This window comes from Enterobacter sp. NFIX58, from assembly GCF_900110475.1.
In the GTDB taxonomy this organism is placed as follows: Bacteria; Pseudomonadota; Gammaproteobacteria; order Enterobacterales; family Enterobacteriaceae; genus Enterobacter; species Enterobacter quasiroggenkampii.
Map to the genome: position 1 here is coordinate 403,701 of NZ_FODW01000003.1, position 57,671 is coordinate 461,371.

The following is a 57,671-nucleotide window of genomic DNA, read 5'->3' on the forward strand; positions in this document are numbered from 1 at the left end:
ATGGCAAGGAGGCGAGCCATGCCAGCGTTGTGCTGGCCAACGGGCATCACATCAGCCAGTTTATTCAGACAGCGACGTTGCCGGTTTATCCGGTCGGCGGCCAGGTGAGCCATATCCCGACCGCGCCTGCGCTCGGCAAACTGCGCCAGGTGCTGTGCTATGACGGCTATCTGACGCCGCAAAATCCCTCTAACGGCCATCACTGCATCGGGGCCAGCTATCATCGTGGCGAAACGGAGATGCACTACAGCGAGGCGGATCAGTTGCAAAACCGCCAGCGCCTGATTGACTGTTTCCCGGATGCGGCGTGGGCGCAAGAGGTCGACGTTAGCGAGGGTGACGCGCGCTGCGGCGTGCGCTGCGCCACCCGCGATCATCTGCCGATGGCGGGCAACGTGCCGGACTACGAGGCGACGCTTGCGGCCTATGAGGATCTGGCTGAACACCAGGAAACCGCGGTGGCCTCACCGGTCTATCCAGAGCTGTTTATGCTGGGCGGACTGGGTTCCCGCGGGCTGTGCTCTGCCCCGCTGCTGGCCGAAGTGTTAGCCGCGCAGATGAGCGACGAGCCGATTCCGCTGGACAGGGTTACGCTTGCGGGCCTGAATCCGAATCGATTATGGGTACGGAAACTGCTGAAGGGGAAGAAGGTTAAGTAAGGTGCGGCCTGGTGCCCTCACCCTAACCCTCTCCCACAGGGAGAGGGAAGAGAAGGCGGCGGCTTAGCGTTTAGCCTGCTGGAATAAATTGTCCCACATGCCCAGCACCAGAGACTGGTCGCGCGGAGAAAGTTCCCCGGCCTGAATGGCTTTCTCCAGACTGCGGGTCACTTCCTCATGAACAGCGTCGGCAGAGTGATCGTCACCTGCTTCCAGCTCAGCTACCGCGAGCGTCAGGTGACCACGCAGATAACCGCTGGCGAACAGCTCATCATCGCTGGCGTGTTCCACCATGTCATCAATTAACGCCAGAATGCGTGATTCAAATTCTGCGATCATCTTCTTTCCTCTGTTAAAGATCTTCCGGCCAAGGGAAGCATTCCGCCGTGATCACCGGCGTGTGGTAATAATTCTGTAAGGCCTCAATCAGGCGCGCCGGACGTTCCGGGATGCCTTTCTCAAGATAGTCCATCACCTGCGCATGCACGCGGCGCTGGAAGACGATACGGTCTGGCTCGAAGTCGCCTTCGAGGTTGTCACAGCTCACGTTGAACGGGAAACCCGCCGCGACGCAGAATAGCCATTCCAGCGCCTGCGGCTTCACTTCCACATCCTCAAACTGGCCCTGCGTTGCGGCGTCACGCCCGTCCGGGCAGTACCAGTAACCAAAGTCCACCAGCTCGCGACGCGCTTTTCCGGCGATGCACCAGTGCGAAATTTCGTGCAAACCGCTGGCGTAAAAGCCGTGCGCAAAGACGATGCGGTTATACGGAACCTCTACATCAGCAGGAAGATAGATCGGTTCGTCGTCGCCTTTAATCAGACGGGTATTAAAATCGTCAGCAAAACAGCCGTCAAAAATCTCAATCAGCTGTTCGTATTTATGCGTACTGTTCATTAATGCATCCCCAACCAGGTGAGGATCTCCTGTCCATGGCTGTCATAAAGAAGTTTGGCGCTCATTACGGCCGAGACGATGACGATCATCGGTCGAATCAGCTTTTGTCCTTTGCTTAATACCAGACGCGAACCCGCGCGCGCGCCCAGGAACTGCCCTGCCATCATGACGAATCCGGTTGCCCAGATGACCTTGCCGCCAATGATAAACAGCAGCAGGCCGCCGAGGTTCGACGTCGCGTTGAGCACTTTGGCATGAGCGGTCGACTTGGCGAGGTTAAACCCGGCCAGCGTCACGAACGCCAGCGCGTAAAACGAGCCCGCCCCCGGGCCGAAGAAACCGTCGTAAAAGCCGACGCAGCCCCCGGCAATCAGGGCAAACGGCAGACCGTGCAGACGACGCTGGCGGTCTTCCTCGCCGAGCTTCGGCATCAGCAGGAAATAAAGCCCGATGCAGATGACCAGAACCGGCAGGATCTGGCGCAAAATATCCGACTGCACGTGCTGAACCAGCAGCGCGCCCGACGTGGAACCAATAAAGGTCATCAGGATATTGAGCTTCTGGTCGGCCAGGCTCACCACCTTGCGGCGGATAAAATAGAGCGACGCTGAGAGCGAGCCGCCGCAGGCCTGCAGCTTGTTGGTGGCAAGCGCCTGCGCCGGGCTCATGCCCGCCGCCAGCAGCGCGGGTACGGTTAATAACCCACCGCCGCCCGCAAGGGCATCAATAAAACCGGCCAGCATGGCCACGAAGAACAGCACCACCAGCAGCAGCGGTGACACCATAAACAGATCGACGAAATTATCCATTAAAGTACATGCTCATCCAGTAGCGCCTGGCAGGAAGGCGGCAACGGAGGCGGTGTCTTCTTCTCAGGCTTAGAGGTTCCAGGTTTTGCCGGTTCAAACCAGCTTTGCAGTTCCGCACCGCAGCCATCGCCTGGCGGCGGAAGCGGCTGATCTTCACATTCCAGGCTGTTCGCCGGGCAGCGCAGGCGAACGTGCATGTGCGCGCGATGCTGGAACCACGGACGCACTTTGCGCAGCCAGTCGCGATCGGTTCCCTCATCGAGGCACAGCTGTTGCTTGATAGCCGGGTTGACGAAGATCCGCGTGACGTCGTTATCTTTTGCCGCCAGCTTAATCAGGCTGAAGATATCCGGCGTCCACAGTGAGGGCACAACGCGCTTACCGTCGCTCGACACCAGATCCAGCGCCTGCGGCTTCAGCAGCTGCGCTGAACTCCAGCGCGCTTTCGGCAGCTGCAGGAAGATATCCACATCCAGACCGGTCTGATGGCTGGCGTGTCCACCGTTAAAACGACCGCCAGCAGGCATCCCCATATCACCGATCAGCATCGTGCCCAGCCCCAGGTTATGCACCTGGTTGCCAAGACGCTGAATAAACAGCACCAGATCCGGATGGCCAAAGTAGCGACGCTGGTCGGTACGCATCACCTGATAGGTGTCTGATTGCAGCGGAAGTTCCTGCGCGCCAACGATACAGCCGTTGGAAAAGGCGCCGATGGACTGCGCGCTCCCCGCCACCGGGTGGGTGATTTTTTGCCATGGCGTCGCGGCCAGACTGGCTCCACTGGCCAGCAGCGCCAGCAGAGCAATTGCGGTTTTTTTCATGTTTACCAGCGTGGAATGGTGGTCGTCACATCCGCATTCTGCGCGCGCTGGCGCAGGAAGTGATCCATCAGCACGATCGCCAGCATCGCCTCTGCGATCGGCACCGCGCGGATCCCCACGCACGGATCGTGACGTCCTTTGGTGATCATCTCAACTTCTTCGCCATCGCGGTTAATCGTGTGGCCCGGCACGGTAATGCTGGAGGTTGGCTTCAGCGCGATGTTGGCAATAATCTGCTGCCCGCTGCTGATACCGCCCAGAATGCCGCCCGCGTGGTTGCTCTGGAAGCCCGCCTTCGTGATCTCGTCACGGTTCTGGCTACCGCGCAGGGATACCACGTCAAAACCGTCGCCAATCTCAACGCCCTTCACCGCGTTGATGCTCATCAGCGCGTGGGCGATGTCGGCGTCGAGACGGTCAAATACCGGCTCGCCCCAGCCTGGCGGGACGCCGTCGGCCACAACGGTCACTTTCGCCCCGATGGAGTCGCCCTCTTTTTTCAGGCCCCGCATCAGTTCGTCCAGCGCGTCCAGCTTGTCGGCATCGGCACAGAAGAACGGGTTTTGCTCGACCAGATCCCAGTCTTTGATCGCCAGCGGAATGTCGCCCATCTGGGTCAGACAGCCGCGGATAACGATGCCAAATTTCTGCTGCAGGTATTTTTTGGCAATGGCGCCCGCCGCCACGCGCATCGCGGTTTCACGCGCAGAAGAACGTCCGCCGCCGCGATAGTCGCGGAAGCCGTACTTTTGTTCGTAGGTATAGTCGGCGTGGCCCGGACGGAACACGTCTTTGATGGCGCCGTAATCCTGGGAGCGCTGATCGGTGTTTTCAATCAGCAGACCAATGCTGGTGCCTGTAGTGCGTCCTTCAAAGACGCCGGAGAGAATTTTGACCTGGTCCGGCTCGCGACGCTGCGTGGTGTAGCGAGAGGTGCCCGGACGACGACGGTCGAGGTCGTGCTGCAAATCGGCTTCGGTCAGTTCGATGCCTGGCGGTACGCCATCAACGATACAGCCCAGCGCCAGCCCGTGCGACTCGCCAAAGGTGGTCACGCGGAATACCTGTCCAATACTGTTTCCTGCCATCACGGCTCCGATGTTGTTGTTTGTGTTTGAGCGTTGTGAAACGGGCCGAAGCCCGCTGGATTAATCTTTATAGATGCTGAAGTGTTCGCGCGCGTCGAGCAGCTGCGCTTTGGTCAGCATAAAGACGCCGTCACCGCCGTTGTCGAACTCAAGCCAGGTGAACGGCACATCCGGGTACTGCTCTATCAGATGTACCATGCTGTTGCCCACTTCACAAATCAGAACGCCGTCGTCGGTCAGATAATCCGGCGCGCAGGCCAGAATGCGGCGGGTCAGCTTCAGGCCGTCAGATCCTGACGCCAGACCCAGCTCCGGCTCGTGACGGTATTCGTTCGGCAGATCGGACATGTCTTCCGCATCGACGTACGGCGGGTTAGTGACGATCAGATCGTACTGCAGCGTCGGCAGATCGCGGAACAGATCGGAGCGAATTGGCGTGACGTGATGGATCAGTCCATGCTCTTCAATGTTGTGCTCGGTCACGGCCAGCGCATCGGTGGAGATATCGACGGCATCGACTTCCGCTTCCGGGAAGGCGTAAGCGCAGGCAATGGCGATACAGCCGCTGCCGGTACACATATCCAGGATGTGCTGCGGCTGATGGCCGATCAGACCTTCAAAGTGGTTGTTAATCAGCTCACCAATCGGCGAGCGCGGCACCAGCACGCGTTCATCGACATAGAACTCGTGGCCGCAGAACCAGGCTTTGTTGGTCAGGTAGGCGACCGGGATGCGTTCGTTGACGCGGCGGATCACGCGCTCAACGATGCGGTGTTTTTCGCTGGAGGTCAGGCGCGCGGTGCGCATGTCTTCCGGAATATCCAGCGGCAGATAGAGTGATGGCAGCACCAGCTGTACGGCCTCATCCCACGGGTTGTCGGTACCGTGTCCGTACCAGATATTGGCGGCGCTGAAGCGGCTAACCGACCAGCGCAACATGTCCTGTATGGTATGCAGCTCGTTTACTGCTTCATCGACAAATATTTTATCCACTCTTTCCTCCAGGGCATGCTCGCATAATTTTCGGCGGCTAGTTTGCCATGAAGACGGCGATAAATCAGCAATGACGCGTACCGCTTGAGGTTAAAAAATGCGTTTAGTCGGGTACACTATCGGAAATACGAGATGAGAATGACGAATGAAAAAGAAAACATCCCTCAGCGAGGAGGATCAGGCGCTCTTCCGCCAGCTAATGACCGGGACGCGGAAAATCGCGCAGGACACCATCGTTCATCGCCCGCAGCGTAAAAAAATCAGCGAAGTCCCGGTCAAACGGCTGCTGCAGGAGCAGGCGGATAACAGCCACTATTTTTCAGATGAATTTCAGCCGCTGCTCAATACGCAGGGTGCGGTGAAGTACGTGCGCGAAGATGTCAGCCATTTTGAACTGAAAAAGTTACGTCGCGGAGATTATTCGCCGGAGCTGTTTCTCGATCTGCACGGTTTAACGCAGATGCAGGCAAAACAGGAGCTGGGGGCATTGATCGCCGCCTGTCGCCGCGAACATGTTTTTTGCGCCTGCGTGATGCACGGCCACGGTAAGCATATCCTCAAGCAACAGACGCCGCTGTGGCTGGCTCAGCACCCACACGTGATGGCGTTTCATCAGGCACCCAAAGAGTACGGCGGAGATGCCGCATTGCTGGTGTTGATTGAAGTGGAAGAGTGGCAGCCGCCAGAATTACCCTGACAGGACGGCGGGAGGCCTGTTTTGCGCCCCCGCACAATCACACGTCACGTCAGATGGCTTTTGCCATCCTCAGGTTGCACGGACTCATTTGCCAGTTAAAGACACCTTTACCCGTTTCGTCCAGAGACACATTGGCAATGGCGGATGTCGTGAACATCGGCGGCGTTTCGCCCGGGCACAGCTCAGATACCAGATAGCCAACCAGTGGCAGGTGGGAAATGACCAGCGCGGATGCAACACCTTCATTGCACAGCGCCTGAAGATAGGCACTGACAAGGCCTACATCGCCACAGGGGGTGAGTTCAGGAAGAACATCCACGCTGGCCGGCAGGTTCATACACTCCCCTACCACCTCCAGCGTCTGTTCAGCACGCAGGAACGGACTCACCAGAACGCGTTCGATGTCCACTTTTTGACCTTTAAGCCAGGTCGCCATCTGACGAGATTCGTCGCAGCCACACACGGTCAAAGGACGTACTGAGTCACTGGCGGCATCGAGTGCCGCGTCGCCGTGACGCATGATAAAAACTTGCATATTGCACCGCTTTTGTTAACCAGAATCACCGGCGTTAACTACCCGCGATAAATGCTGAGAGGTAGAAAACCCGATGGCCGGGCATTGTGCCTGATCCATTCGGTGAATGAAACGCTGTTTTTTACCTCAATGGCGTAAGTATAGTCAATCTCTGTTTACAAAATCGCCAGAACAGGTTCATTCACCTCAGGATTTACCCTTCTTTGACCTCAGCTTACGAGGACAGTTTCCCTTGCAGGCCAAAATGTCTGGCCCCGTTCCGCCATCTGCAATAATTCGTCACACGGTGTAAAGCGTGGACCATATTGCGAAGCCAGACGTTGCAGGATAGCAACCACTTCACCCGCGCCGAGCATATCCATGTAACGGAACGGGCCGCCAAGGAACGGCGGGAAACCAATGCCAAATACCGCGCCAATGTCGCCATCGCGCGCGCTTTTGATTACCTGTTCACCGAAGCAGCGCGCCGCTTCATTGAGCATCATCATCACGCAGCGTTCAGCGCACTGAACGGCGGACAGTTTTCCCTGACCGGTGGTCGAAATAAGCCCATAAACCGAAGGGTCGACCTGTTTCTTGCTTTTACGCCCTTTCGCGCCGTAAAGATAGAAACCGCGTTCATTTTTTCTGCCTTTGCGATCGTCCTTCAAAATTGCAGAAACAATGTTTGCAGGCGGGCTAAAACGATCGCCATAAGCCGCCTCCAGTACAGGTATAATTTTAGTGCCGGTGTCTATTCCCACCTCATCCAAAAGTTGGATTGGGCCCACGGGGAAACCAAACTTTACCAGCGCCTCGTCGACGTGCTCGATCTTCTCGCCTTCCGTCAGCAGCCGCATGGCTTCATTAATATACGGCGCCAGAATACGGTTGACGTAGAAGCCGGCTTTGTCGGCGACCACGATCGGCGTTTTACCCTGCTTCTTCGCAAGTTTGACTACCGTGGCGATGGTTTGCGGGCTGGTGGTCGCGTGTGGAATAACTTCCACCAGCGGCATTTTTTCTACCGGGCTAAAGAAGTGCAGTCCGATCACCTGCTCCGGACGCGCGGCTTTTGCCGCGATATCGCCAATCGGTAATGACGACGTGTTAGAAGCAAAAATGGTGTGCGGGGCGCAATGCTGCTCAACGTCTGCCACCATCTGCTGCTTAAGCGCCAGATCCTCAAACACGGCTTCAATCACCAGATCGCGGTGCGCAAAACCGCTGTAATCCGTTGTGCCGGAGATCATCGCCAGGGTTTTATCACGTTCGCTTGCCTTGATATGGCGGCGCTTGACCTTTTGATCAAGGTTCTGCCAGCTGTACTGCAGCGCGTGGTTGATTCCCTTAGGATTAATGTCTTTGATGCGTACAGGCAATTTGCCTTTGCTTGCGGTAACAAAAGCGATACCGCCGCCCATAAGCCCCCCACCCAGCACGCCAATGGCACGCAGCGGCGCAGGCGATGCCTCGCTGCCCGGGTCTTTTTTCACCTCAGTGCTGGCGAAGAAGATGCTGCGCAGCGCCTGTGACTGGGGCGTCATCGCCAGTTCGCCAAAGGCTTTGGCCTCCGCGGCATAGCCGCTGCTGCTGCCCTGCGACAGCCCGGTTTCGATCACGTCCAGGATCCGCTTTGCCGCCGGGTAATTGCCTTTGGTCTTTTGTTCGGTCTTTTTGCCCACCATGTTGAACAGGAGCGTTCTGCCCAGCGGGCCGGCCAGCACGCGCTCGCGAACCGGCAGAGGACGTCTTGCCTGACGCCCTTTCAGCGCAAGCTCAACGGCGGCCTCCAGCAAAATGGACTGCGGCACGACGTCATCGACCAGACCGGCTTTCAGCGCCTGACGGGCACGCAGCTGTTTACCGGTTAAGATCATCTCCAGCGCCGTGCTGACGCCCACCAGGCGCGGCAGACGTTGCGTTCCGCCGGAGCCAGGCAGCAGCCCCAGCTGCACTTCCGGCAGGCCCAGAATGGTTTTCGGATCGTCGGTACATATACGGCTATGGCAGGCCAGCGCCAGCTCCAGCCCACCGCCCAGACACGCCCCGTGGATCGCGGCGATAACCGGGATCGGCAGGCTGTTGATCTCCGCCATCACCTGCTGGCCCTGACGCGCCAGCTCTTCGGCCTCCAGCGCGCTTTGCGCCCGGGCGATCATGTTGATATCCGCCCCGGCTATAAAGTTGTCGGGTTTGGCAGAGATAAACACCAGGCCGCGAATGGCTTTGTTCTCGCGGATCTGCTTTAGCATCGCGCGCACCTGAACGCCAAATTCAGCCTTCAGGGTATTCATCTTTTCATCAGGCACATCAATAGTGATAACGGCCACGTTATCGAGGCGAACCGTCAGATTAAATGCAGATGGCATATCCATTATTCAGCCTCCAGAACCATTGCTGCGCCAAGGCCGCCCGCCGCACATGCGGTTACAAGGCCAAACCCGCCGCCACGGCGACGGAGTTCATGTAATGTTTGCGTGATCATTCGCGCGCCGGTGGCGGCAAACGGATGACCGTAGGCGATAGAGCCGCCCAGCACGTTGAATTTACTCTGATCCACTTCGCCTGTGGCATGGGCGCGGCCCAGCACATCGCGTGCGAAACGCTCGCTTGCCAGCAGCTGGACGTTTGCCAGGGTTTGTGCGGCAAACGCTTCGTGCATATCAATCAGGGTTAAATCAGCCAGCGTCAGCCCCGCACGATCCAGCGCCAGCGGCGTGGACCACGCCGGACCTAACAGCATGTCCTGCCAGACGTCAATGGCGGTGAAGGCGTAGCTGCGTAAATAGCCCAGGGGAGTAATGCCCAGCTCCTTCGCACGGGATTCCGTCATCAGGATCACGGCGGCAGCCCCGTCCGTCAGCGGCGTACTGTTCGCCGCCGTCACGGTGCCGTGCTTGCGGTCAAACGCCGGGCGCAGTTTGGCGTAATCCGCCAACGTTGAGGTGCCGCGAATATTGTTATCTTCCGCAAGCGGTTCGCGATAGGGCGGAATGTAGGCGGTCATGATCTCGTCGGTCAGCTTGCCTTCCGACCAGGCTTTTGCCGCAAGCTGATGCGAGCGATGCGCCAGCGCATCCTGCTGTTCTCGGGTAATGCCGTAGGTTTTCGCCATCTGCTCGGCGGTATCGCCCATGCGCAGGCCGGTGGAATATTCCGCTACGGCAGGGGGGACAGGCATCAGATCGCGCAGACGTAAACGCGAGAAGAGTTTGAGCTTCTGACCCGTCGTGCGGGCTTTGTTGGCATCGACCAGGATACGCGCCAGCTTTTTACTGACCCCAATCGGCAGTACCGAAGAGGAGTCCGCTCCACCCGCTATCCCGGCGCGAATGGTACCCGCCATCAGACTTTCGGCGACGTTCGCCACGGCCTGGAAGCTGGTTGCGCAGGCGCGGCTGACGCTGTAGGCGTCGGTATGAACATTCATCCCGGTACCGAGGACGATTTCCCGCGCGATATTGGGGGCTTCAGGCATCTGCACGACCTGGCCAAAAACCAGCTGTTCGATGACCTCCGGCGGAATTTCGCTGCGAGCCAGCATCTCCCCCACTACCATTTTCCCCAGGTCGACGGCCGGTATGCCATGGAACGCCGTTGCCTGACGCGCAAATGGCGTGCGCAATCCACTGACGATGGCAATGCGATCGCCCTGACGGGTAATAAGCGGTAATGCCTGACTCATAACATTCCCCTGTAAAAAAATTTTCGCAAACGCAAAGTGGTCTGACCTGATAATAGTCTTAACCATTTTTTTACATTCAGCCAATCGGGGAAACGAAAAAATGCGAGCTAAAACACAGAGAAAAAAAAGAAAATGCCCCTGCATGGCAGGGGCATTTGTGCGGTATGTTGCCGGGTGGCGGCGTTGCCTTACCCGGCCTACACGATCGTAGGCCCGTGCAAGCGAAGCGCCGCCGGGCAAAAAGGATTAACGCAGACCCAGCTGGAAAATCAGCGTTTCTGCTTCGCAGGCGAAAACAAAGTCGATGTCCAGCTTCACGCCGCCTTCCACTTCGGTAAAGGTCGACTTGATTTCACACGGATCGGATTCAACATCACGCGCACGCTTGCTCAGCGCGGCCAGGGTCTCTTCCGCTTCGGCGCGGTTGGTGAACACACGGCTGTAAGACGCGGTGCAATCGGTGTTGTCCATGATGGTCCCAACATCCATACAGCAGCAAACCGGGGTTTCATCAGCACTGCATTTACTCATAGCTCAATTTCCTCTGTATTCGCGCAGCGCGCGAAATAAACACGATGCTGCTATTTTACGCCCCGGCTCGGGCTCTCTCCAGCCGTTAATGGCGCAAAATCGGATAAGTGACCAATATCACACTAAAAAATGATCTAAAACAAAAACCACCCTTTTGGGTGAGTCGCGATGGTCACAATTTTGCCAAGCAGATCTCGTTTCACGAAACATGTTTGAAAATATTAATAAACAAACTTGCAACATTCAGGCTGGTCGGACCTATACTCTGGCCACTGGTCTGATTTGTCTGTCATACCTCAGACCCTACACTTCGCGCTCCTGTTACGGTATGTAACAATTATTGAATAAAAATAACTCAATGAGGTTATGGTCATGAGCCAGAAAACCCTGTTCAACAAGACTGCGCTGGCAGTCGCAGTGGCACTCGTCTCCACTTCCGCATGGTCAGCGGGCTTTCAGTTAAACGAATTTTCTTCCTCTGGCCTTGGCCGCGCGTATTCGGGGGAAGGTGCGATTGCGGATGATGCGGGTAACGCGAGTCGTAACCCTGCATTGATCATGATGTTTGATCGTCCGACCTTCTCTGCTGGTGCGGTTTATATCGATCCTGATGTCAACATTTCAGGCAAGTCGCCTTTCACTGGTGCGAGCCTTAAAGCGGACAATATTGCCCCAACAGCATGGGTCCCTAACCTGCACTTCGTTGCACCTATCAATGAACAGTTTGGCTGGGGAGCATCCGTAACCTCTAACTACGGCCTTGCTACCGAGTTCAATAGCAACTATCCGGCTGGTGAATACGGCGGTAAAACAGACCTCACTACGCTGAACCTGAACCTGAGCGGTGCTTATCGCCTGAACGATAACTGGAGCTTTGGTCTGGGCTTTGATGCCGTCTACGCCGATGCCAAAATTGAACGTTACTCCGGAGAGCAAACTGCTCGCCTGCCAAAAAACAGCAATAAAATTGCCAGTCTTGAAGGTGATGAGTGGGGCTATGGCTGGAACGCCGGTATCCTGTACGAGCTGGACAAAAACAACCGTTGGGGCCTGACCTATCGTTCCGAAGTGAAAATTGACTTCGACGGCGATTACAAGAGCGGCATCCTGAAGCCGGTGAACAACCTGGTTCCTGGTGCGGGTACCACCATTCCTTGGGGAACGTCAAACCAGACCGTTCCAGGTTCACTGTCACTGCATTTGCCAGAAATGTGGGAAGTGTCCGGTTACAACCGCGTTGCACCTCAATGGGCGATCCACTATAGCCTGGCCTATACCAGCTGGAGCCAGTTCCAGGAGCTGAAAGCGACCGGAACCAATGGTCAAACGCTGTTCTATAAGGACGAAAGCTTCCACGACGCCTATCGTATTGCGTTGGGTACCACCTACTACTACGATAAAAACTGGACTTTCCGCTCCGGTATCGCATTTGACGACAGCCCGGTTCCGGCAGACAAGCGTTCTATTTCCATTCCGGATCAGGACCGCTTCTGGTTAAGTGCTGGCGCGACATATGCGTTCAACGAGAATGCATCCATCGATGCGGGCGTTTCTTATATGCACGGTCAGAAAGTTACGTTCCAGGAAGGCCCTTACGAGTTTACCTCTGAAGGTAAAGCCTGGCTGTTCGGTACGAACTTCAACTACGCGTTCTAATCGTACTGGAATCAAAAAAGGTGAGCATTGCTCACCTTTTTTATTTACTCGGAATCGATATCTTTTAGTTCGTTTTCGATAGCCTTCGCGTTTGGATTCTCTTCCGGCTTCAGCTTACCGCCGTTGGCAATAAAGTCATGATTCTGGAAGTACGCTTCACGCACCATAATGTACGGGTCAGAAGACTGGCGCAGCAGACCGTCAGAGTCGAGCAGTTGTGCACGGGTTTCAATCCCTTCCACCGTCCATTTACCTACCGACAGCGGCCAGGTCAGCCACGACAGAACCGGATACAGCGTATCGACCATATCACCGCCATCATCACGCACGGTGAAGCTGCCATAGAACGGCAGATGAACGTAAGGGCCGTAGCCGACACCATAATGCCCCAGCGTACTACCAAAACGGTGCGGCTGTTCACGCTGCAGTTTCGGGTTCGCCATGCCAGCGACGTCAATAAAGCCGCCCATCCCCAGAATGGAGTTCAGGAAGAAGCGGGTAAAGTGCACCATCCCCTGATACGGGTCGCCCTGCAGGAAGTAGTTCACCATTACCGCAGGCTCTTCGAGGTTGCTGGTAAAGTTACTTAACCCGTTACGCGCGGGTTGTGGAACATAATCGCGCCATGCCACTGCCACCGGGCGAACCACATACGGGTCCAGCACGTTGTAGTTGAAGCTATACATGGAGCGGTTAAATCCTTCGAGAGGATCGGAGCGTCCCGTTTGCTCCCCGGAGCTGGCGCAGCCCACAAGCATCGTCGCGCCCAGCGCAAGCGCCGACAGCCGAAGTTTCATAAATATCTCCCTGTTCAGTATGGCTATCGTTGATTGCCATCCGTAACGGAGCCGTTGACGCTCCGTCTGTAAACGTGCAAGCGATTGTAACAGCACGTTTACCGATGTCTATGAGCACAATTACGGGCAGTAACCACCGTGACTCTGATCTCAGCATAGCCTGGCTTTTGGAATTCGTTTCGCTGGCAATTTTATAATGTCTTTGAAAGAGATGTATCACCTTTGTTGTCATTGCCGCCAATTTAAGAGCATCCCCACAGGCATCCCGACAAAAGCCGCTACGCTTAACAGAAAGATCAACCTCCGGGAGCAGATATGAAAGAAGTGGGCGAAGAAAAAATTGGCGAGAGCAATGAGGAAATTGAAATTGAAAGTGAGGAGAAAGCGCGCGGCGAGAAAATAGAAATTGATGAAGATCGCCTGCCTTCCCGCGCAATGGCCATCCACGAGCATATCCGTCAGGACGGTGAAAAAGAGATGGAGCGCGATGCCATGGCCCTCTTCTGGTCAGCTATCGCCGCTGGGCTCTCAATGGGCGCATCTCTGCTCGCCAAAGGGATATTTCATGTTCAGCTGGAAGGCGTACCCGGCGGATTTTTACTCGAGAATCTCGGCTATACCTTCGGCTTTGTGATTGTCATTATGGCCCGCCAGCAGCTGTTTACCGAGAACACGGTGACCGCCGTTCTGCCGGTAATGCAAAACCCTACCCTCGGCAACTTCGGTTTATTGATGCGTCTGTGGAGCGTCGTCCTGCTGGGTAATATCATCGGCACAGGCATCGCGGCCTGGGCGTTTGAATACATGCCGATCTTTGATGAACCCACCCGGGACGCGTTTGTAAAAATCGGCATGGATGTGATGAAAAACACGCCGGTGGAGATGTTCTCGAATGCCATCATCTCCGGCTGGATCATCGCCACAATGGTCTGGATGTTTCCTTCAGCAGGGAGCGCCAAAATTGTGGTGATTATATTGATGACCTGGCTGATTGCGCTGGCTGATACCACGCATATCGTGGTCGGTACCGTTGAAATACTGTATCTGGTCTTTAACGGTACGCTTCACTGGAGCGATTTTTTCTGGCCGTTCGCCCTACCGACGCTGGCGGGTAACATCTGCGGCGGAACGTTTATCTTCGCGCTGTTAAGCCATGCCCAAATCCGTAACGACATGTCGAACAAACGCAAAGCTGAGCTTAAGGCACGGGAAAATGATGATAAATCGACAAAAAAATCGTCCTGAATGGTGACTCTTTGAGCAGTCAGGCGGCGATGCGCTTAACGCATAGTGTAAATAAGGCTATACTCGTGCCGCCTCGTCCCCTTAGTTAAATGGATATAACGAGCCCCTCCTAAGGGCTAGTTGCAGGTTCGATTCCTGCAGGGGACACTTTGACCTCCACGTGTTGTTGAACACATTCGCCTGTCCACCGCAGAATTTACTGCGAAGAAGAATCCCGTTTTATTTGAGCGTAACGCGTTGCCAGCTGTTTAAGACGCAACTCCAGCTGGGTCTTTTCAGCTTCAGGAAGCACACCTCCTGCTGGATGCTGTGACAGGCGTCTGAGTTGTTCTTCAGCCGGTATTGTTTGGTTAAATGACTGTATAGTCGAAAAAACCACCGATTTAAGCTCACTCACCGTGATATATTTTCCCTTTTGCTCATCCAGACTACTCAGCCGATGGCTCAGTTGCTGTAGCTTCATCATTCCCTGATACCAGCTGTTCATGGCCTCAGCAGGCAACGCTGCCGCGTTAAATTTTTGCTGCCACTGCACGGCAAGCGGCTTTGCCTCCTCCGGCCGCACCGTCTGGAGTTGCGCTAACAGCTCAAGGCTGTAGGAAATATTCCAGTCAGGGGGCAGCTTATCCAGTCGGGCAAGCTGCTGCTGCGTTTCTGTGATAAACGTGGACGGTAAAGTGCCTCGCTGTGCTAACGCCTCTTGCTGAGCAGGTGTAAGTACTTCAGGTAACGGCGCCAGCGAGGCAACAACCTGAGTCGTTAAGGGATCGGGTCTGGACAGAAAGCCCCCTCCCCACGCCGCGGCGAGGCTGACCACCAGCATAGAACACATCCCGGCGACAAAAGGCTTCCATGGTCTGACCGCCCCGTGCGCTGTCGTAAGACCCTCTGCATCAGGCTGATTTTCCGGCTGCACAACATAGACCCATTTCACGTCGTCAACCGGTTCTGCCCTTTCCTGAGGTAATTCGCAACCGGGCATCATGCGTGCATTCAGATCTGATGCGTCATTACTGCTTTCCAGCCGTTCAGCATTCGAACGTATCATTGTTCGTAACGTATCGAACTGGCTTAGGTGTTTCAGTTCAAGACGCTGGAGCACCGCACTCAGCCGGGTAAGCAACGTTTCAGCACTGTAAAGCTCACTTAGATGGCTGTTGTTGAGTGGAAGCATACGCATGCGCTGCTGCAGTCGCTGGCTCAGGCCGGTAAGGATCTCCAGACGAGTATGTAGCGTCTTCGGCCAGAAAACGTCCCACTGATGGCTAATCAGGGCCTCCAGAATCGCCAGCCCTTCGTTCAGGCCAGCCAATCCAGACAGGTGAGTCCGGGCAAGGGTGTACCAGGCCGCAGTCTGCAACTCCACACCGTTTTGTTCAAACAGAGAGAGACAGCGTTTTTCGACATATTGCCAGTTTACATCCGGGCGAGCAGGATGCGCCAGCTTGCTGAGCTCATCGCGGAGGGCGGCGTAATCTGGCAGCGTGCGCGGGTCGCCGCCGGTTTTTAACGTTATATGTGTGGTCATCCTGGAGGGCCTGCATATCCGTGTGGTTAATTTCGTCAGTTGATGTGAGGGGCTATTTTGCGTTTAAAAGTGCAATGACTCAGAAATATCGCTATGGCAGCAGCGCTAAAATCAGACCGAAAAATACACCTTCATCAAATAGTTGTCCGGACCGGGATGAGGTATCAGGGGGAGTAAAGATCCAGCCATTTGCGTTCCCCACCCGCATGAACAGACGTCCTTGAGAAATCAACTTGTCCCCGGAATAGAAAGTCACCTCGACACAACCGGCGACGCCCTGTCCATACAGAAAGATCGGCATAAATTTGACCGCCCGGCTGTCATAGCGCAAAACGATACCGGAAATCTCAAAAGCCCCGCCCTCCACCAGCAGATCTGGAACGGATACCGTCAGTGGCTCCACATTCAGTCCCGTATCCGTCAGCCACGCGTCCATTTGCTCCTGAAGCTGGGCCATTCGCTGGCGAAACTCTGCAATATCAGCCTGACTCTTGCTGATGGCAGGAACAGGTGCAGGTTGGCGTGCCTGCAACTTCTTCAGGAACTGTAATTTTACAGACATGATGTTATCGGACCTTATATACGAAGAGTGGTGTCGAGATACTGCTGTTGCCTGAGATGCCTTAACAGGACCCGTCCTTCGGGCATAAATTCAGTCCCGTAGCGCACCAGGCCAATCCCTTTAAGTTCAGCGTCAATGGCATAGCACAGTTCGCCGGGGACGTTCTGTTCCAGCAGGACAACGGTTATTTTTTTCAGGCGGGGTTCATATTTGAGCAGGACGGCAGACAATGTGCCCATCAGCTCATGGGCCGTTCCCGGCATGCCCTGCAGGATTTTGGTCATATCCGGCAGGCCGTAGTCAGGCAGATGCGCCAGCGTGCCGGCACGACAGTTGAGGATACGCTGCATGTTATCCAGTACCGAGAGGATGACCTGATTTTCCTCACTGACCTGGTTGAGATTGAGGCCACCTGTAAAATTTCCCGTTAACATTTCATACAGCGAAGGCGTGTTATGTCCGTAGGGCATCAGTCGTCCTTAAGCGGTTGCAGCGTCAGAGAGTTATCACCTGCTTCCAGGATACGTGGTTTATCCGGATCCAGGTCACTGCGTTTGATAACCTGCTTCCAGGCGTTGTTGTCCATATCCGGATGGCGGAACAGCCCTACCACCGCGACAAACTGCGCCTTTTCTTCCATTGGCATATCAAGGTTTGCATCGCCACCCGGTTTCACCACGACATCACGAATGGCCAGCATGTCGTCTTTGAGAATGGTGCTATCATCCTGAAGCAACTGCTGATACACCGTCTTATCAAAGGTTTTGCGGTCTTTGAGCTGGTAAACCCTTATCACCACCGGCTGAGACAGCGAGTTACTTTCACGGGAGTCGGTGTTCAGCGCTTCACGTGCGGTAAAATCCAGATGCAGGATTTTAATTTTTTTATAGAACACAGAATTGAACGCCGATCTGGTACCGTCGGTGACGCTCTGCGTTACCCCACAGCCCGTCAGAGTGAGTGCTATCAGCGGCATCAGCCAACGCGTAGTCTTAATTAAACTTGTACGTAACACGTCTGTTTCCTTGTTGTGTTTTTGCAGGCTCCAGGCCACTGTAATAACCCAGCTCTGTCGTAAAGGTCTCAGGAATATCATCCGGAAGGCTATCATCATCAGCGCCCAGCACGCCGTTCAGTCCCAGCCAGAAAGGATTGTCTCCAAGCGGTGGAACGGCCAGCAGACGTACGGAAGTGGTCAGGGTAATTCTGGCTTTAAACCGCCAGCCCAGATATACCCGTAGCATTACCAGGAAATCCAGGTACAACTGGCCATCCGGTTTCCAGCCCTGCGCTTCCTGTTCGTTGTCCGTTGCGAGAGCAACCAGCAGTTGGCTGCCGGCATCCATCGCTTCGTCACCCAGAGGCGTATTGCCATCAAGAAGAAACTCTTCGTCACCGTAAAAACCCAGCGGCCTGTCAATATCTACAGGCCGGAGACAATACGGACTCACCTGCACCGTCGTATCGGGCGCCAGCAGGCGCACCAGTGCCTGCATCCCTTCCTGAGTTTTGCCCGGCTGCTGCAGCACACCCAGTAGCGCCAGAAAGCGGGACACTGGCGTGGCTATATGATTCGCAGTGCCCGGTATTCCCAGACCAACCAGACCCAATAACGACTGCGAAATGCTGTCGGTACCGCCGGGCTCAAACGTGGCCGGATACGAGTATTTACGCCAGACGCGGTAAAACTGCGTCAGGATGCGATGACTGAAAATATCCAGAAACCCCTGCAGCGCCTCATGTCCTTCCCGGCGCTGGGAAATGTCATCGAGATAGGCAGTCGGTAGAGGCGAATCAACACCGTACATCCCCATAAAGGTCGTGCGGATAATCGGTGGCCTGCTGTCATCATCCTCGTCATACTCGACAGCCTTCAGTTCACTGGCCGGGAACCCCATTCCAGGGTGCGGCGCAAAGCGTACCGGGTCATCCGCCGGATGGCTGGTAGAGCCCATCAGCGGCCTGTCCGGATGGCGCTTCTCCAGTAGCTGGCATAAACGATAAAAGTTGATGCGGTGAAGATCGGCCTCCAGCCGCGGGGTCAGCCGGGAATACGGCGGTTGTGCTTCTCTTCCCATTCCAGGCGCTCTCCGGTCGGTTGCAGAATAATAATCAGGCGGTTAAACAGATAGATATCGGTGTACAGTGCAAAGAAGCGGCTCAGCATCTCGCCGAACAGACAGATATCGCCGCGCCCGGCAAAGCCGTTGCTCTCAAGCGTCACCTCAATCTGCACCCCGCGCACCAGATATCCCTGCTCAAAGCGTTCCGTTTCACTGTGCTTCACATCGATAATCGCCTCCAGACGACGGCGGTTCATCTCGCTGTCAGTCCACTCGTACAGCGCCAGCGTGCCGCGCAGCACGTCGGCATTGTCCATCATCGACAGGAAGCCGCTGCCGAGATGGCTCAGCACACGCCAGTGAAAGCGATCCTGTGCTGGCGGATAACAAGGCAGCGTCGGCGCACACAGGTTACGCACGGCGATACTGGCTGAAGTGGTTTTCATCACTGTATCGAGCACGGTACTTTGCAACGCTCTGCGAGGTAGTTGGCCATTGGTGCCGGTTAGCGTCAGCGACAGGCTTTCATCCTCCGGCACCGTGTGGTTATCAAACGCTTCCCCGCCGAGGATAAGCCAGGTGTTATGCAACCCCGACGGGCCACGGCGCACGCGGGTGTGGTAGTAATATTCCGGGGCTTCATGGCGCATCATTCCGCCCTTGTGGCGGAAGCTTGAAAATGGCACGTAGGTATGCTGGCTCGATGACATCACCGAATCCACCGCATATATCTCGGTGTGGCCATCCTGCACGCGCATCGGGCGCAGCATGTATTCGGTCTGCAGGGAATTGAGCGTCAGCGGATCGGATTCCAGCGGGAACAGGTTAATCACCGGCACACAGTTCAGGCGCAGATGCTTTTCGGTAAAGCTGAAATCATGCTCCCAGCGTTCTGCCAGCACCACGTCGATTTCAAACCATGGGAGCTCAGCCGGAAAGGCCACGGTCTCCAGCCCACGCAGCCCCGTGAACATGAATTTCTCACGGAAGGTGAAGTACTCGAGCAGCAGCTGATAGCCGCTAAAGCTGCTGCTTCCCTTCGGCCACAGGACGTCATCATCGCCAAAGCCCAGCGCGGTGAAATACCCGTCGAGCGGTCTTCTGTCCATGTCGCCCGGCATCCGCAGCCAGATGCGCGCTGTATTCATGGTAAAGGCTTCATGCATTGCGCAGGCCAGCGGTGCATCAGCGTTGAAGTAGAGCGGGATCTGGCTGAGATCGATACGACTCCAGTCGGCAAGATGGCTGCAGTTAAAGCGCAGGCTGATAACCGAACGCCCGTCAGGGTCAGTCGACAAGCGGGCTTGCTCCAGCGACAACGGCAGGAGGGTGATCTCTTTGGTTGTGGTGTACCGACAACGCGTGGCCTTCTCGCCGATCGGCCGCGAGTTCACTTCGAAACCTTTGGCGATGCGCATCTGCTCTTTCATCTCACGCCAGTCAGGGGTGAACTCCACCACCGACATTGACGGAATGGTACGCAGGTAATGCGGCCACAATAGGCTGACCAGGCCTTCGGTCAGCTCCGGTAAGTCATCGTCGAGCTTTTCACGAAGGCGGCCCATCAGGAAGGCAAAGCCCTCGAAAAGCCGCTCCACGTAAGGGTCGCGCGCGCCCGCTTTATCGAGATTGAGCATTGCCGCCTGCTCGGGGTGAGCACGGGCAAACTCTTCGCCGGCTTCCAGCAGGTAGCGCATTTCAGCGTCGTAGTAACGCAGGGTTAAGTCGTCCATAAAAAACCTGAGTATAGGAATGTTAAAGGTAGCCAGGCGTTTTTATCCGCAAAGCACCGCACTACTTGCCGGGTCGAGCGCAATCAGACCGGCAAGAAGCTGGTCCATCTCCGGCTGAAGACGTGATTTATCGGTTTCACTGCGTGTAGCTTTCATGCGTAGCAGTCTGAGGCGACGGGATTTCACTTCAAATAACAGGGCCGGTGTCCACTGCGTGAGGGTGATTGACCGTGCGGCGCTATCGAGTTCACCCAGCAGATGCAGGGCAAGCTCATTTTTACCCTTTTGCTCGGCTATGCGGGCCATCAGCAGGCGCAGCAGCCATTTGTCTTTTGTAGAGTCGCAACCTGGACGGGTCTGGAGCCAGTGAAGGGTGGCATCCAGACCGTCAGTGTCCGCTTTCTCCAGCGCTTCCGGCTCGAGGAGCAGGATATCGTTATCTGTCTGAGCAGCAGCACTGACCGGCTCATCCCGCCAGTTGGACAAATCGTCCAGCACGCTCTGATTTATCCAGTTGAGCGTGACTTCATCGGCAAACGGCGTTCCGTCATTAAAGGCCAGCGTTTCAAGTCCTGTGAGACGGCTCAGCAGCCCTTTCAGATCGGCGATGATGATATCGGCAAGCACATCGTGCCCCAATTTCACCAGAGCCTGGTGGATATACCACTGCAAATCCAGCCAGAGGTGATTAGCACCACGCGAGAAGGTGCTGTCCGCCTGCTCCAGTATCTCCAGCCAGCTCTGCTGCAGGTACAACCGTTTAAGCATTGCCCGCTGGTCAGCCCGCGGTGGTTCGATACGTGTTTTCCCTTCGGCATCCGGTGCAGGGATCGCTCGCAGCGTGTCATGGCGCAGGCTTTTCATCAGCCGGTGTGCGGCAAGCCAGCCATCGGGCTGCTCGCGCAGATATCCCGTCAGGGTACGGGCCTGGGCCAGCAAATCCTGACCGGAGGTGATGCGGTTCAGAACCGGCGCATCTGACTCGGTCGCATGCGTAAAGGGCTGTGACTGCGCCTTATTCCCTGCGTTCTGCGGTACCACGGCATCCACACCACCGGCCTTCATCAGGCGAGACTCCAGCCCGCTGTACAGGGCATTCAGCTCTGGCCGCGATGCCTCCGGCTCTGTCTCCAGACAGGTACTGATGAGCAGCAAGGCCCCGGCTGTACGCTGTGCATCCTCGCGTATGACCTCCGGGAACAGTGACAGACTGTCCAGGACACGGCTACCGGCAAGCCATTCCAGTGCAGCCTTGCGGCTTCGGTCCCGCTGCGGGTGAAGCTGCATGCCGTAGCGCTGCAATAATCCGGCAAGCAGTTCAAGCCCTTCGGCAAAGCCGGCTTCGCCATGCTGGTGGAGACGCGCCCAGCAGTAGTAGGTCACAATCCGGATGTCTTTGGCCGTGGTGGTCAGTAACTTTTCAGCAAGCGTGCATATCAGTTCGGTATCAATCCCAGAGAGCTTATTAACCTCTTCGCGGATACGCTGAAAATCATCGTCATATCCCGGGTCTTCCCCTGTCGGACTGGCTACGCTTACCGGAGCAAGCCAGGGCTGCCAGTTATCCGTGCGCGTCTGCGCCTGTTCACGCAGCTGAGCATCGTCAGCCTGACAGGCGGTAACCAAATTCTGCAATGCGCTCATTATTCGACGCCCTCCATGTCATTGTTTTCCGTATTAGCCATCAGCGCCTGAGCGGTGGCCGCGCTGTCGACACTGAATATGTGATCCGGCAGCGTGAAACCACGCAGATCCAACAGCGCCAGCGGGCCTTTTCCGAGCTGGGAGCGCAGCACCCACTGCAGGGTGCGACCATCCGGTGCGGTAAAGCTCATCATCCACTGGCTGCGGTCAAGCTGCTGACGCTTGCTCAAGTCCAGCCAGCGGATAAAGCCCCAGGTTCCGCTGTAATCCCCGAACAGGCGCGCACCGGCGTTGACCGTGGTCCATGTCAGCATCGTTCCCGGCTTGTAAGTCTCTCCCGGCCAGCGGAAGCTTTGCCAGTCGGCCATCTGGTTGAAGTAGTGCAGCTTTTGTCCATCAATGGTTAGCTGCGTCTCCACCACCTGTGGCACAGGACGCGCCTGCAGCTCAAAGCTGATGCCCTGACTGCCATCGGTGAACAGGATGTCTGACAGCTGGCTCAGCTGGTTAATGGCCCGCAGGAAGGCCGGGTTAAAGTTCAGCCCCTGGCTGTTGACCTTATCCGGTACCCACTGGCTACCCTCTTTGTGCAACACACCGTTGAGCTCTGTCGACAAGAAGCGCTCTATCCGTCCACTGTCCTTACGCACAAATTCAGCCAGCATCGGTAAAGAGGCATCACTTTTGCTGGCAGCAAACGGGAAACGACCGTCAAAGGCAGTTTGCCAGTTCGCGACAACCGAGCGGCTCCATTTGTCATTCAGACTGGCTGCCGACGGCTGAAGTACGGTCTCCCAGGCCTGGGTCAGCGGCTGCACAAACATTGTGCTGCCAAATCCGCTCCACTCCTCACCAAGACTTGCCGAAATCAGGCTACCGTATTGTTGAGTGTCGGTGAGGTCCACGCTTTTGCCCTGGAATACGGTCTGCGCCAGGGTCTGCATCATTGCCTGCGGGTCAGAAGCGCTGGCCACCTGCTGCAGTCGCAGACGCACGCGGGTGATACGGGTCAGATACGTCTGCAGACTCAGGGAGTTGTCCGCCGACATGACGTTACCGCCTTTGTTTTTACCCAGAAGCTGTAGCAGCGGGCCAAAGGTATCGTCCAGCGGCCCCTGCGGCCCTGACGCAGACTGATCAATGGCAGGTTTATCTTTTCCACCGACGAGATCTTTAGCCGATTTGATGAGGGAGTCCGAAAGACCTTCGCTTTGCTGGCCTGTCTGTCCCTGCCAGGCGAGGGTATTCATCAGGGCAATCAGTGGCGACTGGCGGACATCGCTCATCAGCGTAAGCTGGTCGGTAACGTCCGCAATATTGTTTGCCGGGTTCCAGTGCAGGCTGTTAAGGAAATTCAACCAGCTGCCGGCAAAGTCAATGAAATAACGCTCTGTCAGGCGTGCTTTGAGCGCTTCCGGCGACAGATCCGCCGATACGGCTTTACGGGAATCACTCAGCACCCAGTCAATTTCATCCCGGCGGGAATTTGCAGCCTTTTCGATAGCCTGCTGAATGCCACCTTCCCAGGCCTGGCGGGTGAACATGCCCGGCACGACCTCCTCGGTAGTAAAAAGTCGACGCGCATCGGTACCGCTGGTCATGTCCTCCAGGGAGACATCGGCGAAGTTACGACGCACTGACTTGAGCATATTTTCATACAGTGTGCTTTCAGCGTTACGACGCCCAATTTGCTGCAACAGCAACTGGCGACTCTGGCTGACCAACTGCACATCCGGTGTGATTTTCCACTGGGGCTGCTTAGGCAGTTCGGTGATGTAGAAGGCCCACAAATCCGGCGCCAGGCTTTGCCACAGACCGGTAGAAATACCCATTCGTGTCGGCTGCACGCTTTTCAGAGTCTGGGCGTAAAACGCGCCGTCGACTTTATCCGGACGAGACATCATCAGCCACGCTTTAAGCTGGTCATAACCCGGCTTCGCCAGCTGTGCACGCTGGTCACTGTTGGGGGCAGAGTTTGCCAATGCGCTGAGTTTTTGTGTCAGCGTCTGATTCGCCGGGTCGCGTATCAGGCGGTTGTTTGCCACGCCGTACCAGGGTAGCAACGCATCGAGCAGCTGCTGGTTATGGTCCAGACCGAAGCGCTGGTACCAGGGCGCTCCTTCCTGAATACGGTGCTGCAGGCGGCCAGCGTCATTACGCAGGGTATGCAGAGCCGTGAGCTGGTAATCCGATACGGAAGGATGCTCCACCAGCGCATGCGCCTGCTCGGCAACAGAGACTATCTGCATGCGGTTGACCGCGAACGACAGCAGTGTACCCGCTCCCCAGATACCGATGATGGTCATCAGTGTCCAGGCCAGCGTCTGTTCCCAGGCCATACCAACACGGCGGCCACGAACTCGGGTGCAGTCTTCAATAATACCCTGCCAGGTTACGGGCAGAGTAAGGGCATGACGCTGTACAGACGCGATAGAGGACTCTGCGTCAGTAGATTTTTTGTCCGGCAGGCAGCTAAATATCAGGCCACGCAGCGGAACACGCTGCTGAGAGATAAAGAGCCATGGCGTCAGTTGCTGAGCCCAACGGGCAATGCCGCCGTCTTTGAGATGCTGGCCCAGACGTAGCAGGAAATCGTGACGGTTGTTCTCAGCGGCCTGGTTCACCCCCTGCGTCCGCAATGCCGGCAGCATCAGTTCAAGCTGACCGATAATGTCGCTTTCTTTAGCGCGCAGCGGGAAATGAGCCCCCACCACCTGCTCAATACGCTTAGCCTGCGACCATTTACTGTCGCGCAGTTGCCATAACCATACCGGTGCGGAATAACGCAGCAGTTCGCTGATTTTTTCCAGCCCGCGTAAATCGTTGTCACTCATCTGTGGTGTCAGGTTAAATGCTGGAGGTATGACCCGGATAACCCCGTCCAGTGGACGTCCCCGGCGAAGTTTACGCAGCGCGGTGTATTTTTCGCGATCGGGCTCAGAAGCCAGACTGCCGCCATAAATCAGTACAGTACGATTGTCTTCAAGCCACTGGTTTTCCTGCAGACCAGGAACCAGCTGTTCGATTGCCGTCTCATCACCGGTAACCAGCAGCAGGCGGACGTTACGGCGCCAGAAAAGGGTGTAGCGCTTGCGCAAAGAACCCGCGATTTCGGCTTTTAATCCCTGCTGTTTTACTTTTTGCTTTCTGTGGTTTTCTCTCTCTCCTCGCGTCGAGAGCGTCTTGACATGCCATATCTGCCACAGCTGAACGCCGAGAAAACCCAGCACAATCAGGCAAACTAACGCAATCCAGGCAATGCCGCAGACAATAAGCAGGGGCCGAACCGATTCCCAGCCCAGCGAGACATCAACAGCGAAATACCAGTAGAGGAGGCCTCCAAAAAGTATCACCAAAGTGACAACAGCAAGGGTGATAGTCACCGTTACGGCAGTCGAGATACTTGTGTCTGGTTTAAGGGCGTTTTCCTTTTCCATGTGGCTTTACTATTCCAAGAGCGAGGGTATGTTGAGGATCGGTACTAATCCAGCCGCAAGGCTGTGCTTCGTTTTGGGCAAAAAGAGCGGCAAGAGAAATAACAATAAGAGGTTCCATGCTTCCCGGCATTCCCCAATAGCTGTCCTGCAGGTTATGGGTGGTATTCCAGCCACACTCGTCAATCTGGGGAATTTGAGGATGCGAAAACAAAATGCAGGCGGCCGGATCTTCCTTAAGTTCACATTGAGTAACTGCGCGTTCGCAGACGATGTTCAATTTGTCTGAAGCAAAGGCGTCATAATATTCCCCCCGAGGCATCACCACTGGTGCGTCAGTGCCTATCAGCCACAGTACTGCGGACTCCCCTGCGGGCAACAGGCTATCAGGTGAAGCGGGGCATGAAACGCATCCAACCACAAGATACTGACTTTTCGCATCCTCACGAAGCAGGGCCGTCAATCTCGCAAGCGTCGCCTCTCCCTCCCAGCGTTCAGGCTGGTCTGGCAATGCGATCCCTGGAAAAGAGTCCTTCATTTGTGCATAAAAAGCTGACCATACGAGGGCATCTCCCAGAAAAAAACACTGCGAGATCGACCGCGGCATATCGCGTGGGCTCGTCTTCCACTGCATCACCAGCGCGCGAACCAGCTGCTGCTCCCGTTCCTGACTCTCTGTGGAGAAGGTTCGGGCAATACGCAGTGTTTTCCCACCAGACTCGTGACGTTCAGCAGGGGGCCGCTGAATACGGCGAAGCACCCTTTGCCAGTCCACCGTTTCCACACCTGCCGGGCCAAGCAGCAGGACGTCTTGCAGCCCAAGCAGGCTTTGATGTTCTTCCCACCACAGGCTCTGCTCGTGCCTGACGTTGCGTTGCCAGGCCATTGCATGGTGCAAAGAGAAGCGGTAATAAAGCAGTCGGCAAAGCCAGAGAAAACCGATGGAGACCAGGGCAAAGCCCATTACCGCAAAAGCCGCAGCGCTGCGGTTTGCCTCGCCAGTCAACGCCCCAGCGCCTCCGGCAAGTAAAATAATAAATGCCCCTGCCTGCAGCCAGCGACGGGTTATGGGTGCTCTGGCTGTCTCCCAGACAGGATACTCCGGCACGTTCCTCACTGTTCGATACCAAAATCAGGGAAGGAACTCACCAGCGTGCAGCCGCACGCGCAGCGATGTCCATGCAGGGCGACAGGCTGACCATCGACCTCTGAGAGTGTACTGCCTTCCGCAATGATCGTCATACCGTGCTTGTTGCATTTAACCGCATCCCCTTTAGCGGCTATCCCTTTACCAAAACAGAGATAGTGTCCCCCCAGAACCTTACCGCCATACTCCTTCAGGGTATCTCCCTCACGAATGACCTGTTTCATTCACTGCCTCCTGCTCAGGTAGTCACCAGCGATTGTGCTTTTTCCAGCCATCCGGACTGAATAATTAATTTCGCCATCTCCAGGCGCTTTTCACCTATTGCTGCGGTCTGTTGCGCCGTGACCACGCCAGGCTCTGTGGTAAAGGCTTTTAACGCATCAGCGTTGTCGACCATTGGGATAGCCAGTCCGGTCAGGTAATCCACTGCCTGAGATTCCAGCGTGAATAGCCCGGCCGTTGCGGCAAGGCCAGCCAGTTTTGCCGACGTGCCTTTCTGCCTGAAGCTGAAGATCACCCCACCCACCACCGTGGCGGCTCCAACGACATCACCGGCAATGGTCAACGGAGAGAGCGATTTATTGCAGTTATCACCGAAGTAGATCATCCGGTAGAGGAAGTAGCTCCCCCAGGGCTCACGCGTTCCCAGCGCGTAATGCATAAACCACGCACGGGAATCATGTACCTGATCGTCAAAAAGCGCTCTGACCAGCCCGGCCGGGGTGTCAGCGTTTGAGGCCTCTCCGAGCGGCGGGAACAATGTCGCAACCTTCGTGTCGGCTGAGGCTTTGATCAGGGCATATTCTCGCGGCCTGTCATCGATATTAAGCAGGAATATGGTGTTGTGCGGGATGGCCGCCAGCACCAGTTGCCCAATGCTGGTCGGGCTGCGGAGCTGTTGTCGATAGTCTTCGCCAAACTCCACCGCGGCCTGCTTCAGCTGGGTTTGAGCGATATCCGGGTCAAAGTCCTTTATCCCGGCTTCCAGCACTAACTCATCCATTTTATCTGCAGGCTGGCTGGCGATTTTCTCTCTCCGTCGGGCCTCAACCGCCCCCTGCTTCAGGTCCCGTTTAACTTTGGACGTTTCCAGCGCTCCCGGGTTGCCATCTTTGTCCGATGCCCGCAGGTAAAACGGCGTAGTAAGCATGGTGCCTTTGGCATAGCGGTCGATTCGCCACGCGGTGATCCAGGCTATCTGATTTTCGAAGGCTTTTTCGAGACTGACTGTCGCCCGAGGAGGATCATATTCTGCAGCCTGTTCGTCAGTTATTTTCTTCCCTGAGGGGGGGAGATTAAGTGTGAGTTCTCGCCAGGCGTTGAAGCGGTTAATTAACGATGGGTGGAGTGAATACTCCTTAAGGACATCAAGAGGAAGAGTTCGCCATCTATCATTTTTTAAATCATCAGGTATAGCATTAATCGCAACCTTTAATGGAGCTCCAGCACTAAAAGCGTTGCAGTACATATCATGTAACGCGATTTGGGAAAGTATCTGACTATCGCTTACATCTATATAATTTGCTTTCCCTTGATCACCTGGTGGGTACCCGCCGCCAATATCTGAATGCATACCCGGATAAACTATTTCCTTGCTGTTTGCCGGATATTGACCGTCAGCTCGACGAATAGAGTCCAGCGGGAAACAAAGACGCTGCTCGTGGGAGGACACCAGATGCACGCAATTCTTAATCAGTCCGCCGTAAGTTTTTTCATTTGGCAACTCCTGGGTGTTGTCGGCCCAGGACATATGCCCTTCCGCCACCGGGGCTACATGCGCAACCCCCACGGACGCCACGGTATCCAGCAGCCCAAGAAATTCCACGCTGACGGGAATTTTCAATTCATCAACCATCAGGCACTGCTCGGGCTTTTCGTCTTTGCCTGTTGGTACGGGCAGCAGCTCGCTCAGCCAGTTGACAAAGGCACGCGCTGCGGCCGCCCCGCGAGAGAAGCCGTACACATACAGCTTAATCGCCAACAGCTTTGGCTGCGTGGGGCTCGGCTGCTGCAACGCAGGACCCAGCAAAGGCTTCAGCTTTTTTAGCTCATCGGTAAACGTTTCGTAACGATTATGGCTCCCGGTTAAACCAAAGGTGGCCCAGCTCGTACCCATTCGATCCAGTGCTTTTCGGCTTTCAGCATTACTCATCCATTTCTGAGTCAGCGTAAATTTCAGAGCATCAATAATGCGCAGGAGCCCCCAGTTAATTCTCTCCTCTCCCATCGCCGCTGTAGCCAGCCCCCAACCGGTATAGTCAAGATCGTTAATTTCAGGAAAAGGGGTGCCCACGCCCGGAATATAATATTTAAAATACCGCCCGGAAACGGCTTCATTGCTGTCAAAAAGAGCATCAGACTGACCAATACCCCCTGCATACCCGCTGCCGATAGAGGCACGAAACAGACGAGCAATATTTGTCGGGTGTTTTTGCTCAGAGAGATAAAGATCGTTATTAATATTATTACCGGTGCCATCAAAGAACAGACTAATATGCAGTGTTTTGCAGCAAGGCATATCTACCAGCTTGTTTTTAGCCTGGCAGAGTTCATTGCGGTAAGCTCGCTCCCGGCTTTCCTGCTGCCTGCAATTTTTCCCCACCAGTGTCGCCTGCGAAGGCAAACGTCCTTGCGCAGGAAATTCAGGCGGGTACCAGACCAAATCCGTGGTTACTTCGGACATACTTTCGGCTCCTTCATTTCCAGCGGAAGTTTGATTGGATAATTAGCATTAGCAGGTGACCAGCAGCTGGTTGTTACCTTTACGTCATCACAGGGTAAAAAATGTACCGTAATACCGCAGGTTTCCTGTCCTGTATAATCGGGAAGCGGTACTATTTTGCTATGTTCTCTGTTATTTGCACTCATTTTCTTTTCCCAGGCCTTATATTTTTCATAGTCAGCAAATCCCGGGAATCCCTCTGTGGAAGCCTCACCGCTTTCCCAGTCTATACGTACTGTCATTCCGGGTTTCCAGACTGTCGGTACACCATAGCAACACCCACCGCCACCGCCGTCAAAAGGCCCGATAGCATCTATGCCCGACTGACCGTTTACGCTGAAATGATTGATGGCCCATTTGGTATGGTTAATCGCTTTTATTGTTCCCGTACCACCGCTTTGCGTTTGTGCCTCAGCCTTTGGCTGACTGCATCCGGCCAGTAAGAAAACACCCAGTAATACGCCTGAAATTGTTATCTTCATCCTTATTTTCCTTGTATTGCGTCGTCCACTCTTACAGGTAAAATCATTTAGTTGTGCCGCCGGCTGACATAATTAAATCATTTCTGTTCAGGGATAAATTTCTGTTCAGGTTATGGTCGACAGGCTTTAAGCCTGCGGCCCCGAGCAGGAAACTCAGGTGGGTACCAGACCAGATCCGTGGTTACTTCGGACATACTTTCGGCTCCTTCATTTCCAGCGGTAGTTTGATCGGGTAGGACGGACTACCGTAGGTGAAACAACTGGTCGTTACCTTTACGTCATCGCAGGGTAAAAAATGCACCGTAATACCGCAGGTTTCCTGTCCTGTATAATCTGGCAGTGGGACTGTTTTGCTGTGTTGGCGATTTTGTGCCGTAATTTCTCTTTCCCAAGCTTTATACTTTTCACGATCAGCGAACCCGGGGAAACCTTCAGAAGTTCCAACACCAGTTTGCCAGTCTATGCGAACAGCCATTCCCGGCTTCCAGACTGCCGGTACGCCATAGCAACACCCCCCGCCGCCGCCATCAAAAGGCCCGATAATATCAATACCCGACTGACCGTTTACGCTGAAATGATTGATGGCCCATTTGGTATGGTTAATCGCTTCTATTGTTCCTGCACCACCACTTTGCGTTTGTGCCTCAACCTTTGGCTGACTGCATCCGGCCAGTAAGAAAACGCCCAGTAATACACCTGATATTGTTATCTTCATCCTTATTTTCCTTGTATTGCGTCGTCCACTCTTACAGGTAAAATCATTTAGTTGTGCCGTCGGTTGACATAATTAAATCATTTCCGGCCCGGGATAACTTTCTGTTCAGGTTATGACTGGCAGGCTGTAAGCCTGCTGCCACGAGCAGGAAATTCAGGTTGATACCAGACTAAATCCGTGGTTACTTCGGACATACTTTTGGCTCCTTCATTTCCAGGGGGAGTTTGATCGGGTAATTTGCATTAGCAGGTGACCAGCAACTGGTTGTGACCTTCACATCATCACAGGGTAAAAAATGCACCGTAATACCGCAGGTCTCCTGTCCTGTATAATCGGGAACAGAAACTGTCAGACTATGCTGTTTCTTTTGTGCATCGATTTTAGTTTTCCATGCAAGGTACTTTTCTTCATCTGCAAATCCTGGAAAACCAGCAGAAGAACCCTTGCCAGTTTCCCAGTCAATTCTGACCGTCATTCCGGGCTTCCAGACCGCAGGTGCCCCGTAGCAGCAACCACCTCCGCCACCGTCAAAAGGGCCAATAGCATCTATGCCCGACTGACCGTTTACGCTGAAATGATTGATGGCCCATTTGGTATGGTTGATGGCTTTTATTGTTCCCGTCCCACCGCTTTGCGTTTGCGCCTCAGCCTTTGGCTGACTGCATCCGGCCAGTAAGAAAACACCCAGTAATACGCCTGATATTGTTATCTTCATCCTTATTTTCCTTGTATTGCGTCGTCCACTCTTACACCTGCTGGACCTGAGCCGGAAATTCAGGCCGGTAACAGATCCGTGGTTACTTAGGACATACTTTCAGCACCTTCATTATCAAATTCCGGCATGCAATCGGGTCAAATAGTCGATCACCCAGGCATCACGTTTATCGTCGAACAATACGCCGGCCTGGGTAGCGCTCACCATTCCCTCAAAGCACGCCCTGAATTCAGCTTCCTTTGAGGCAAACATCGTTGTCATTAGTAACTTCTGGTCAATAAAACGTTTTGCATCACATAAGCACATAAGTTTTTCATATTGCTTATCGCTGAAATCTACTTGCTCAGCGCACTCGTCGCGCTTCGGGATTTTCCCGCTTCCTGTAAGCCATACCGACTGTCCATCACGATCCTGCCATCCCCAGCCTATTACGGGTCTTTTAAGTTGCGCCTGCTGTTCAGCGCTCAGAATATCCGTAAAAAGATAAGAAAAAATACGAGTATCCCAGAACCGAAAAACACCTTCTCTGCCTTCCTGGCGGGCATTAACGATTTCAGTAAGCCATTTACCCAATCCAGACAATGTCCATGGCGAACATATAATCAGTAAAGGTGCCGTTGAGGACATTTCTTTTGCAAGCGCCTGAAGCCAGTTCCATTGTTGCAGATCGTCAAACATAACCCGCACCAGCAGAGGCGCATCTTCGGGATAAATCTCTTCCGGTAAACCCTTATACAGCGACTGCCATTTTATCTCCGGAGAAAAGCCGGATATGCTCCTGTGCAACCACTTCGATGCTGCCTTCACGATCCTGAACGTCAACAGACCCTTTGATGTCCGCGCCGCCGTCGTCCTTCAGCCAAAGATAAACAGGAATTGCCATGGAATTACTCTCCATTGTGTAGTGAAGCGCCATCATCCTGCGATGGCGCCGGGTGTTTGCCGGGTATCTGACAGGCATTCGCCTGCGGTACCAGACTGATTTCGACACGGCGGTTGAGCGCACGCCCTTCCAGGGTGTCGTTGGTTGCGACAGGACGGCTTTCGCCATAGCCCTGCACCGCAAAACAGCTTTCGGGCACGTCGCCCGTGTCCCGCATCCAGTTGCGCACCGCTTCGGCGCGTTTCAGAGACAGCGTCTGGTTCAGCTGCGGATTGCCAGTGTTATCGGTATGCCCAGACACGACAATCAGCCAGCCCGGTTTCGCTTTGATGCCAACCAGTGAATTCACCAGCATCCTGGTGGAACCCGCTTTCAGCACGGACTTGCCGGAATCGAACAGCGACATGCTGTCGAGCCTCACTATTTTCGGTGCTGGTTTTGGGGTTGGCTGCGGTTTAGGAGGCGGCGGCATATACGAGCGGATCGCTTCCAGTAGGGATATCCGTAGACGTTCCCCTTGATAAAGCCCCAGGCCCAGCCGGACCGGTACGCCGTTACGTGCATAGTCATCCAGCAACGCAGAATTCTCACGAAGGGCCGCAACGGCGCTAGCTTTCGGGCCGTAGTCATCCGTGGAGAGACTGTCGTAACGGGCTATATCGAAGCTCACGCGATGCAGCAACTGGCGATTGTTCCAGCCACTGCTGAGCAGCGCGGCGATGGCCGCCAGGGTGAAAAGACCAAGGGCACAGCGCCAGGTGCGGGCGCGGGGAGTAAGTCCACTTCCTTCCGGTAGCAGCGGCAGGATGAAATCCGGTAAGGGTGAGATCACCGTGCTGTCCGTCCCTATCGGTTGCCAGCCGGCTACCTGCTGCATGGCAGTATGACGCGATAACCATGCCGTCCAGGCAGAGGACGCAAGGCTTCCGGCAAGAATCGGTCCCATTCCCCACAGCTGCGCTGCAGGTGCAATGACCGGAATATCAGGATTCTCATCGATGAATACCGCCTGGACATGCTGATGGAACCAGCTCATCAGGCTGTTCATCAGCACCTGCTGCTGCATCACAGGCGCACCGCCAGTGGTGACCCACGCGGCGATCGAACAAGGCGCATTCGACTCACGCCAGACAGTCCACCCTTCACCCGGAATAGCGGCCTGCCAGAGCATGTCATCCGTCATCGCGCTGCCAATCTGACCATTCAGAATGAGTGGCACAGACTGTCCCGTTTCTTTACGCAACTGGCTGATTTGCCAGCGCAGAGCCAGCAGACGACTTGTCAGGGCTTCGCTGTCGACATGTTTCTGCGGGCAGACACTGACCATCACCGACAGCTGACGCCCCCAGTCCGGGCGCTGCCACAGAATCTGACGGGCAACCTGCTCCAGATCCTGATGGTCCTCAACGCGGATCCAGCATCCCTGCGTGACGATCAGTACTGGTGACTGCTGCGGCCAGGTCAGAGGCATATCGCCACAAACCAACACCACAGGTTGACGGTAAGTGGTTTCAGGAAGGTCATCCAGACGCAGGTTGACGTCATGCTCCGCACGAGGTCTGGCGATATACCAGAACGCGACTATGACCCCGATCATCGCCAGCAGAACGAGCACTGAAGCCAGCCGGGATAACGGCAGAAAAGCCAGGCAGACCACAGCACTCAGCAGGGCAGCCCACAGCGCAAGCCCGCGCTGTTGTACAGGACTCATTTTACGACTCCCGGCAACAGGGTCAGCAGCATCTGATCGAGCCAGCGATCCAGTCCCCACCAGAGTGCGGCAAGAACAATCACGCTCAGGCCGATACGCGCGGGCCATGACGCCAGCCAGCCTCCCGCTCCCCGTCCGCTGCGGCTCTCTGCCAGAACTGGATGGGTCTGCGGGTAGCTGAACGGTGTAACGCGCTCATTGAGGGCGCTGACCAGCTTCTGGCGTTCCGGATCGTTTAGCGCACGAAAATCTCCCAGAAATCCGAGCATCATTACCCGCTGGAAGCAGGTCAGTACGGCATTATCTGGTGCAGGTTCACGCAGCACATCGCGCATCCTGTCACACAAAGTGTCACCCGCGTCCATTGTGCCGAGGAAGTGTCCCTGCAGAGGAATGTCATACCACTGCACACAGGCATCATCCTCTACACCGCGCCCTTTGACTGCCTCATCAAGCAATGCACATTGTGCAGTGAGGATATGCTTACAGCTGGCTTCATCAAGTTCACTCGCTTTCAGTTCACGCTGAACGCGTTCCACATCAGCGATACAGCGTTCCCACAAGACCCGACCTTCTCCTTCCTGAAACTGCGGGCCATAGCGAAGGCTGATGACCTGAAGCCAGGTATCCTGCAGCAGTGCGTCAATATCAACAGACACGACAGCGCCGTGTTTACGTTCACTCATGTTCTCAATACCGCAAAGAGTTCAAGTTCAGGCTCGCCGAGCATGCCCGGGACGTAAAACATACATGTCCCACTCTGGAGCATTTCAGTCGCCAGAGGATGGGAGAGATCGAGACTGAAATACTGATTTTCCAGGCGCAGTGGAATGGCGGCTGGCACATGGCGCAGCGGCGTCAGCGGCACGCCCACGCGGGAAGAGTTGACGATCCCGCGCACATGGTCAGGGCTGCCCACCTTACACTGGCGCGGAAACTGCTCCTGCAGTTGCGCCACCGGAATCGGTGAGCGCACAGAAAGATAGTAATCAGCCCCTTCGCGCAGACGCGGGTCATGCAGGCGAGCCTGCCAGAAGTGCAGCCGTGGGTCATAGTCGAGTGCCAGGGCCACCACGCGTGACGGCAGGCTGGCTTCAAGCAGATCGCCAAGCAAATCAAACAGCGGTGGAAATACCGCATTGAGTTGCTCGTGATGCCAGGCCGGTATGGCGCTCACCTGATGTTCCAGGGAAAAGGTCAGCAGGCTCCCTGCAAGGCGAGAAAGTTCCGGATACAGACGTTCCGGTGGGCTTTGAAGATTACGCTGGAACTGACCCAGCACGGGCTCGGCACTGTTCAGCGCGTTGAGCAGCCAGAACAGTGATACATCTGCCACGGCGAAATCAGCCATGCGCTCATTGCTTTCACGCCGCATTGCCATCAGACGGCACAGTCGCGCACGCAGTTGTGTCAGTAGTTGTTCCAGTTGGGTAACCAGCCAACGGCTCCCCTGGAGGGTCAACAGCGGAGGAAGAAATGTTTCATCCAATAGCCATGTACCCTGCGAGTCTTGCTGCAGGCGGGCGACCGGACAAGTCAGATAATCGCTGTTGTTCTGATGGGCAAAACGCAGCGTCAGTTCAGGCTGCATCACGGCAATCTGACGAGTGTCTTCCCCAAAGGTATTGCGTACATCCCGCCAGCGCTGACGATATCGCACCGGACGCTCGGCCACCTCATCGGGTTTCAGGCAGTTGCCGCCGTTCGCCCGCAGTAGCGGGAGCGCCAGCACCACCGTCAGCTCCTGCGATTCGCTTTCAAGCGACAGTACCGGAGGCAGCGAATCAGCATTGTCTGTATCAATCAGCGTACCGTCCTGAAAACGGACATGCAGATGACGGGCCTGAAGACGTCCAAGCCTGAGAGCTTCCGGCTCGAAGGTAGCATTTATCACCCCCCACGGGCAGGAGAGGCCCAGCCGGGCAATACACTCGGCAGACCAGGCCGCATACGCGACCTGTTGCTGAAAATGCTGGGGAGCGACCATAATGCCCCTACCCCATAACGGTTGTTCCGTTTTCATCGGCTTCCTGCCTGTTATTACGATTTCGCTTTCGGCATCTGGGAAACCAGCGACAGGTTGACGTCCATCCCTTCCACCTGGAAGTGCGGAATCGCATACAATTTCACGCGGAAGAAGCCCGGGTTATCCTCAATATCTTCCACCACCACTTTTGCATCACGCAGTGGATGAGATGCCTGAAGTTCGTCGCCCGGATCGGTCATTTCGGTCACCAGACTGCGGACCCAGGTGTTCAGCTCAAGCTCCAGCAGTCGGCGATCCTTGGTGGTACCGATGTTCTCGCGCTGAATCAGCTTCAGGTAGTGGGCAATACGCGACAGCAGGAAGATGTACGGCAGACGTGCGTTGATGCGGCTGTTGGCCGTTGCATCTGCGGTGTCATACAGCGCCGGTTTCTGGGCGGAGTTGGCTGAGAAGAAGCAGGCATAGTCGCGGTTTTTATAGTAGGACAAAGGAATAAAGCCCAGATTCGCGAACTCGAATTCACGCGTTTCAGGGATCATGACCTCAGACGGGATTTTTACCTGATTGCCGGTACCCAGGTCATACAGATGGATAGGCAGATCCTGAACCGCCCCCCCGGCCTGCGGGCCACGGATTTGTACACACCAGCCATTATTGATGAAGCTACGCACCATGTTGGACGCGAAGGCAAACGACGCATTCGTCCACAGATATTTGTCGTGATCCGGACCTTTGACTTCTTCAACATAGTTAAAGCTGCGAACCGGAACGGTATCCGGGCCATACGGTAAACGTCCCAGTACGCGGGGCATCACCAGACCGATGTAGCGAGCGTCGTCCGTATCGCGGAACGATTTCCACTTGATGTACTCCGCGCGGTCAAAATAGTTACCAATATCTTTAATCGCCGCGACGTCTTCCATGGACTCCTTGAGGAAGAATTTCGGGCCTGCCGAGCCGATAAATGGCATATGTGCAGCCGCAGATACTTTAGAGATGTTGCGCAGCAGAGCGACATCCTGCGCTGAAGCATCGAACTCATAAGCGGAAATCAGCGCCGCAATCGGCTCGCCGCCCGGGGTATCGTATTCATCAATGTAGGCGTGTTTATAGAGACCACTCTGGATGATTTCCGGGCTGTCTTCAAAGTCCTGGCGCAGGTCTTCTTTAGACATGCTCAGAAGCTCAATTTTTACGTTCTGGCGAAAATCCGTTTTATCAACCAGCGACTTCACGCCGCGCCACAGGCTCTCAACCGCCTGAAATTCTTCATGGTGCATAACGGCGTCGAGCTGGCGGCTTATCTGGTAATCGAGCTCAGCGATGTGGTGATCGATCAGGCTTTTATCCAGTTTTTCGACCTTCGAGCCTGCCTTGGTCAGGCATTCCAGAAAGACCTGCATACCTGCGGTGAGACGCTCGTCAGCGGTCGCATCCGACATCGCCTGCGCATCTTGCCAGATATCCAGCGCGCTCAGTTCGGAGACCGGGTTCAGATTGATTTTCTCAAACAGTGAAGCGTATACCCCACCCACAGCAGGGCGTTCCAGCACCACGCTTTCCCCGCCAGCAGTATTATTTTGTACAGACATGAGCATTCCTTGATTAATCCGTTAAAACAGCATGATGGTTAAGGTTTTTTTGAAGCCAGTGCGGATAGTTCATTTCGCAACTCAGCACTAAGTGACTGGTCAAGAACGATTTTCTCCAGCTCTTTTCGGAAAGTCTGGTTATCCAGCAGGTTGGCTTTCAGATCGCGGAGCAAGTTGCGCATTGCCAGCATCGCCTTCAGCTGTGGAATTTGGGCAGCCACCTGCTCTGGCGTGAAATCTTTCATGCTCTGGAAAGTCAGCTGAATGTTGTCCTCACCACCATCGTCAGACAGCGTATTTTTAACGGCCAGGTTAACTTTTGGGGAATATTCGGAAAGAACGCTGTCAAAATTATTTTTGGTGATGTTAATCTTTTCGCGCTCAGATATTGTCGCAGATTCCTGCCCATTACTGAAATCACCCGCAACAAGCAATTTCAAGGGTAATTCCATTTTCTTGCTTGCTCCGCCAGTATGCAGGTCAAGCTTCAGGTTAATACGTGCCTTAGGCACCTCATTCTGAAAACTGTCAGCCATCTAATCATCCCTCTTTGTTTTGCTATGCCAACTTCACGGTATCGTTCTTGATGCGCAATAATAGAATAATGATCGAAACAAAATCAAATACACAGATCATTAATCCGATACAAGAATTTTCTTAAGAATTTTCCACTAAGACATTATCGTAAATAGGACAACTAAATCAGGAAAAGAAACTGCTCTTTTCGCACAAATCGAATATTTGTATCGCAGAAGGGGTTGTAGCCAGAGAGATGTTTATAAAAACATCATGTTTTGATTTGCATCACAGCATAACGTCAAAAAGCGCGAAAGAACGACAATATCTTATTGCGGCACGATTAAAAGAAGACAGGAATGGATGAAAGCAGATGGCTATTCCATTGATGGTATGAATAACGCTTAAGAATTTTCACGAAGAAATTTCTTATTTATTATGCGGAGGAATAAATAAAGGCGTAAATGTTTAATTTGGCGCAAATCAACAATACCGTTTTTTTTCTTTACGCCTTCCCTATGAGCGCTAACGCTTTTGCCTTCCGCTCAGGCAGGAAAGGCGCTTTCATGCGACTGCCTATAAAATCTGTAAAATCAATCACCTTCCGAACTGCCGCTTTTTTAATCAAAAACGAGTAATAGCACATATCGTATAACGGTGCTACATTACGCCGCCCGCCCAAATCAGCAGTGGCCAGGCAACGCCGTAAAGTTCGGTAAAGCCTGCAACCATCACCTTGAAGAACGGTCTTATCGGCACGTCGTATCGCAAACTCTGCGCTACCTTTACAGGCTTCACATAGGTTTCACTATTTTGTCTCAATCCAAATTTCAACGCGCGTTTTTACACCCGCGTTACTGGTTTACATGGTTTGGTCTTGGCGTTCTCTGGCTGCTGGTTCAACTTCCGTACCCTGTACTGCGTTTGCTGGGGTCGAAACTGGGCAGCGCTTCGCGCGTCTTCCTGAAACGTCGCGAATCTATCGCGCGGAAAAATATTGAGCTTTGCTTTCCTCAGTACAATGCCGAAGAGCGCGAGAAGCTCATCGCTGAAAACTTTAAGTCTATCGGCATGGCGCTGCTTGAAACCGGCATGGCCTGGTTCTGGCCGGATGAGCGTGTCCGTAAGTGGTTTGATGTAGAAGGACTGGATAACCTGCAACGCGCGCAGATGCAAAAACGCGGCGTGATGGTCGTCGGCGTTCACTTTATGTCGCTGGAACTGGGTGGCCGCGTGATGGGCCTGTGCCAGCCAATGATGGCGACCTATCGACCACACAACAGTGCGCTGATGGAGTGGGTCCAGACGCGTGGCCGCATGCGTTCCAATAAGGCGATGATCAGCCGTAACAATCTGCGCGGTATGGTCGGTGCCCTGAAGAAAGGTGAAGCCGTCTGGTTTGCACCCGATCAGGATTATGGACGTAAAGGCAGCAGCTTTGCGCCTTTCTTTGCGGTTAAAGAGGTTGCGACGACTAACGGCACCTTTGTCATTTCTCGTTTGTCAGGCGCCTCAATGCTGACCGTAACGATGGTGAGAAAAGCAGATAAATCAGGCTATCGTCTGCACATCTCTCCTGAAATGGCTAACTATCCGGAAAACGAGTGCGAAGCCGCGGCGTTTATCAATAAAGTCATCGAAACTGAAATCATGCGTGCGCCAGAGCAGTATCTGTGGATGCATCGTCGTTTCAAAACCCGCCCTCTTGGCGAAGCCTCACTCTATATTTAAGCCTTTCATTAAGGTTAGTTTCGCTAAGAAACTAACCTTTTCAATCACCTGTCATCCCGTTGAGAAATCGTCTTTCATTGCGTCGCCCAAAGTGAATTTATTGCGATGCGAAATCAAACTGTCGCCGTTCCACGACACTCGTAAGTAACGGAAATTATTTAAAAAAATCCCTCTTGTCACCCCTCATTTTTAGGCGTACATTAGCGCCGTCTGGCAACAGGAAAGCACAGAATTCTGAGCTGGAGTGAGCGGCGTAACGGGAAAATTCTCATTTCCGTTTTGACCGGATTTCAGTTCTCTATAATCAGGTGGACTCTGTTTTTAAATGCGTACCACAAGATACGCGGAGCGATGAAACGTGAAATATTTCTTTATGGGCATTTCGGTGATTGTTTTAGTCTGGGCCGGAACCTTTGCCCTGATGATCTAGTGAAGAACATGCAGTCAAAAAAACAGGAGCCATCGGCTCCTGTTTTTTTATGTCATGTCGACGCGGGATGTTCAGCCACACTCTTAGACGAAAGAAGGCCGTCGGCCCGGAACATACTCTTGATGCCCCTCACCGCCTGACGAATGCGGTCGCTGTTTTCAATCAGGGCAAATCGCACATGGGTGTCGCCATAATCACCAAAGCCAATGCCCGGTGATACGCACACCTTCGCATCCTGCAGCAGCTTTTTGGCAAACTCCAGCGATCCCATCGCCGCGTACGGCTCCGGAATTTTTGCCCAGACGTACATAGACGCCTTCGGCATTTCCACCATCCAGCCCGCTTCATGCAAGCCCTTTACCAGCACGTCACGGCGGCGCTTATACTGGGCGGCAATCTCGTGAACGCACTGCTGGTCGCCCTCCAGGGCAGCGATAGCCGCGACCTGTAGCGGCGTGAAGGTACCATAGTCGTGGTAACTCTTAATGCGCGCCAGTGCGCTCACCAGCGTTTTGTTACCCACCATAAAGCCAATACGCCAGCCCGCCATGTTGTAGCTTTTTGACAGCGTAAAGAACTCGACCGCCACGTCACGCGCGCCCGGAACCTGCATGATGGAAGGCGCTTTCCAGCCATCATAGACGATGTCAGCGTAGGCTAAATCATGAACCACCAGCACGTCATAACGTTTAGCCAGGGCGACGACTTTCTCGAAGAAATCGAGCTCCACGCACTGGGCGGTTGGGTTTGACGGGAAACCGAGGATCATCATCTTCGGTTTCGGATAACTTTCGCGAATCGCACGCTCAAGTTCGTTAAAGAAATCGACACCTTCCACCAGCGGAACGGAACGGACCTGCGCCCCGGCAATCACCGCGCCGTAGATGTGGATCGGGTAGCTTGGATTAGGCACCAGCACCGTATCGCCATGATCCAGCGTGGCCAACATCAGATGTGCCAGCCCCTCTTTCGAGCCGATGGTGACAATCGCTTCACTTTCCGGATCGATATCAACCTGATAGCGATCCTGATACCAGCGCGAGATCGCGCGACGTAATCTGGGAATACCGCGAGAGGTCGAGTAGCCGTGCGTATCCGGACGCTGGGCAACCGTGCAGAGCTTTTCAACGATATGCGGCGGCGTTGGGCCGTCAGGGTTACCCATGCTGAAATCAATAATATCTTCGCCGCGCCGACGCGCAGCCATTTTCAGTTCAGCAGTGATATTGAAAACATAAGGGGGGAGACGATCGATACGCGTAAAACGGCGTTCAGGACTGAATTCAGCCATAGATTCCTCAGATTAACGTTAGCGCCCGGACCGTCCGAGCGACGCTGCCACCGATGTGGCATGCTTAGAAAATAACCTGAAAAAAATCATGCTGTCGAGAGGGAAATGAAAAAAAAGCGATCGCCTGAAAACCGGAACCTGGCAGTGCCAAAAAGCGGAAGCCCCTGTTTCAGGGTTGGCTTTCTGATAGCCGTTATTTAACAGGATGATATCAAAACAGTTACCTGACGATACGCTGGCTATAAAAAATCAGGCCGTGTCCGTGACCGCCGGACAATCCCCTTTAAGAATTATGGTTTTTCCTCATTTGATAAACCTGACGGATAGCTGGTCAATACGCGTCAGGTTTTTTATCATGGTTCTTTCCCGTTTTCCCAGGTCTACTCGTGCACGAAATATTCACTATGCTGCTGGCGGTTTTTGACCGTGCGGCATTAATGCTGATTTGCCTGTTCTTCCTCATCCGCATTCGCCTGTTTCGCGAGCTGTTGCACAAATCCGCCCACTCGCCAAAAGAGCTGCTGGCCGTTACCGCCATCTTTTCGCTGTTCGCCCTGTTCAGCACCTGGTCAGGCGTGCCGGTAGAGGGCTCGCTGGTTAACGTGCGCATTATCGCCGTGATGTCCGGCGGAATTTTGTTTGGCCCGTGGGTGGGCGTTATCACCGGCGTGATTGCCGGAACCCATCGCTACCTGATTGATATCGGCGGCGTCACGGCGGTGCCCTGCTTTATTACCAGCATTATCGCCGGGGTGCTCTCCGGCTGGATCAGCCGCAAAATCCCGAAAAAACAGCGCTGGCGCGCAGGGATCGTCGCAGGCATGGTATGCGAAACGCTGACCATGATCCTGGTCGTCGTCTGGGCCCCGACCACCGCGCTGGGGCTGGATATCGTCTCGAAAATCGGGATTCCGATGATCCTGGGCAGCGTGTGCATCGGTTTTATCGTGCTGCTGGTGCAAAGCGTTGAAGGGGAAAAAGAGGCCAGCGCCGCCCGTCAGGCCAAGCTGGCACTGGATATCGCCAACAAAACGCTGCCGCTTTTTCGCCACGTTAACGCGGAGTCGTTGCGTCAGGTCTGCGAGATTATCCGCCACGACATCCACGCAGACGCCGTCGCCATCACCAACATTGACCACGTGCTGGCCTACGTTGGCGTCGGGGAACACAACTATCGCGACAACGATGACACCATCAGCCCAACCACCAGACAGGCGATCAACTACGGTAAAATCATCATTAAAAATAATGATGAAGCCCACCGAACGCCGGAAATCCACTCGATGCTGGTGATCCCATTGTGGGAGAAAGGCGTCGTGACGGGCACCCTGAAGATTTATTACTGTCACGCGCATCAGATCACCTCCTCGCTCCAGGAGATGGCGATTGGCCTGTCGCAGATTATCTCCACCCAGCTGGAAGTCTCCCGTGCAGAACAGCTGCGTGAGATGGCAAATAAGGCAGAGCTGCGCGCACTGCAGAGCAAAATCAATCCCCATTTCCTGTTTAACGCGCTGAACGCGATCTCCTCGTCCATACGTCTTAATCCGGACACCGCGCGACAGCTGATTTTTAACCTGTCGCGCTATCTGCGCTACAACATCGAGCTAAAAGATGACGAGCAGATCGACATCAAAAAAGAGCTGTATCAGATCAAAGACTACATCGCGATTGAGCAGGCGCGCTTTGGCGACAAACTCACGGTCATTTACGATATTGATGAAGAGGTCAACTGCGTGATCCCGAGCCTGCTTATCCAGCCGCTGGTCGAAAACGCGATTGTTCACGGCATTCAGCCCTGTAAAGGCAAAGGGGTCGTCACCATCAGCGTCACCGAAAGCGGCAACCGCGTGCGTATTGCGGTGCGCGATACCGGCCACGGCATTGATCCAAAAGTTATTGAGCGCGTGGAGTCTAACGAGATGCCCGGAAATAAAATCGGCCTGCTGAACGTGCATCACCGGGTCAAGCTGCTTTACGGCGATGGGCTGCACATTCAGCGTCTTGAACCGGGTACCGAAATTGCTTTTTACGTCCCGAACGAGCGCACTCCCGTTCATTCAACAACATCACTGTTGCCCCAGGTGGAGTAACCCATGAAAGTCATCATTGTAGAAGATGAAATCCTGGCTCAACAGGAGCTAACCTGGCTTATCAACACCCACAGCCAGATGGAGATTGTGGGCACCTTTGATGACGGTCTGGACGTGCTGAAGTTTTTGCAGCATAACCGGGTCGACGCCATCTTCCTGGATATCAACATTCCGTCGCTGGATGGCGTATTGCTGGCGCAAAACATCAATCAGTTTGCCCATAAGCCGTTTATTGTGTTCGTTACCGCATGGAAAGAGCACGCGGTAGAGGCCTTCGAGCTGGAAGCGTTTGACTATATCCTTAAGCCTTACCAGGAGTCGCGGATTGTCAGCATGCTGCAAAAGCTGGAGGCCGCATGGCAGCAGCAGATCGCCCCTGCAAGCGCCAGCCCAACGGTACGGGAAAACGACACCATTAATCTGGTCAAAGATGAGCGCATCATCGTGACGCCGGTCAATGATATCTACTATGCCGAAGCCCATGAAAAGATGACGTTTGTTTATACGCGGCGGGAATCTTACGTGATGGCGATGAACATCACCGAGTTTTGCAGCAAGCTGCCTGCGTCGCACTTTTTCCGCTGCCACCGCTCGTTCTGCGTGAATTTAAACAAGATCCGCGAGATCGAACCGTGGTTTAACAACACCTATATCTTGCGCCTGAAGGATCTGGATTTTCAGGTGCCGGTGAGCCGCAGCAAGGTGAAAGAGTTCCGCCAGCTTATGCACCTGTAACGAAAAAGCCCTCTCCCGTGGGAGAGGGCCAGGCATCAGAGAATCTGACCGAGAACCTGACGCAGGTGGGCACCCGACCCCAGCAGGCCTGGGTTATCATGCACGATCAGATAAACCGGGATGTCCTGCACGTAGCTTCTGAAGCGCCCTTTATCCTCAAACCCGCCGCGGAAGCCGGAGGCTTTAAAGAAGTCGAGGAAGCGCGGCACAATGCCGCCCGCGATATAAACGCCCCCGAAGGTGCCCAGCGTCAGCGCCAGGTTGCCGCCGAAGCGTCCCATAATCACGCAGAACAGCGACAGGGCACGACGGCAGTCAATGCAGCTGTCCGCCAGCGCGCGTTCGGTGACGTCTTTCGGCTGCAGGTTTTCCGGCAGACGACCGTCTGACTTCACAATCGCCCGGTACAGGTTCACCAGCCCCGGTCCTGACAGCACGCGTTCGGCGGAGACGTGGCCGATCTCCGCGCGTAATTCTTCGAGGATAATGCCCTCTTCTTCGCTGTTTGGCGCAAAGTCAACGTGACCGCCTTCACCCGGCAGACTCACCCAGCGCTGAGCAACGTGCACCAGATGTGAAACGCCCAGACCGGTACCGGCCCCGTAAACCGCAATCGGCTTACCTTCGACCGGCTCAGCGCCACCGAACTGGATCAGATGCTCAGACTTCAGCATCGGGATCGCCATGGACACCGCGGTGAAGTCATTGATGATTTCAAGATGCGCAAAGCCGAGGTTTTTTTTCATCTCGGCGATGGAGAATGCCCAGGTATGGTTGGTCATGGCGACCCAGTCGCCGGTTATCGGACAGGCAATGGCGATGCAGCCATCTTCGACGCTTACCTGATGCTCGTCCAGATAGACGCGGACAACGGCCTCAAGACTTGGATAATCCAGCCCGGAATAGGTTTTCGCCCGGGAAATTTCACCGCTACTTACATCGCATAATGCGAGGCGCGCGTTCGTGCCGCCCACATCACCTACCAAAGCATACTTTGTCATTCTTCTACTGCTCCGCTAAAGTCAGAATAAATCTTTGGGACACTGTAAATTCAAGGCGTGATAACAACAACGACCGGAAGGTGAATGCCCATGGATTATCGATCTTCGTCACAGAATAACTTTACCGTTTCAGCACCTTTTGCACTATTGCCATAAGGCTTAATGTGCAAAGTAACGTCATACCGTTTTGTACAAGGAAATCATCATGCTCCACCCGCGAGCCAGAACCATGCTGTTGCTGGCCATTCCGGCGCTCATCATTGGCGTGGTTTCAAGTCTGGTGCTCATCGTCGTGATGAAAGTCGCGTCGGTGCTGCAAACACTATTATGGAACGCGCTTCCTGCAGGACTGGGCGTCACCGCTGACTCTCCTGCCTGGATCGTTGGGATGCTGACGTTAACCGGTATTGCGGTGGGCCTGGTGATCCGTTTCAGTCCCGGCCATGCTGGACCAGACCCGGCGCAGGAACCGCTGATTGGTGCCCCGGTTTCCCCTTCGGCACTGCCGGGGCTGATTATCGCGTTGATTCTCGGTCTGGCCGGCGGTGTCAGCCTGGGGCCAGAGCATCCGATTATGGCCGTGAATATTGGCCTGGCAGTTTTTCTCGGTTCACGCATTTTGCCCCGCGTCGGCGCGCTGGACTGGACCATTCTCGCCTCAGCAGGCACCATCGGGGCGCTTTTCGGCACGCCCGTGGCGGCAGCACTGATCTTTTCGCAGACGCTCAGTAGCAATAACGATGTCCCGCTCTGGGATAAACTGTTTGCTCCGCTGATGGCCGCCGCCGCCGGGGCGTTGACCACCAGCCTGTTTTTCCATCCCCATTTTTCACTCTCCTTGCCCCACTACGGCCAGATGCAAATCGCCGATATCTTCAGCGGCGCCATCGTCGTCGCCATCGCCATTGCGCTGGGCATGGTGGCAGTATGGTGTCTTCCACGTCTGCACCGGCTGATGCATCGACTCAAACACCCGGTGTTAATTCTGGGAGCTGGCGGTTTGATCCTCGGTATTTTAGGCGCAATCGGCGGGCCGGTGACGCTGTTTAAAGGGCTGGACGAGATGCAGCAGCTGGCTTTCAGCCAGATATTTAGCGTCTCCGACTATCTGCTGTTTGCCGTGATCAAGCTGGCAGCGCTGGTGGTAGCGGCCGCCTGCGGTTTCCGTGGTGGGCGTATCTTCCCGGCGGTCTTTGTCGGCGTCGCGCTGGGGCTGATGCTGCACGAGCATGTCGACGCGGTCCCGGCGGCGATTACCGTCTCTTGTTCTATTCTGGGGTTGGTTCTGGTGGTCACGCGCGACGCGTGGCTAAGCCTGTTTATGGCGGCGGTCGTCGTACCGGATTCGACGCTTTTCCCTCTGCTTTGTATCGTGATGTTGCCCGCCTGGCTCCTGCTGGCGGGCAAACCGATGATGATGGCCTGGCGAAACGACAAATAATCAGGCGCTATTGCGCGCTTCCAGCGCTTTGGTGATCGCCCCCAGCAGCGGTGGGATATCGGCTTTCGGCAGCATCACCTCAATCAGCGAGAGCCGCTCGTGATGCGCCACTTTTTCAAGGACGTCCGCCAGCTGCTCCGCTTCACTGACCCGCCAGCACTGGGCCTGAGGATCAAGGCTCAGTGCCTGCGGGATTTGCGTCCAGTTCCATAGCGCAATGTCGTTATACCGCTGCTCAGGCCCATGGATCGCTCTTTCCACCGTATACCCTTCGTTGTTAAGGACCAGAATGATGGGGTGTTGTTTATCCCGCAGCATCGAGCCGAGCTCCTGGATGGTGAGCTGCGCCGCGCCATCCCCCGTCAGAACAATCACGCGCCGGTTCGGGCAGGCCGTTTGTGCGCCAAATGCCGCCGCCAGCGTATAGCCAATCGATCCCCACAGCGGCTGGACGATAAAATTCACATCAGCCGGCAGACGAAGGTCGATCGCGCCGAAGGCCGAGGTGCCCTGATCCGCAAGAATGATGTCTCCCGGACGAATAAACGTCTGCAGCGTTTGCCAGAAATTCGCCTGCGTCAGCGAGCCATCCGGCTGCGGGTAGGCCATCGCGCTTTGAGAGGACGCCACGGGCGTCTCGTGCACGTGCTGTTTGCACAGCTCCACCAGCGTTTCGATTGCCTGAAGCATGGGGATGCCGGTAAACCAGATATCACCAACGCGTGAGGCATGAGGCTGAACTTCTATCGTCTGCGCCGGGGTAAGCTGATGCGTGAAGCCGGCGGTCAGGGTATCAGTAAATCGCGTGCCGATGCACAGTACGGTATCCGCCCCTTCAATCGCCTCTTTTACCGCGCCAGCGCTCGCCGAACCGCTGTAGGTGCCGTAAAAACCAGCGTGACGCTCGTCGAATATCCCTTTGCCCATCAGCATGGTGGCGTGTGCCATCGGCACGTCTTTGACCCATTTCTGTAGCGCATGCTTCAGGCCATGGCGCAGGACAAGGAAATCGGCCAGCAGCGCCGTACGCTTGCTCCTGGCAAGCCTGTTTTCTGCAGCATCCCGGAATGCTTTCAGGCAGGCGCTGTCGGCATGCGTATGCCGGAGCGTGAGAGCGTTTACAGGAGGGGTGGCGGCTTTTTTTGCCACGTCGGCAGGCAGCATCAGATAGCCGGGGCGACGCTCCCGGAGCATGGTCGTTAACACCCGGTCGATTTCATAACAGGCGTTTTGTTCGGTCAGGATCGCCTGTGCAGCGGTGATCGGCTCGCTCATATGATAAAAGTGACGAAACTCACCGTCGCCCAGCGTATGGTGCAGCAGCTCCCCTCTTTGCTGTGATGCCATCCCCGGCGCACCCACAATATGCAAGACCGGAACGTGCTCGGCGTAGCTGCCCGCAATGCCGTTCATGGCGCTTAACTCTCCTACGCCAAATGTCGTCAGCAGCGCGGCGAAGCCCTTACATCGTGCATATCCGTCAGCGGCGTAAGAGGCGTTTAATTCGTTGGCACAGCCCACCCAACAGATATCCGGGCTGTCTATTACATGGTCGAGAAACTGCAGGTTATAGTCGCCCGGCACGCCAAACAGATGATCGGCTCCACAATCTGTAAGACGGTCCAGCAGGTAATCGGCGACGCAGTATGGGGTACGCATAAACAGGTATCCTTCTAATGTTTTGACCTCACCTTGAGTATTAAATAAGCGTGATGGGTGTCCAGAATTGGCGATAAGAAGGACATGGAAAGAATGCTTTACAAAAAAGGCTGCGCTATGCTGCTTTTTTTCACGTAAATGTAAACGCATACACTGATTTTTCACTTCAGCGCCAGAGGTTACGAAAATGGGTTATCAGCCGGACAAAAATCGTTACGGGACAATGGAGTATCGTCGCTGCGGACGAAGCGGGCTCAGGTTGCCCGCCATCTCGCTTGGGCTGTGGCATAACTTTGGTGACGCCACCCTTATCGAAAACAGCCGTCAACTTTTACAGCGTGCGTTCGATCTGGGCATTACGCATTTCGACCTTGCCAACAACTATGGCCCGCCTCCCGGATCCGCCGAACGTAATTTCGGCCGTATTTTGCAGGAGGATTTCCTGCCCTGGCGCGACGAGCTGATCGTCTCCACCAAAGCGGGTTATACCATGTGGGAGGGTCCTTACGGCGACTGGGGATCGCGCAAATATCTGCTGGCAAGCCTCGATCAAAGCCTGAAGCGCATGGGGCTGGAGTATGTGGATATCTTCTATCATCACCGGCCAGATCCGGAAACGCCGCTTCAGGAAACCATGAAAGCGCTTGACCATGTGGTGCGTCAGGGGAAGGCTCTGTATGTCGGATTATCGAACTACCCGGCTGTTCTGGCTCGCCAGGCGATTGATATCCTTAATGACCTCGGGACACCCTGCCTGATCCACCAGCCGAAATACTCCCTCTTTGAACGTGCGCCGGAAGCGGGACTGCTGGACGTGTTGCAGGAAAAAGGGGTCGGCTGTATTCCCTTCTCGCCGCTGGCTGGCGGGCAACTGACCAATCGCTATCTGAACGGCATTCCTGCAGACTCACGCGCGGCAAGCGGCAGTCAGTTCCTTAAACCCGATCAGCTCACCGAAGAGAAGCTGGAAAAAGTCAGGAAGCTGAATGCTCTGGCAGAAAGTCGCGGCCAGAAGCTCTCCCAGATGGCGCTGGCCTGGGTATTACGCCATGAGGAAGTGACCTCGGTGCTGATTGGGGCAAGTAAAGCGGCTCAGATTGATGACGCCGTGGGAATGCTGGCAAACCGCCATTTCTCAGAGGAAGAATTGGCCCGCATAGACGCGATCCTCAGCAGCTCAAAATAACACCACTTTTAGCAAAAAGTGCTCTAACCCAGGAATTCGGAGTTGAGGCGATGATACGAAGGTTTACCAACTCGTAAAATTGCGTTAACAGGCCCAACAAAGGCCCCGATCGTGAAGGAGAAAGAGTATGTTCAGGTCACTGATTCTTGCAGCGGTATTACTGGCTTCGGCGCCGCTGATCGCCACTGCGGGCGAAATCACCCTGTTGCCATCAGTAAAATTACAAATTGGCGATCGTGACGACTACGGCAGATACTGGGACGGCGGCTACTGGCGCGACCGTGATTACTGGCATCGTCACTATGAGTGGCGCGGCGACCGCTGGTGGAAACATGATAACGGCAGACACCGCGGCTGGTATAAAGACAGCGCCTATGAACGCGGTTACCGTGAAGGCTGGCGGGATCGTGACGACCGTCGCGGCGGCTGGGGTCGCGGCAAAGGTCACGGACATGGTCACCACGGCCACGACTAACAGCAAAAAGGAGCCTCATGGCTCCTTTTTCTTTTACAGCCCCAACGCTGTGCCTATCAGCAACCACAGGTTCAGCGCCACCACCACCACCACGATGGCCCACCCGGTCCGTTTCACCAGCGTCGAGTTGACCAGCTCACCCATCAGGGTTTTATCGCTGGTAAAGATCAGCAGCGGCACCAGCGCCAGCGCAATACCAAAACTCAGCAGCACCTGGCTCATGACCAGAATTCGCGTGGGGTCGAGCCCCATCAGAATCACGATAAATGATGGCAGCATGGTAACGGAGCGACGCACCCACAGCGGAATATGGAACCGGACAAACCCCTGCATCACCACCTGGCCTGCCAGCGTACCCACCACTGTAGAAGAGAGACCAGCAGCCACCAGGCTAAGACCAAATATCGTGGCGGCAGCATGGCTCAGCAGCGGCTCCAGCGTGAGATACGCCTGGTCGAGATCGGCAATACCGGTATGACCGTTAAAGTGGAAAGCGGCGGCTGCTGTTGCCATCATCGCCAGATTGACAAACCCCGCGATGGTCATGGCGATCGCGACGTCCCACTTGGTGGCGGAGTAACGCTCTTTACGCGTCCCACCGTGGAGATGCTGCGTCAGCGAGGAGTGCAGATAAATCACGTGCGGCATGATGGTCGCCCCCAGCACCCCGGCGGCCAGGAACACCGCTTCCGAGGTTGGCAGGTTTGGGATCGCCATCCCTTTAGCGAGCTGCGCCAGATTCGGCTGTGAGAAAATCAGTTCGACAATATAGGCCGCCGCCACAAACAGCAGCAGTCCGCCAATGACCTTCTCCAGCGGCTTTTGACCTCGACGCTGTAGCATCAGGATCAGGAACGTGGCAATCCCGGTCAGTACTGCCCCCTGCAACAGCGACACGCCCAGAATCAGCTTAAAGCCGATTGCTGCGCCGATAAATTCAGCGAGGTCAGTAGCCATGGCGATGATTTCAGCCTGAACCCAGTAGAGCCAGACGGCGGGACGCGGATAATGGTCGCGGATTTGCTCCGCCAGGTTTTTACCCGTCGCAATCCCCAGCTTTGCGGAGAGCATCTGAATCAACATCGCCATGAGGTTAGCCCAGACGACCACCCACAGCAGCTTATAGCCGAAGCTGGCCCCGGCCTGAATATTGGTCGCAAAGTTACCTGGATCGATATAGCCAATGGCAGCGATGAACGCAGGTCCCATTAATGCGAACCGCAACTTGCGCGCTGCTCTGCCACTGCTACCCTCTACGCGACTGTTTGTCATTTCTGCCTCTGAAATATAGCCTTTGCTATGTTTAATGCTATCAAAATGAGAATGATTATCAAGATCATTTATGAAGTTTGCAGTGATTTCTCTGATAGCTTTGAACGATAGACGGGCGGGTAAGCTGGGCGATCTAACAGAAACTCAAATCGCGGGCTCTTTTGTGAAGACTAGCACACAAACTTAACTTTTCACTCATTTACCTAACATAACAAAAATGTATTGTGGATCACTATTTTTGAGACTCGTCACAGGATGTAACTATAGTGTGTCCTCGATCTCGTTTTCTTTTCTCTTGTTACATAGAATGTGCACGAAAATTAAACCTGCCTCATATTTGGAGCAAATATGGACCGCGTCCTTCATTTTGTCCTGGCACTTGTTGTCGTTACTGCACTCGCATTGCTGGTCAGCACAGACCGCAAAAAAATTCGTATTCGTTATGTTGTCCAACTGCTGGTCATTGAAGTTTTACTTGCGTGGTTCTTCCTGAACTCCAACGTAGGCCTCGGCTTCGTGAAAGGCTTCTCCGAAATGTTCGAAAAACTGCTCGGATTTGCCAACGAAGGGACCAACTTTGTCTTCGGTAAAATGAACGACGAAGGTCTGGCGTTCTTCTTCCTGAAGGTTCTATGCCCTATCGTCTTCATCTCCGCGCTGATCGGTATTCTGCAGCACATCCGCGTTCTGCCGTTCGTGATCCGTGGAATTGGCTTCCTGTTATCCAAAGTGAACGGCATGGGTAAACTGGAATCTTTCAACGCCGTCAGTTCCCTGATCCTCGGTCAGTCTGAGAACTTCATCGCGTATAAAGATATTCTCGGCAAGATGTCCCGCAACCGCATGTACACCATGGCGGCAACCGCAATGTCTACCGTTTCCATGTCTATCGTGGGCGCGTATATGACCATGCTGGAGCCAAAATACGTGGTGGCTGCGCTGGTACTGAACATGTTCAGCACCTTTATCGTTCTGTCGCTGATCAACCCATACCGCGTTGACGCCAGCGAAGAGAATATCCAGATGTCAAACCTGCACGAAGGCCAGAGCTTCTTCGAAATGCTGGGTGAGTACATTCTGGCCGGTTTCAAAGTCGCGATCATCGTTGCCGCCATGCTGATCGGCTTCATTGCGCTGATTTCTGGCCTGAACGCCCTGTTCGCCGCGGTGCTGGGTATCTCCTTCCAGGGCATTCTGGGCTACATCTTCTACCCGGTTGCATGGGTGATGGGTGTTCCGGCTCACGAAGCGCTGCAGGTGGGCAGTATCATGGCAACCAAGCTGGTTTCTAACGAATTCGTTGCGATGATGGATCTGCAGAAAATTGCCAGCACGCTTTCTCCGCGCGCGGAAGGCATTCTCTCCGTGTTCCTGGTCTCTTTCGCGAACTTCTCGTCCATCGGGATTATCGCGGGTGCGATTAAAGGCCTGAACGAAGAGCAGGGTAACGTGGTTTCTCGCTTTGGCCTGAAGCTGGTTTATGGCTCTACGCTGGTGAGCGTCCTGTCCGCGTCCATTGCGGCACTGGTTCTGTAACGTTTATCGTTAAACAAAAACCGGGAGCCTGGCTCCCGGTTTTTTTATGCCCGCAATTCTTCCAGCGGTTTGGGTTTACCTATCAGGTAGCCCTGCAGGTAATCCACACCAAAGCGGAGCAGCATCTCCCGCTGTGCCGGTGTTTCCACATATTCCGCGACGACGCAGAGCGATTTCGTCTTTGCCAGATTACACATCGACTGCACGATCATTGCATCCATGTCGTCTGTACAAATGTCTTTCACAAAGCAGCCGTCGATTTTAATGATGTCCGCCTGCAGGCGTCTGAGACGCTCATAGTTAGCGTAGCCAGTACCAAAATCATCAATGGCGATCCGGAAACCGTAATCCCGCAGCTGCTGAATATTGTTGATACTCGAGCCTGAATTAGAGAATGCCTGCTCTTCGGTAATCTCGATCACGACGGCCTGCGGTGCCACGCCGTACCGTTCAAACAGCGCGCAAATCTCGGTCGCCACCTCTTTTTGCATCAGCGTCAGCGGCATCAGGTTGACGGAAAAACGGGCGCCAGCGTGCGTTGCAGGGTTATCGCGCAGCCACATCAGTAATTTTTCCATGACGCACATATCAAACCGGTGGCTGAGGTTGAACTGCGCAATCAGCGGAATAAAGCGGTCAGGGGTAATAATCTCCCCCTCGCTCTCCATACGCGTCAGGATTTCATAGTACCCACTTCCGTCCGCCTTCTGGATCGGCTGCGCATACAAATGGAACTGCCCCGCCTCCAGGGCATGCTTAATCCGAGCCAGCATCAGGACACGCTCTGTCGTCTGTCCTGAGGCCGCCTCAAGGCTATTCGTGAGCGCGAGTACGTTTTGCTCTCCGCAGGCCTGTTCTGCCAGCCAGCTCAGTTGCCCCAGCGTGTGATGCAGCTTTTCGCCGTTTTCGACCATTCCCCAGGACGCGCCAAACTCAATATCCAGCCCGGTGTTGTTCCAGAAAATCTTATTGCTGTTGAGCCGATCGACCATATGCTGGAGACGTTCAGCAATCTCCGGCCCGAGCAAGACCAGCACCAACTCGCTTCCGGGCAGCTGGAACAGCAGCTCATCTTTTTGCAGGAGCGGCTGAAGCGACGTGGCGATCGTTCGTTTGCAGTGGACCCGCATAATAATGCCGTAGTGGCGGCTCAAAAACTCCAGATTGTCCATGCGCAGAATGCACACTTTGGCATCCGGATGGATTTCAAGGTAATCCTCCAGCGCGCGAATATTGGGCAAACCGGTAAGAGGATCGGTCAGCGCCCTGTCCTGCCAGCCCCGCTTCAGCCACTCGCTGCGCTGGTAAATTCGCGACATGTAAAGCAAGCAGATGGCGAAAGAGATCAGCACGGAGAGGATAAAGGAGAGCGAATGGCCCGATTCCACCCCGTTAAGGAAGTTGTAGTTGTAGGTCAACAGCAGGAGCGCTGAGATGGCCCACAGCAGAGAAATCAACGCATAGGTCAGGCGGCTTATTGCTAAGGTAAAAAGAATAAAAATCAGCGGCATCAAATAACCCGCAATGACCGGTGATTCAAAAGGACCACATAAAATGACGAGAATGAAGCCTAAAAGCATCAGCCAGACAAAAATATATAATGGATTCTTGTGATAAAACACGGGCTTCACGCTTCGCCGCCAGAAGGCGATGGCATAACGAGGATTAATTATCATTCTTAATGGGTAATAGAACATCATAGTAAAAATCAGCCCCGCGCATATCAGGCTTTGAATATCCACAACGTTATAAATTACCGTTCCTTCGCCAAAATAGGTTGAAATAGTCACCGGAAAATCAAACAAATAGCCTGCCATATACATCGACAGCTTAATACCTAACGGCACCATAAAACCGAGCCAGAATATACGTAGCCCAATGTGCTTGTTAGGAATGTTGTGGCGCCAGCGCTTGCCCAGCATAAGGCGCAGCAGGCCGCACGCCGCAAACAGCGCAAAGGTCTGACAGAAAAGCAAAACTGAATATTGTAGCGGTGCTAAATTAACATAAAATAAATTAGTGACAGTAAAACCTAACACAATGGGAAGAATTGCCCGGCGCCCAAATATCAAAATTACCGCCAGCATCACGCTGAGTGGCAACCATGCTAAATAAACGTCATGACCATTAACAATTGCACGCGGAGAGAGATAACGGGAGACAGGTACCGCAATCAGGCAAAGTGCCAGGGCAATCATAAATATCTTTACATTATTATACGTTTTTCTATTCATTAAATTGGGGAATATATTATCCGTTCGAATCATTGACCGGATGGATAATAGGTTTATTAATTGCACGAATCAAGTTCAAGTCTATTTATAGACTGGTTTATTGATGTCGATTGAGGAGAGGTACAGGAATACCTTCTTTTTGATAACAAAATGCAGTAATGGACGTTACAAACAGATAAAAAAAAACCCTCGTCATATGACGAGGGTTTACAATTTTGGTGGAGCTAAGCGGGATCGAACCGCTGACCTCTTGCATGCCATGCAAGCGCTCTCCCAGCTGAGCTATAGCCCCACATGTGACTTTACTGACCGCACTCTGTTGGGTTCAGAGTTTGGTGGAGCTAAGCGGGATCGAACCGCTGACCTCTTGCATGCCATGCAAGCGCTCTCCCAGCTGAGCTATAGCCCCATCGTAAAGCTGTCATGTTGACGGGCGGCATAATATGAATTCCGCTGCGGAGTGTCAACGGCAAAATCAATGACCGCCGTTCGATCGCCGAAAAATCATGCAAATGAATCACTTTGCGAGCGTGCTCGTAATCAGGAGTTAAGCCTGTCACGTTTTCACGTAAAACGGTGCTATAAAATGAGCCGTTAATTAACCCCACAGATATTCAGGAAATTGTATGATCAAGGAACGAATGACGCCAGAAGAGTTAGCCCTGCTCACTGGCTATAGCCGCCAGACCATCAATAAATGGGTACGCAAAGAGGGTTGGATTACGTCACCAAAACCAGGCGTCCAGGGCGGAAAAGCGCGCCTGGTACATGTGAACGAAAAAGTCCGTGACTTTATCCGCAGCGCACGTCGGGCAAGCGAAACGTCCGAACTGCCAGAAGGCACCAGCCATGATCGTTCGCTTCATACCCTCCTCCTGACGCTGGCTAATGAAATGACGCCGGAAGAGCAGAAGCAGATGACATCGCTGTTATTACGGGAAGGGATCACCGGATTGTTGCAACGTTTAGGGATACGCGATCGGGACTGATATGAAAAGATTACGGAGCAAAATGACCACGGAAGAGCTGGCGGAAAGTTTGGGCGTCGCCAGACAAACGGTCAATCGCTGGATACGTCAGCAGGGGTGGAAAACCGAAGGGCTCAACGGCGTGAAAGGCGGTCGCGCGCGGCTCATTCATGTCGATGCACGCGTGAAGGAACATATAATGAGTCTCCCGGCGATCCGCAACCGTCAGGCGGTTTACCATCTCGCGGAGGCCACGTCTGCCTATAATGGCCCCTCTTCAAACCTGTCTCCGGGCATTATAGAGACGCTGGAGAGTATGACGCCGTCAGAACAGAAGCGTCTGGACGCCTTTTTGAAACGCGAAGGCATTCACGGTTTTCTTACACGTCTGGGTATCGCGGAAAAAGAGGCATAAAAAAAACGGCAGGTTACCCTGCCGTTTTTTTCTTAGAGGTGATTACTGCTGATTTTCACGTTCAGCGATGAAGTCCAGCGCCTTGTTAATGCGCGCCACGCTGCGTGATTTGCCGATGGCATGAACCGTTACGTCCAGCGCCGGAGACTGACCTGCACCGGTCACCGCAACGCGCAGTGGCATACCGACTTTACCCATACCTACTTCCAGCTCGTCCGCCGTCGCCTGAATGGCGTGATGCACATTCTCAGCGGTCCACTCGGTGAGGGCAGCCAGCTTGTCACGCACCACTTCCAGCGGCTGACGCGCAACCGGGCGGAGGTGTTTCTTCGCGGCGTCCGCATCGAACGCATCAAACTCTTCATAGAAGTAGCGGCAGCTTTCAGCAATCTCTTTCAGCGTTTTGCAGCGCTCGCCGAGCAGTTTCACCAGATCCGCCAGCTCAGGGCCCGTGCGGGTATCAATATTTGCCTGCTCAATGTGCCACTGCAGATACGTCGCCACATATTCTGGCGGCATGGTATTGATGTAGTGATGGTTCAGCCACAGCAGCTTGTCAGTGTTAAACGCGCTGGCGGATTTGCTGACTGAGCTCAAAGAGAAGAGTTCGATCATCTCTTCGCGGCTGAAGATCTCCTGGTCACCGTGGGCCCAGCCCAGACGCACCAGATAGTTCAGCAGCGCTTCTGGCAGATAGCCGTCGTCGCGATACTGCATGACGCTCACCGCACCGTGGCGTTTAGACAGTTTTTTGCCGTCATCACCGTTGATCATGGAGACGTGCGCATAGACAGGCACCGGCGCATTCAGCGCCTTCAGAATGTTGATCTGACGTGGCGTGTTGTTGATGTGGTCTTCACCGCGCACAACGTGGGTAATTTCCATATCCCAGTCGTCAACCACCACGCAGAAGTTGTAGGTTGGGGAACCATCGGTACGACGGATGATCAGATCGTCCAGCTCCTGGTTGCTGAATTCGATCGGGCCACGGATCTGGTCGTCAAAGATCACAGACCCCTCTTGCGGGTTAGCAAAACGCACGACGCAAGGCTCATCAGCAGCATGCTCGCTGTGGTCATGGCGGCAGCGGCCGTCATAACGCGGCTTTTCACCGTTCGCCATCTGCTCTTCGCGCAGCGCATCCAGACGCTCTTTGGAGCAGTAGCACTTATACGCCGTGCCCGCGACCAGCATCTCATCAATGACGGCGTTATAGCGGTCAAAGCGTTTGGTCTGGAAATAGGGACCTTCGTCCCATTCCAGGTTCAGCCAGTTCATCCCATCCATAATGGCTTCAATTGCTTCTGGCGTGGAGCGCTCAAGATCGGTGTCTTCAATACGCAGCACGAACTCACCTTTGTTGTGGCGTGC

Annotated in this window: 52 protein-coding genes, 3 tRNA genes and 1 pseudogene (2 of these 56 cut by a window edge); 15 read left to right on the forward strand and 41 right to left on the reverse strand. The window is 54.5% G+C overall.

The features are described from left to right. Positions 1–659: the final stretch of a bifunctional tRNA (5-methylaminomethyl-2-thiouridine)(34)-methyltransferase MnmC2/FAD-dependent 5-carboxymethylaminomethyl-2-thiouridine(34) oxidoreductase MnmC1 gene (mnmC, locus tag BMW97_RS15215; RefSeq protein ID WP_045908742.1), read on the forward strand. The gene continues 1,339 nt to the left of window position 1, outside the view; the window shows 659 of its 1,998 coding nt (coding positions 1,340–1,998); the start codon falls outside the window, past its left edge; it ends in the stop codon at positions 657–659. A gap of 63 nt (positions 660–722) precedes the next feature. On the opposite strand, the gene BMW97_RS15220 is transcribed toward mnmC, so the two are convergent. Genes BMW97_RS15220 through prmB form a run of 6 tightly spaced genes read right to left on the reverse strand, consistent with a single transcriptional unit; the run spans position 723 to position 5,271 of the window. Then, entirely contained in the window at positions 723–998 is a 276-nt protein-coding gene (locus BMW97_RS15220; protein ID WP_008502607.1) for a YfcL family protein, read from the reverse strand. 13 nt (positions 999–1,011) lie between these two features. Further along, positions 1,012–1,557 (reverse strand): elongation factor P hydroxylase, encoded by a 546-nt coding sequence (locus BMW97_RS15225; RefSeq protein WP_045908743.1) that lies wholly within the window; start codon positions 1,555–1,557, stop codon positions 1,012–1,014. Continuing rightward, entirely contained in the window at positions 1,557–2,366 is an 810-nt protein-coding gene (locus BMW97_RS15230; protein WP_045908744.1) for a sulfite exporter TauE/SafE family protein, read from the reverse strand. The genes BMW97_RS15225 and BMW97_RS15230 overlap by 1 nt, the downstream gene beginning before the upstream one ends. After that, positions 2,366–3,190, reverse strand: coding sequence for a penicillin-insensitive murein endopeptidase (mepA, locus tag BMW97_RS15235; protein ID WP_008502610.1), 825 nt, complete (start codon positions 3,188–3,190; stop codon positions 2,366–2,368). Before mepA ends, BMW97_RS15230 begins: the two co-directional genes overlap by 1 nt. A 2-nt stretch (positions 3,191–3,192) precedes the next feature. Beyond that, positions 3,193–4,278 (reverse strand): chorismate synthase, encoded by a 1,086-nt coding sequence (aroC, locus tag BMW97_RS15240; RefSeq protein WP_045908745.1) that lies wholly within the window; start codon positions 4,276–4,278, stop codon positions 3,193–3,195. A gap of 60 nt (positions 4,279–4,338) precedes the next feature. After that, positions 4,339–5,271 (reverse strand): 50S ribosomal protein L3 N(5)-glutamine methyltransferase, encoded by a 933-nt coding sequence (prmB, locus tag BMW97_RS15245; protein ID WP_008502612.1) that lies wholly within the window; start codon positions 5,269–5,271, stop codon positions 4,339–4,341. A 145-nt stretch (positions 5,272–5,416) separates the two neighbouring features. Between prmB and smrB the strand changes: the two genes are divergently transcribed. Further along, complete coding sequence (smrB, locus tag BMW97_RS15250) at positions 5,417–5,968, forward strand: endonuclease SmrB (RefSeq protein WP_008502613.1); 552 nt, start codon at positions 5,417–5,419, stop codon at positions 5,966–5,968. A gap of 49 nt (positions 5,969–6,017) precedes the next feature. Here smrB and sixA read toward each other — a convergent pair whose 3' ends face one another. The 4 genes from sixA to BMW97_RS15270 all read right to left on the reverse strand — a co-directional run bounded on the left by sixA (position 6,018) and on the right by BMW97_RS15270 (position 10,701). Further along, positions 6,018–6,503: a phosphohistidine phosphatase SixA gene (sixA, locus tag BMW97_RS15255; protein ID WP_032623034.1), complete on the reverse strand. Its 486-nt coding sequence runs from the start codon at positions 6,501–6,503 to the stop codon at positions 6,018–6,020. Positions 6,504–6,712: 209 nt separating this feature from the next. Then, a complete protein-coding gene (gene fadJ / locus BMW97_RS15260) occupies positions 6,713–8,860 on the reverse strand; it encodes a fatty acid oxidation complex subunit alpha FadJ (protein ID WP_045908746.1) in 2,148 nt (715 codons plus the stop codon). After that, positions 8,860–10,170, reverse strand: coding sequence for an acetyl-CoA C-acyltransferase FadI (gene fadI, locus BMW97_RS15265; RefSeq protein WP_045908747.1), 1,311 nt, complete (start codon positions 10,168–10,170; stop codon positions 8,860–8,862). Before fadI ends, fadJ begins: the two co-directional genes overlap by 1 nt. Before the next feature lie 246 nt (positions 10,171–10,416). Continuing rightward, entirely contained in the window at positions 10,417–10,701 is a 285-nt protein-coding gene (locus BMW97_RS15270) for a YfcZ/YiiS family protein (protein WP_023336445.1), read from the reverse strand. A gap of 372 nt (positions 10,702–11,073) precedes the next feature. On the opposite strand from BMW97_RS15270, the gene fadL reads away from it, so the two are divergent. Next, positions 11,074–12,357, forward strand: coding sequence for a long-chain fatty acid transporter FadL (gene fadL / locus BMW97_RS15275; RefSeq protein WP_045908748.1), 1,284 nt, complete (start codon positions 11,074–11,076; stop codon positions 12,355–12,357). Positions 12,358–12,401: 44 nt separating this feature from the next. Here the strand turns inward: fadL and mlaA are convergent, their stop codons facing one another. Further along, positions 12,402–13,154 carry a phospholipid-binding lipoprotein MlaA gene (mlaA, locus tag BMW97_RS15280; protein WP_023336447.1) on the reverse strand — a complete coding sequence of 251 codons (753 nt, stop codon included), beginning with the start codon at positions 13,152–13,154 and terminating at the stop codon, positions 12,402–12,404. A 315-nt stretch (positions 13,155–13,469) separates the two neighbouring features. Between mlaA and BMW97_RS15285 the strand changes: the two genes are divergently transcribed. Together BMW97_RS15285 and BMW97_RS15290 are read left to right on the forward strand one after the other, a co-directional pair. After that, positions 13,470–14,399 carry a formate/nitrite transporter family protein gene (locus BMW97_RS15285; protein ID WP_045908749.1) on the forward strand — a complete coding sequence of 310 codons (930 nt, stop codon included), beginning with the start codon at positions 13,470–13,472 and terminating at the stop codon, positions 14,397–14,399. A 75-nt stretch (positions 14,400–14,474) separates the two neighbouring features. Next, positions 14,475–14,546 (forward strand) — tRNA-Arg (locus BMW97_RS15290). Positions 14,547–14,595: 49 nt separating this feature from the next. Here BMW97_RS15290 and BMW97_RS15295 read toward each other — a convergent pair. From BMW97_RS15295 to BMW97_RS24135, 22 genes and pseudogenes are all read right to left on the reverse strand, one after another. Then, a complete protein-coding gene (locus tag BMW97_RS15295) occupies positions 14,596–15,927 on the reverse strand; it encodes a VasL domain-containing protein (protein ID WP_045908750.1) in 1,332 nt (443 codons plus the stop codon). A gap of 91 nt (positions 15,928–16,018) precedes the next feature. Further along, positions 16,019–16,489 (reverse strand): hypothetical protein, encoded by a 471-nt coding sequence (locus BMW97_RS15300; RefSeq protein ID WP_090392977.1) that lies wholly within the window; start codon positions 16,487–16,489, stop codon positions 16,019–16,021. A gap of 14 nt (positions 16,490–16,503) precedes the next feature. Continuing rightward, positions 16,504–16,959 carry a type VI secretion system baseplate subunit TssE gene (gene tssE, locus BMW97_RS15305; protein ID WP_045908752.1) on the reverse strand — a complete coding sequence of 152 codons (456 nt, stop codon included), beginning with the start codon at positions 16,957–16,959 and terminating at the stop codon, positions 16,504–16,506. Further along, positions 16,959–17,504, reverse strand: a complete 546-nt coding sequence (tssJ, locus tag BMW97_RS15310) for a type VI secretion system lipoprotein TssJ (RefSeq protein WP_045908753.1) — start codon at positions 17,502–17,504, stop codon at positions 16,959–16,961. The genes tssE and tssJ overlap by 1 nt, the downstream gene beginning before the upstream one ends. After that, positions 17,482–18,567 carry a type VI secretion system baseplate subunit TssG gene (gene tssG, locus BMW97_RS15315; protein WP_045908754.1) on the reverse strand — a complete coding sequence of 362 codons (1,086 nt, stop codon included), beginning with the start codon at positions 18,565–18,567 and terminating at the stop codon, positions 17,482–17,484. The genes tssJ and tssG overlap by 23 nt, the downstream gene beginning before the upstream one ends. After that, positions 18,531–20,285, reverse strand: a complete 1,755-nt coding sequence (gene tssF / locus BMW97_RS15320; RefSeq protein ID WP_045908755.1) for a type VI secretion system baseplate subunit TssF — start codon at positions 20,283–20,285, stop codon at positions 18,531–18,533. The genes tssG and tssF overlap by 37 nt, the downstream gene beginning before the upstream one ends. 42 nt (positions 20,286–20,327) lie before the next feature. Then, on the reverse strand, positions 20,328–21,929 hold the full coding sequence (gene tssA / locus BMW97_RS15325; protein ID WP_045908756.1) for a type VI secretion system protein TssA: 1,602 nt from the start codon (positions 21,927–21,929) through the stop codon (positions 20,328–20,330). After that, positions 21,929–25,366 (reverse strand): ImcF-related family protein, encoded by a 3,438-nt coding sequence (locus BMW97_RS15330; RefSeq protein ID WP_045908757.1) that lies wholly within the window; start codon positions 25,364–25,366, stop codon positions 21,929–21,931. Before BMW97_RS15330 ends, tssA begins: the two co-directional genes overlap by 1 nt. Beyond that, positions 25,344–26,471, reverse strand: coding sequence for a hypothetical protein (locus tag BMW97_RS15335; RefSeq protein ID WP_254783055.1), 1,128 nt, complete (start codon positions 26,469–26,471; stop codon positions 25,344–25,346). The genes BMW97_RS15330 and BMW97_RS15335 overlap by 23 nt, the downstream gene beginning before the upstream one ends. A gap of 5 nt (positions 26,472–26,476) precedes the next feature. Further along, positions 26,477–26,734 (reverse strand): PAAR domain-containing protein, encoded by a 258-nt coding sequence (locus BMW97_RS15340; protein WP_045908758.1) that lies wholly within the window; start codon positions 26,732–26,734, stop codon positions 26,477–26,479. Positions 26,735–26,748: 14 nt separating this feature from the next. Continuing rightward, complete coding sequence (locus BMW97_RS15345; protein ID WP_045908759.1) at positions 26,749–29,193, reverse strand: T6SS phospholipase effector Tle1-like catalytic domain-containing protein; 2,445 nt, start codon at positions 29,191–29,193, stop codon at positions 26,749–26,751. After that, complete coding sequence (locus tag BMW97_RS15350) at positions 29,181–29,714, reverse strand: Tli1a family immunity protein (protein ID WP_045908760.1); 534 nt, start codon at positions 29,712–29,714, stop codon at positions 29,181–29,183. Before BMW97_RS15350 ends, BMW97_RS15345 begins: the two co-directional genes overlap by 13 nt. Before the next feature lie 181 nt (positions 29,715–29,895). Then, positions 29,896–30,429, reverse strand: a complete 534-nt coding sequence (locus tag BMW97_RS15355) for a Tli1a family immunity protein (protein ID WP_045909378.1) — start codon at positions 30,427–30,429, stop codon at positions 29,896–29,898. 181 nt (positions 30,430–30,610) lie between these two features. After that, positions 30,611–31,144, reverse strand: a complete 534-nt coding sequence (locus BMW97_RS15360; protein ID WP_045418376.1) for a Tli1a family immunity protein — start codon at positions 31,142–31,144, stop codon at positions 30,611–30,613. Positions 31,145–31,258: 114 nt separating this feature from the next. Further along, positions 31,259–31,951 carry a toxin Tle1 chaperone Tla1 gene (locus BMW97_RS15365; protein WP_254783056.1) on the reverse strand — a complete coding sequence of 231 codons (693 nt, stop codon included), beginning with the start codon at positions 31,949–31,951 and terminating at the stop codon, positions 31,259–31,261. Next, positions 31,917–32,027: pseudogene (locus BMW97_RS15370) on the reverse strand (type VI secretion system tube protein Hcp); the annotation flags it as partial. The gene BMW97_RS15365 and the pseudogene BMW97_RS15370, both read right to left, overlap by 35 nt. A 4-nt stretch (positions 32,028–32,031) precedes the next feature. After that, positions 32,032–33,738, reverse strand: a complete 1,707-nt coding sequence (locus BMW97_RS15375; protein ID WP_045909382.1) for an OmpA family protein — start codon at positions 33,736–33,738, stop codon at positions 32,032–32,034. Next, complete coding sequence (tssL, locus tag BMW97_RS15380) at positions 33,735–34,424, reverse strand: type VI secretion system protein TssL, short form (RefSeq protein ID WP_045909383.1); 690 nt, start codon at positions 34,422–34,424, stop codon at positions 33,735–33,737. The genes BMW97_RS15375 and tssL overlap by 4 nt, the downstream gene beginning before the upstream one ends. Then, positions 34,421–35,761 (reverse strand): type VI secretion system baseplate subunit TssK, encoded by a 1,341-nt coding sequence (gene tssK / locus BMW97_RS15385; protein WP_045909384.1) that lies wholly within the window; start codon positions 35,759–35,761, stop codon positions 34,421–34,423. Before tssK ends, tssL begins: the two co-directional genes overlap by 4 nt. A 17-nt stretch (positions 35,762–35,778) precedes the next feature. Next, on the reverse strand, positions 35,779–37,323 hold the full coding sequence (gene tssC / locus BMW97_RS15390) for a type VI secretion system contractile sheath large subunit (RefSeq protein WP_045909385.1): 1,545 nt from the start codon (positions 37,321–37,323) through the stop codon (positions 35,779–35,781). Between the two features lie 32 nt (positions 37,324–37,355). Next, complete coding sequence (gene tssB, locus BMW97_RS15395; RefSeq protein ID WP_045909386.1) at positions 37,356–37,853, reverse strand: type VI secretion system contractile sheath small subunit; 498 nt, start codon at positions 37,851–37,853, stop codon at positions 37,356–37,358. 640 nt (positions 37,854–38,493) lie between these two features. Next, a complete protein-coding gene (locus BMW97_RS24135) occupies positions 38,494–38,631 on the reverse strand; it encodes a hypothetical protein (RefSeq protein ID WP_159427010.1) in 138 nt (45 codons plus the stop codon). Between the two features lie 12 nt (positions 38,632–38,643). On the opposite strand from BMW97_RS24135, the gene lpxP reads away from it, so the two are divergent. Both lpxP and ypdK read left to right on the forward strand, forming a co-directional pair. After that, positions 38,644–39,564, forward strand: a complete 921-nt coding sequence (lpxP, locus tag BMW97_RS15400) for a kdo(2)-lipid IV(A) palmitoleoyltransferase (protein ID WP_090392995.1) — start codon at positions 38,644–38,646, stop codon at positions 39,562–39,564. 358 nt (positions 39,565–39,922) lie between these two features. Further along, complete coding sequence (gene ypdK / locus BMW97_RS15405) at positions 39,923–39,994, forward strand: membrane protein YpdK (protein WP_099458937.1); 72 nt, start codon at positions 39,923–39,925, stop codon at positions 39,992–39,994. A gap of 52 nt (positions 39,995–40,046) precedes the next feature. Here ypdK and alaC read toward each other — a convergent pair whose 3' ends face one another. Next, positions 40,047–41,285, reverse strand: a complete 1,239-nt coding sequence (gene alaC / locus BMW97_RS15410; RefSeq protein WP_045909388.1) for an alanine transaminase — start codon at positions 41,283–41,285, stop codon at positions 40,047–40,049. A gap of 386 nt (positions 41,286–41,671) precedes the next feature. Here alaC and BMW97_RS15415 point away from each other — a divergent pair, with 386 nt between their 5' ends. After that, positions 41,672–43,378 carry a sensor histidine kinase gene (locus BMW97_RS15415; protein WP_045909389.1) on the forward strand — a complete coding sequence of 569 codons (1,707 nt, stop codon included), beginning with the start codon at positions 41,672–41,674 and terminating at the stop codon, positions 43,376–43,378. A 3-nt stretch (positions 43,379–43,381) separates the two neighbouring features. Next, a complete protein-coding gene (locus tag BMW97_RS15420) occupies positions 43,382–44,113 on the forward strand; it encodes a LytR/AlgR family response regulator transcription factor (RefSeq protein ID WP_045909390.1) in 732 nt (243 codons plus the stop codon). 35 nt (positions 44,114–44,148) lie between these two features. On the opposite strand, the gene glk is transcribed toward BMW97_RS15420, so the two are convergent. Further along, positions 44,149–45,114 (reverse strand): glucokinase, encoded by a 966-nt coding sequence (glk, locus tag BMW97_RS15425; RefSeq protein ID WP_045909391.1) that lies wholly within the window; start codon positions 45,112–45,114, stop codon positions 44,149–44,151. 205 nt (positions 45,115–45,319) lie between these two features. Between glk and BMW97_RS15430 the strand changes: the two genes are divergently transcribed. Beyond that, positions 45,320–46,555, forward strand: a complete 1,236-nt coding sequence (locus BMW97_RS15430) for an ion channel protein (protein ID WP_045909392.1) — start codon at positions 45,320–45,322, stop codon at positions 46,553–46,555. Here BMW97_RS15430 and ipdC read toward each other — a convergent pair whose 3' ends face one another. Further along, the gene (ipdC, locus tag BMW97_RS15435; RefSeq protein WP_045909393.1) at positions 46,556–48,214 is read right to left on the reverse strand and encodes an indolepyruvate decarboxylase; all 1,659 of its coding nucleotides are present in this window, start codon (positions 48,212–48,214) and stop codon (positions 46,556–46,558) included. It abuts the gene before it with no gap. A gap of 187 nt (positions 48,215–48,401) precedes the next feature. On the opposite strand from ipdC, the gene mgrA reads away from it, so the two are divergent. Together mgrA and BMW97_RS15445 are read left to right on the forward strand one after the other, a co-directional pair. Continuing rightward, complete coding sequence (mgrA, locus tag BMW97_RS15440; protein ID WP_045909394.1) at positions 48,402–49,400, forward strand: L-glyceraldehyde 3-phosphate reductase; 999 nt, start codon at positions 48,402–48,404, stop codon at positions 49,398–49,400. 127 nt (positions 49,401–49,527) lie between these two features. Further along, complete coding sequence (locus BMW97_RS15445) at positions 49,528–49,875, forward strand: DUF2502 domain-containing protein (RefSeq protein WP_045909395.1); 348 nt, start codon at positions 49,528–49,530, stop codon at positions 49,873–49,875. 33 nt (positions 49,876–49,908) lie between these two features. On the opposite strand, the gene BMW97_RS15450 is transcribed toward BMW97_RS15445, so the two are convergent. Then, positions 49,909–51,147 (reverse strand): Nramp family divalent metal transporter, encoded by a 1,239-nt coding sequence (locus tag BMW97_RS15450; RefSeq protein WP_045909396.1) that lies wholly within the window; start codon positions 51,145–51,147, stop codon positions 49,909–49,911. Positions 51,148–51,495: 348 nt separating this feature from the next. On the opposite strand from BMW97_RS15450, the gene BMW97_RS15455 reads away from it, so the two are divergent. Then, on the forward strand, positions 51,496–52,683 hold the full coding sequence (locus tag BMW97_RS15455) for a NupC/NupG family nucleoside CNT transporter (RefSeq protein ID WP_045909397.1): 1,188 nt from the start codon (positions 51,496–51,498) through the stop codon (positions 52,681–52,683). A 44-nt stretch (positions 52,684–52,727) separates the two neighbouring features. On the opposite strand, the gene BMW97_RS15460 is transcribed toward BMW97_RS15455, so the two are convergent. The 3 genes from BMW97_RS15460 to BMW97_RS15470 form a co-directional block, all read right to left on the reverse strand. Beyond that, on the reverse strand, positions 52,728–54,917 hold the full coding sequence (locus tag BMW97_RS15460) for an EAL domain-containing protein (RefSeq protein ID WP_045909398.1): 2,190 nt from the start codon (positions 54,915–54,917) through the stop codon (positions 52,728–52,730). A 216-nt stretch (positions 54,918–55,133) separates the two neighbouring features. Then, positions 55,134–55,209, reverse strand: a tRNA-Ala gene (locus tag BMW97_RS15465). 41 nt (positions 55,210–55,250) lie between these two features. Further along, positions 55,251–55,326 (reverse strand) — tRNA-Ala (locus tag BMW97_RS15470). Positions 55,327–55,543: 217 nt separating this feature from the next. Between BMW97_RS15470 and BMW97_RS15475 the strand changes: the two genes are divergently transcribed. Both BMW97_RS15475 and BMW97_RS15480 read left to right on the forward strand, forming a co-directional pair. Then, complete coding sequence (locus BMW97_RS15475; RefSeq protein ID WP_045909399.1) at positions 55,544–55,906, forward strand: YfeC-like transcriptional regulator; 363 nt, start codon at positions 55,544–55,546, stop codon at positions 55,904–55,906. Position 55,907: 1 nt separating this feature from the next. Beyond that, the gene (locus BMW97_RS15480) at positions 55,908–56,300 is read left to right on the forward strand and encodes a YfeC-like transcriptional regulator (protein ID WP_045909400.1); all 393 of its coding nucleotides are present in this window, start codon (positions 55,908–55,910) and stop codon (positions 56,298–56,300) included. A 42-nt stretch (positions 56,301–56,342) separates the two neighbouring features. Here the strand turns inward: BMW97_RS15480 and gltX are convergent, their stop codons facing one another. Continuing rightward, positions 56,343–57,671 carry the 3' portion of a glutamate--tRNA ligase gene (gene gltX / locus BMW97_RS15485; protein WP_045909401.1) on the reverse strand. The gene runs 87 nt beyond the window's last position, so the window shows 1,329 of its 1,416 coding nt (coding positions 88–1,416); its start codon lies beyond the right edge, outside the window; its stop codon occupies positions 56,343–56,345.

Coding starts and splice junctions, on each gene's coding strand:
- tssF (WP_045908755.1), bottom strand. CDS start 20,285: ATGGACGACTTAACCCTGCGTTACTACGACGCTGAAATGCGCTACCTG.
- fadI (WP_045908747.1), bottom strand. CDS start 10,170: ATGAGTCAGGCATTACCGCTTATTACCCGTCAGGGCGATCGCATTGCC.
- BMW97_RS15300 (WP_090392977.1), bottom strand. CDS start 16,489: ATGTCTGTAAAATTACAGTTCCTGAAGAAGTTGCAGGCACGCCAACCT.
- BMW97_RS15375 (WP_045909382.1), bottom strand. CDS start 33,738: ATGAGTCCTGTACAACAGCGCGGGCTTGCGCTGTGGGCTGCCCTGCTG.
- BMW97_RS15445 (WP_045909395.1), top strand. CDS start 49,528: ATGTTCAGGTCACTGATTCTTGCAGCGGTATTACTGGCTTCGGCGCCG.
- BMW97_RS15350 (WP_045908760.1), bottom strand. CDS start 29,714: ATGAAGATAACAATTTCAGGCGTATTACTGGGTGTTTTCTTACTGGCC.
- BMW97_RS15340 (WP_045908758.1), bottom strand. CDS start 26,734: ATGAAACAGGTCATTCGTGAGGGAGATACCCTGAAGGAGTATGGCGGT.
- BMW97_RS15355 (WP_045909378.1), bottom strand. CDS start 30,429: ATGAAGATAACAATATCAGGTGTATTACTGGGCGTTTTCTTACTGGCC.
- smrB (WP_008502613.1), top strand. CDS start 5,417: ATGAAAAAGAAAACATCCCTCAGCGAGGAGGATCAGGCGCTCTTCCGC.
- tssB (WP_045909386.1), bottom strand. CDS start 37,853: ATGGCTGACAGTTTTCAGAATGAGGTGCCTAAGGCACGTATTAACCTG.
- alaC (WP_045909388.1), bottom strand. CDS start 41,285: ATGGCTGAATTCAGTCCTGAACGCCGTTTTACGCGTATCGATCGTCTC.
- BMW97_RS15460 (WP_045909398.1), bottom strand. CDS start 54,917: ATGAATAGAAAAACGTATAATAATGTAAAGATATTTATGATTGCCCTG.
- tssC (WP_045909385.1), bottom strand. CDS start 37,323: ATGCTCATGTCTGTACAAAATAATACTGCTGGCGGGGAAAGCGTGGTG.
- aroC (WP_045908745.1), bottom strand. CDS start 4,278: ATGGCAGGAAACAGTATTGGACAGGTATTCCGCGTGACCACCTTTGGC.
- BMW97_RS15430 (WP_045909392.1), top strand. CDS start 45,320: ATGCTCCACCCGCGAGCCAGAACCATGCTGTTGCTGGCCATTCCGGCG.
- tssE (WP_045908752.1), bottom strand. CDS start 16,959: ATGCCCTACGGACATAACACGCCTTCGCTGTATGAAATGTTAACGGGA.
- ipdC (WP_045909393.1), bottom strand. CDS start 48,214: ATGCGTACCCCATACTGCGTCGCCGATTACCTGCTGGACCGTCTTACA.
- BMW97_RS15295 (WP_045908750.1), bottom strand. CDS start 15,927: ATGACCACACATATAACGTTAAAAACCGGCGGCGACCCGCGCACGCTG.
- BMW97_RS15455 (WP_045909397.1), top strand. CDS start 51,496: ATGGACCGCGTCCTTCATTTTGTCCTGGCACTTGTTGTCGTTACTGCA.
- BMW97_RS15225 (WP_045908743.1), bottom strand. CDS start 1,557: ATGAACAGTACGCATAAATACGAACAGCTGATTGAGATTTTTGACGGC.
- BMW97_RS15480 (WP_045909400.1), top strand. CDS start 55,908: ATGAAAAGATTACGGAGCAAAATGACCACGGAAGAGCTGGCGGAAAGT.
- BMW97_RS15345 (WP_045908759.1), bottom strand. CDS start 29,193: ATGTCCGAAGTAACCACGGATTTGGTCTGGTACCCGCCTGAATTTCCT.
- fadJ (WP_045908746.1), bottom strand. CDS start 8,860: ATGGATATGCCATCTGCATTTAATCTGACGGTTCGCCTCGATAACGTG.
- tssL (WP_045909383.1), bottom strand. CDS start 34,424: ATGAGTGAACGTAAACACGGCGCTGTCGTGTCTGTTGATATTGACGCA.
- BMW97_RS15285 (WP_045908749.1), top strand. CDS start 13,470: ATGAAAGAAGTGGGCGAAGAAAAAATTGGCGAGAGCAATGAGGAAATT.
- BMW97_RS15330 (WP_045908757.1), bottom strand. CDS start 25,366: ATGGAAAAGGAAAACGCCCTTAAACCAGACACAAGTATCTCGACTGCC.
- BMW97_RS15220 (WP_008502607.1), bottom strand. CDS start 998: ATGATCGCAGAATTTGAATCACGCATTCTGGCGTTAATTGATGACATG.
- mepA (WP_008502610.1), bottom strand. CDS start 3,190: ATGAAAAAAACCGCAATTGCTCTGCTGGCGCTGCTGGCCAGTGGAGCC.
- tssK (WP_045909384.1), bottom strand. CDS start 35,761: ATGAAAACGGAACAACCGTTATGGGGTAGGGGCATTATGGTCGCTCCC.
- sixA (WP_032623034.1), bottom strand. CDS start 6,503: ATGCAAGTTTTTATCATGCGTCACGGCGACGCGGCACTCGATGCCGCC.
- BMW97_RS15450 (WP_045909396.1), bottom strand. CDS start 51,147: ATGACAAACAGTCGCGTAGAGGGTAGCAGTGGCAGAGCAGCGCGCAAG.
- glk (WP_045909391.1), bottom strand. CDS start 45,114: ATGACAAAGTATGCTTTGGTAGGTGATGTGGGCGGCACGAACGCGCGC.
- mlaA (WP_023336447.1), bottom strand. CDS start 13,154: ATGAAACTTCGGCTGTCGGCGCTTGCGCTGGGCGCGACGATGCTTGTG.
- tssA (WP_045908756.1), bottom strand. CDS start 21,929: ATGAGCGCATTGCAGAATTTGGTTACCGCCTGTCAGGCTGACGATGCT.
- tssG (WP_045908754.1), bottom strand. CDS start 18,567: ATGGGAAGAGAAGCACAACCGCCGTATTCCCGGCTGACCCCGCGGCTG.
- BMW97_RS15475 (WP_045909399.1), top strand. CDS start 55,544: ATGATCAAGGAACGAATGACGCCAGAAGAGTTAGCCCTGCTCACTGGC.
- fadL (WP_045908748.1), top strand. CDS start 11,074: ATGAGCCAGAAAACCCTGTTCAACAAGACTGCGCTGGCAGTCGCAGTG.
- BMW97_RS15230 (WP_045908744.1), bottom strand. CDS start 2,366: ATGGATAATTTCGTCGATCTGTTTATGGTGTCACCGCTGCTGCTGGTG.
- mgrA (WP_045909394.1), top strand. CDS start 48,402: ATGGGTTATCAGCCGGACAAAAATCGTTACGGGACAATGGAGTATCGT.
- BMW97_RS15420 (WP_045909390.1), top strand. CDS start 43,382: ATGAAAGTCATCATTGTAGAAGATGAAATCCTGGCTCAACAGGAGCTA.
- BMW97_RS15360 (WP_045418376.1), bottom strand. CDS start 31,144: ATGAAGATAACAATATCAGGCGTATTACTGGGTGTTTTCTTACTGGCC.
- BMW97_RS15270 (WP_023336445.1), bottom strand. CDS start 10,701: ATGAGTAAATGCAGTGCTGATGAAACCCCGGTTTGCTGCTGTATGGAT.